The sequence below is a fragment of the Acinetobacter sp. AG1 genome, assembly GCF_001005525.1.
In the GTDB taxonomy this organism is placed as follows: Bacteria; Pseudomonadota; Gammaproteobacteria; order Pseudomonadales; family Moraxellaceae; genus Acinetobacter; species Acinetobacter modestus.
On sequence record NZ_LBMZ01000121.1, the window covers coordinates 1 to 57,671 of the forward strand.

Sequence of the window (57,671 nt, forward strand, 5' to 3'; positions counted from 1 at the left end):
TAAAAATAAAAAAACCAGTTCATAAGAACTGGTTTTTTTATTTTTATGATATTCAATTAAATGAGAGATTGGCTGTCTCATTTGAATATCTTACATCTTTTTATCTTCAATATTTAATGCACTAATTGCTAAAACAGCTTGCGTGCGATTTTGTACACCTAGCTTACGGAAAATAGCCGTGACATGCGCTTTGATTGTGGCTTCTGATACATCTAACTCATAAGCAATTTGTTTATTAAGCAGACCTTCTGCCACCATCATCAATACACGGAACTGTTGTGGTGTAAGTGATTGCAAACGTTCTGCCAACGCGGTTTCATCCGCAGCTCTTGGATCGAAACCATGATGCATGGGTAAATTCGGCGGTAGCCAAATTTCACCCTCTAATACATGTTTAATTGCTTCGCCAATATGACTTGGGTGTGATGATTTCGGGATATACCCCATTGCACCATGTGCAATTGCACGTTGGATAATCGAGACTTCTTCATGTGCTGATACAACAATGATTGGAATCGCTGGGTATTGTGCTCGTACGTATACTAAGGCAGAAAAACCAGATGCGCCGGGTAAATTCAGATCAAGTAATACGAGATCAGGTTCTGCACCATGCTCTAAGCGCTCATAGAATTCATCGACATCCGCAGTTTCCTGAATCTGTGCTTGAGGAAGACTATATCGAACCGCTTGAATTAAAGCATGTCTAAATAAAGGGTGGTCGTCTACAATTAAAATATTCATAAGCGCTGAGCTGTCTGCGAGTACGTCACTGTACGGTGTTTATTCAAATTTAATCTATCTTAGCCTATTTTTTAAATGAACTGTTGGTTAGACATCAAAAGTTGTTTATTTCGTCATAAATGCAAAACAATACAAATATTGATATAACTCACACAACATAGACTAATCAATAACTACTATACAGAAATAACCAATAGAAACAGAGTATTAAATTCATTTAATTTTTTCTACTGAATCCTCTATAGGTATATATACAAAACAGATAAGCTTGCAGCATTTCCTTATTTTACAACTTGGCATGCGGTGTAGATAAATAAATAGCAATTCGAAATGATCTTTTAGGCCGCTATTATGTCCAATCACAATACTCTCTCTACTCCCCTTAATATTGTTGCAGTATCTGGTGGTTTAAACAGCCCATCAAAAACAGAAAGTTTAGTTCAGGCGATTCTTGATGAACTTTCAGAGGCGATTAATATTAAAGTACATTTCGTCAAGCTGAGTGAAATTGGGCCTTTACTGGATGGGGCAATTTATCGCAATCAGCTGCCACAACGCGTACAAGATGATTTGGCTGCTGTTGAAGCCGCAGATGCTTTAATTGTTGGAACACCTGTTTATCGTGCTTCATTTACAGGTTTATTTAAACATTTCTTCGACTTTGTTGAGCAAACAGCTTTGGTTGATGTACCCGTTTTACTGGCAGCCTCAGGTGGCAGTGATCGCCATGCTTTGGTTCTCGAACATCAATTACGCCCACTATTTAGCTTCTTCCAAGCACAAACTTTACCCATTGGCGTCTATGCCACCGATCGTGATTTCACGCCTGAATATACGGTTAAAAGCGAGCAATTGTCTGATCGCGTCACCTTAGCTGTAGCACGTGCTTTACCGATTTTGGAATGGGCTCCTGCCAAAGGTCAGCGTGCTGCTGCCATCAAAGCCAAAACTGAGCAAGCGAATCAGAATCTCGGCATCAATAAACAAATCGAACAAGCAGAAGTATTGCCATCTGCGGCAGTACCGAATCTGGATGCAGCTGAATCTCGCTTACACCCGAAGTCAGCCAAGAATTTAACCCACGTCGCATAAACCATATCTGTTATGGAGGATACAACGATGACAATAACAGCATCCGCAATTAAATTTGCCTACTGGGTTCCCAATGTGAGTGGCGGTCTCGTTGTAAGCAACATTGAACAACGTACCGACTGGAGCTACGACTATAATGTGCGCTTAGCACAAGCAGCCGAACGCAGTGGCTTTGAATATGCCCTCACCCAAATCCGTTTTACCGCGGGCTATGGCGCAGACAACCAACATGAATCAGTGAGTTTTAGTCATGCCCTATTGGCAAAAACTGAAAAACTGCGGGTGATTGCCGCTATTCTGCCCGGCCCTTGGAAGCCTGTACTCGCGGCCAAACAGCTGGCAACCATTGACTACCTCACCCAAGGGCGTATTGCGATTAATGTGGTCAGTGGCTGGTTCCGTGGCGAATTTGATGCCATTGGCGAACCTTGGCCTGAGCATGATGAACGTTATGTTCGTTCCGAAGAGTTTATTCGTACTCTCAAAGGTATCTGGACAACTGACAATTACAGCTTTGACGGCAAATATTATCAATTCCAGAATTACACGCTAAAACCGAAACCTTTGCAAAAACCTTATATTGAGGTGTTTCAGGGTGGTAGTTCACGTGCCGCACGTGATATGGCGGCACGAGTATCGGACTGGTATTTTACCAATGGCAACAGTGTCGAAGAAATTAAAAAACAGGTCGATGATGTTCGCGGCAAGGCCAAGCTAGCCAACCGAGACGTCAAAATAGGCGTTAATGCCTTTATCATCGCGCGTGATACTGAGGAAGAAGCCAAAGCAGTCCTGAATGACATCATTGCACAAGCCAATGTCGAAGCCGTGAATGCCTTTGGTGATGCGACCCGTGAAGCAGGCGCAGCAGCGCCCGAGCGTGAGGGAAATTGGGCAAAATCGACCTTTGACGATCTGGTTCAATATAACGACGGTTTTAAAACCAATCTGATTGGCACACCGCAGCAAATTGCGGAACGCATTCTTGCTTTAAAAAATGTGGGGGTAGATCTTGTTCTTTCAGGCTTTCTGCATTTCATTGAAGAGGTTGAATATTTTGGAGAAAAAGTTCTACCATTGGTCCGTCAGCTTGAACAACAACAGGAAATTCAATTAGAGGCAAAATCAGCATAAGCTTTGCATTAGATAAGAAGAAAAATAAAAGCGATTGAATATTTCTCCCCAAGGCTCGGCTTGGGGATTTTTAATTTAAGCAATCTCAATTTCCCGCATGACCGTTTCAACCGAATATCGGCACCACTGCGACAGTTGCTCAATAAACTCATTTAATTGTGATGGATTAAAATGGCTGACAATCATATAACAAGCATTCCCGAGAATTTTAAAACATTCATCCACCTGCTCGTATTGTTTAACCAGTAATTCAACCTCGATAAAAGCTTGCTGATCATTCATAAACAATTGAATAAACTGCTTATGTTCGTAGTTGATCGCAACGGTGTAATTTTTGATGATGCCTGCATCCATCAATTGAGCAATCCGCGCTACAACAGCTTGCCCAGTACGGTGCACTCGCTGTCCTATTTCTTTATGGCTTAAACGCGAATCTTGTTTTAGCAATTCAATAATTTTCAGATCAATCGGATCAAGTTCAATATTCATTTTTCATTACGAAAGAAAACCAGCAACAATGCTTTCATCTGAATATAGCCGATTTCTCGGTTTACCCCTACTCTTGTTTTATCTTAACGCTGGAAGAGAAAATGATGAAACAAGCCTTACTGATTATTGATGTCCAAAACGATTATTTTAAAAATGGCAAAATGGAATTGGTCAATCCAGACCTTGCTCTAGCACAAACCAATCTACTAGAAGATCATTTTATTCAAAACAATTTACCCATTATTTACATTCAACACATAAACCCTGCCTCTGCCAGTTTCTTTCAGGAAAATACAGTGGGTGTTGAATTACATCCACAACTTAAAGTCACAGATCGCTCACTGATTGTTGAAAAACATTTTCCCAATAGCTTTCTGGAAACCAATCTTCAAGCCTTGTTACAGCAGCATCAAGTTGAGCAGTTAGTGATTACGGGCATGATGACCCATGTATGTATTGATTCAGGGACACGTGCAGCCAAAGAACTTGGCTACCAACCGATTGTGATCGCCGACGCGACTGCAACCCGTGATCTTGAACATGATGCTAAGATCGCCAAAGCAGCCGATGTACAAACTGCATTCTTATCTGCACTCGGTTTCTTTGCCACGGTACAAAACACTGCTGATTTTTTAGCACACAATTAAATCATGCAGAAAAAAAGAGCGTTCCACCGAACGCTCTTTTCACATTTGAATTAGATTTATCGGTTTGGATAAACCGTGGCAATCAGATGTTCAACTACAGCCGGCTCAGCCAGTGTTGAAGTATCGCCTAAGCTATCCAACTCATTTGCCGCGATCTTTCTTAGGATACGGCGCATGATTTTACCAGAACGAGTTTTCGGCAAAGCGGGTGCCCAATGCAGTGCATCTGGGGTTGCCACAGGCCCAAGTACTTTACGTACCCAATTTACCAACTCTTTACGCAGCTCTTCAGATTCCGCGACATCAGCTTGTAAAGTGACAAAAGTACAAATGCCCTGCCCCTTAATATCATGTGGCATACCAACAACTGCCGCCTCAGCCACTGCTTCATGTGCGACCAAAGCACTTTCAATCTCGGCTGTCCCTAAACGATGACCTGAAACGTTCAGTACATCATCAACACGCCCAGTGATCCAGTAATAGCCATCGGTATCACGGCGTGCACCATCACCAGTAAAATAATAGCCTTTAAAAGTTGAGAAATAAGCTTCAATAAAGCGTTCTGGATCGCCCCAAATCGTTCTCATTTGACCCGGCCATGAGTCTTTAATGACCAAATTACCTTCGGTTGCTCCGTCCAATTCATTTCCTTCGCCATCGACTAACGCAGGTTGTACTCCAAAGAATGGACGTGTTGCTGAACCCGGTTTGAGTGCAGTTGCACCCGGCAATGGTGAAATTAAAATGCCACCTGTTTCAGTTTGCCACCAAGTATCAACAATTGGACAACGACCTTCACCAACGACCTCGTGATACCAATTCCATGCTTCAGGGTTAATTGGTTCACCGACTGAACCCAGCAAACGCAAACTACTCCGATCACTTTCACGCACGTAGGCATCGCCTTCACGCATCATGGCGCGAATTGCAGTTGGTGCAGTATATAAAATCGTGATGTTATGTTTATCAATCACATGACCAATACGTGCCCAAGTTGGATATTGTGGAATTCCCTCGAACATGACCGTAGTAGTGGCATTACTCAACGGACCATAAAGTAAATAACTATGTCCCGTAATCCAGCCTACATCTGCAGTACACCAATACACATCATCTTCTTTGAGATCAAAGACTTCTCTAAAGGTGGTGTTGACATAGACCAGATAACCACCTGTGGTATGTAAAACACCTTTTGGTTTACCAGTAGAACCTGATGTATACAGAATGAAGAGTGGATCTTCTGCTTTCATCGGTTCTGGTGGACAGTGTTCATCTACTTCCATAATCGCAAGGTGATACCAAACATCACGCTCAGCATTAAACTGAATCGGATTCCCTGTACGATGCACCACAATCACATTTTCGACACTACTGGTTCCATCAATTTCTAATGCGGCATCTACATTTTCTTTCAGTGGAATGAGCTTGCCGCCGCGCATTCCTGCGTCAGCGGTAATCACTAATTTTGCTTGACTATCTTCGATACGGCTAGCCAATGAATCTGGTGAGAACCCACCAAATACCACACAATGCACAGCACCAATTCGTGCACAGGCCAACATGGCAATCGCTGCCTCAGGCACCATTGGCATATATAGCACCACACGATCACCCTTGCGAATACCTTGTTTCTTTAGCACATTGGCAAAACGACAGACTTCATCGTGTAGTTCAGAAAATGAAATGATTTTATGACGTGAAGGATGATCACCTTCCCAGATAATCGCGGGCTTTAAAGGATTATCTTTGAGATGACGATCTAAACAGTTGGCTGAAACATTCAGTTCACCATCGGCGAACCACTCAATTTTGAAATTATCTGCGTTAAAACTTGTATTTTTAACCTGTGTGAATGGTTTGATCCAATCAATATTCTTTGCTTCCTGCGCCCAAAATACTTCGGGTTGCTCAATTGAATCCTGATAACGTTTGAAATAGTCTGCTTCCGAGATTCTTGCCATTTCTTTGAATTTATCAGGCACTGGGTAGATTTCTTTCATAGCTCACTTCCTTTGTTTTTTATTTCATACCTTAGATATACACATCTATTTTTCGGGTATGTTTTGTTTTCTCTTGCAGTATGGTCACCATTTACAAGAGCAAACAATGCGGCTTTGGTCGTAAGAATGTTATGCTTTAGCGACCAAATTGTTTTCAAAAATTTACTCAAAATAATTTAAATTTGAACTGCTTGTCTATGCTTTTTACTTTTAAAATAAGTGATTATTTTGATCATTGCTAAGACCTTAAAAGATTTAATAATCAAAAAATAGGAATTCATCATGTTCGATCAAACGCTATCTGCCCCAATTCAGCCTCAATACGATCACCCTTTATCTGCTAAAGGACGTTTTAATCGCTTAAGCTATCTAGGTTGGTATGGTTTACTGAGTATCAGTTGGACGGTTCTTTTCATTCTTATTGCCACAATTTCGGCGAGTCTAAGTGTAAATAACGTACAGATTCATGAACCAATCTTATCTGCATTTTCAGGAATCGGAGGAATTGCGCTGATTGCACTATGGTTTGCTGGCTTTTATTTTCAGATCGTTTTTTTAATCCGACGTTTACATGATCTGAATAAAACAGGGTGGCTATGTCTATTATTACTTGTGCCAATCATTCAATTCTTTTTTACACTTTACGTCTTATTTGCAGCAGGCACACCTCATCGCAATGATTATGGCGATGTCCGCCCATCCACCACATGGGAAAAACTATTTGCATGGATCATGATTATATTAAGTTTAATGATGTTATTTGGCATGTTTATCTTTAGCTATTATTTTGCTAGCACTGACTTTTGGGATACACCAACGCAAATCTTACAAAATACAACTGAGTATTTTTAATACTTTATCGAACAGCCAAATTTGAACTACTCAATAAATAAAACCGTTACGGAATTTATCATGCATGATCAGCATAAATTCATTATGATGGCTCCCCTAATAAATTCCTTACGTTGCGAAATAGAGATTTTCCCGTGGCAAATGAGCAAACGACATTAACTGAGGTCGCTAAAGATACTGGTGAATTGATTCATCAAGCAGGTGCAAAAACCACGCAAACGGTATTGGCACATACTGAAAAATATCATGATGCCTATACCACCATCGATAAAATTATGGATAGCTTTTGGGAGCGTGTACCCTATATCTGTATTGCGATCACAGTATTTGTCATTTTTTGGCTACTGACTAAGTTATTTAAATTCTTTATTCGCAAAACTTTGGAAAACCGTAGCTACACACGACAAAACTTGGTATTAGTTCTCAACCGTGTCGGAAGCACTTTTATTCTATTCTTTGGTTTTTTAATTGCATTGGTCATCGCTATTCCGGGTTTCACCCCAAGCCAGTTAATAGGAGCATTGGGAATCGGTTCTGTTGCGATCGGCTTTGCTTTCAAAGATATTTTCCAAAACTTGCTATCAGGTATCTTAATTTTACTCAGTGAACCTTTCCGTATTGGCGATGATATTGTTGTGAATGGTTTGGAAGGAAATGTTGAAGATATTCAAATCCGCGCGACTTTCTTACGTTCACCAGATGGTCGTCGCATCGTGATTCCAAATGCCACGGTGTATACCAGTGCAGTTATCGTGAATAATGCCTATCAACGTCGTCGTTGTGAGTTTGTCGTTGGTATTGGTTATGAAGATGATATGCAGAAAGCAAAAAAAATCATTATGGATATTTTAGACCGTAATCTCAACGTACTGAGCCAACCCGGTTTCTCGGTCAATGTCACCGCACTTGCAGATTTTTCAATTAATTTAACCGTCCGTTGGTGGGTGAATACCACAGAAACCACCACATCTGCATCAATTAGTGAAATTCAAGAACTTGTTGTAACAGCCTTCGATGAGAAAGGAATTTCGATTCCTTACCCAGTACAAGAAGTCAAAGTGTATCGTGGTGATCAATCTGATAATACAGAGAACTCAGATAAATAATCGCCCTAAAATATATGATACTGCCGTTTCAGTTCGTAAAATTCGGTTGCCTAAGCTCATCGCTTGGCAGCCGTTTTTTATGAGCAGATCGACCTCATATGGAATAAATCCCCCTTCTGGACCAACGAGCAGGCAACATGAATGCTGAATCGCATGTGGCATCTGCTGTTCTGCATAAGGGTGTGCCACATAAGCAGGTTTTTCATCTGAAATAAATGTAGGCAAAACATCTTCAACAAAAGGTTTAAAGCGTTTATACAATTGAATTTCAGGTGCAATCGTGTCTCCTGCCTGCTCTAAACCTAAAGTCACATAATCATCGAGCTGCTGTAAGAATGGGCTTTGCCAATAGCTTTTATCCACGCGATAACTATGAATCAAACTGATCCGTTCCACGCCCAAGGTCACAGCATCCATAATGATGCGACGTAATACTTTAGGACGTGGCAAGGCCAGAATCAGATGCACAGGTAACTTTGCTGGGATTGCTTCAACCTGAATCGGTCTTATGCGAATATGTTGCTCAGAAACAGATACTACTTCCGTAAGATAGCGTTGACCGTTACGCACGCCGACTTTTAAAGTATCTCCACAATTTAACTGAATATGCTGTCGTAAATGTTGTAATTGACGTGGATTTTCAATCTGCCAGACATCATCCGTTGTCGTGATTTGATTCGGTTCAAGTAAAACAATATTCATAACAAAGCTTTGTGTTCTAAATAATGGTCAATCAATTGAATGTGCTTTTGGAGTGAGCCTTTATTTCGTTGCAGAACTAATTCAGCCTGTTCAATCAATTGCTGAGTCTGTATTGGGTCATCTAAACAACTCAAAAGTTGCTGTGCTACTTGCACTGCATCTTTTCCAATCAAAATTCCGTGTTCAGCTACAAACTCATCCACGATACTTTGGAAATTAAAATAGCGTGGACCAATCACCGTTGGTACATCAAGCACCATCGGCTCTAGAATATTATGTCCACCACCCGGCTCATTCAATGAACCACCAACAAAACAAGCTTGACTGAGTGCATACCATAACCACATTTCACCCATACTATCAGCAAGAAAAACCTGTGTATCGGTTTGAATTGGCTGTTTAAGACTACGGCGTTGCGTATTTAAATTTAAACTCTGGCAAATTTTATACACATCATCAAAGCGCTCTGGATGACGCGGTACCACAATACAGAGCAAATTGGGATTTGAATTTAAATGTGGTTGTAACTGTCTTAATAAATTTTCTTCTTCAGGTGAATGGGTGCTAGCTAAGGTAATCACCTGACGATCTAGCAATTGCCAATCTTGTTTTAACTGTTCAGCTTTTTCTGCATAAGATTGCGGTGCTGTAATATCAAATTTAATATTACCAACAACCTGACTCTTGACTTGATCTAGCCCTAAATCAACATAACGCTGTTGTGTCGCGATGTCTTGAGCCAATAACCATGTGAGTTGCTGCAACATCGGCTGTGTTAAACGACGAACTTTGCCATAACCTTTCGCTGATTTTTCTGAAAGTCGAGCATTCAATAAGATACATGGGATTTGTTGCTGTTTCGCTTGGGCAATTAAGTTTGGCCAAATCTCAGTTTCAACTAAAGCGAGTAACTTCGGCTGATACAAATCAAAAAATTGCTTGAGTAACGGTTTTTGATCAACAGGCAAATAGACTGCCTGAAAAAGTGCAGGATATTTTTCGGAAAATAAACTCTTGGCTCTGGCCTGCCCTGTTTTTGTGGTGTTGGTGACTAGAACAGCCTGACCTTGTTTTAAATAATGCTCAATCAAAGGTTGAGCAGCGTTAGTTTCTCCAACCGATACTACATGAAACCAAATCGTATTTAAATTTTTAGGGGGTTGAAACGGTCCAAAACGCTCTAGGCACTCTTGCTGAAATAGCGCATCACTTTCAGCCCGTTGTTTAATTTTCCAACGGTATAAAGGCTTGAGACATATCAGTAAAAAGTTATACCAAAATGGTGTTTGCTGTACTGCGTTTTGCTGCGCCATCCTAGACCATAATTTAGAATTTGATTTCAGCTCATTATGCGGAAGTTTCATATGCATTGACAATTGATTATTGTATGTTGCACTTTGATTAAATATTTCTTTATAAACAAAAATGATATCTTAGAACAAAGAATAATCCATTTTGAGAAAAATGATGCAACCTGATTGGTTCAAACAAATAAAGCAACCTTCTGATGAAACAACACAAGAATATCTACCCCGTCATCCATTTAAAATTATTCTCCCCCTTTTTAATTCTAGCGTTACTCTGCTGTTTATGGGCTCTTCTAGCCAGTCACTTAGGCTCATTAATGAAAGCCAGTTTTTTACTTGTGGTTCCCTTTATTATTGGCGCACTCATTGTATATATCCAGAATTACCGAAAGGCTGTTTCATTTATACAAAGTTTTAAAGTGATTATTATTTTCCTCGTTTTGCTCTTATTGTTCTCGATTGTTGTACTACATGAAGGTGCAATTTGCGTTGTAATTATGACCCCGATTTTATTGGGCGGTATGCTGACTGGCGCTTTACTCATGAAAGGGCTGTGTTACAAAATTTGGAAACCCAATAAGGGCATTTATAGCCTCGTATTATTGCCGTTTATTCTGCTGCCTATCCCCGAGAAAACCCAACTGCATTATGATCATGTTGATCAAAGTATTCTGATCAATGCTCCTGCCAAGGTCATTTGGCAACAGCTCAATCATGCCGACAATATTCAACCACATGAATTTAAACCGAGCGTGTTATACAGCATTGGTGTGCCTTATCCTGTTTCTGGACTGACTAAACCGACGAGTGAAGGATTGATCCGATATTCAACTTGGCAAAAAAATATTCATTTTGAGGAAATTATTCAACAATCCAAAACTAATCAATATCTCAGTTGGACCTATCGTTTCTCCCCAACCTCCATTCCTCAAGGCGCGCTAGATGATCATGTCAGCATTGGAGGGAAATATTTTGATCTGCGATATACCGCGTTTGAATTGACACCAATCAATGATCAGCAAACTAAACTCACACTAAAAATTGATTATCGAATTAGCACCGAAGTCAATTTTTATGCCAATCAGATTGCACAATTGATGGTGCATGATTTTTCCAATGTGATTCTGGATTTCTACAAAAATAGAAGTGAACGCGCTATACAAACACCCCAAACTTAAATTGTCAAAAACCTCCTCGCAGATTCAACCTGCTAGGAGGTTTTTGCTTTGCTTAAGCTTCTAACTGTTCAAAGGCAGGATAATCGGTATAACCCGCTGCACCAGCGCCATATAAAGTATCGAATTGAACCTGATTTAAAGGCAAATCATGTTCCAAACGTTCTAATAGATCTGGATTGGCAATATAAGCTAATCCAAAAGCCACGGCATCTGCTTGCTCAGTTTCTAAAATTTGTTTTGCTGAAGCTGGTGTTAATTTCTCGTTAGCAATCCACACCCCTTTAAATTTAGGGCGGAGTTGCGGCTGTAAACTATCTTCCGCTGCATATTCACGGGTAAAGATAAAACCAATATTACGTTGGTCTAACTGCCCAACTACATAACCAAAAGTCGCTAATGGATCTGCATCGCCCATATCATGTGAATCTGCACGTGGTGCAAGGTGGACACCCACACGACCAGCGCCCCAAACTTCTATAAATGCATCGACCACTTGTAATAATAAACGTGCGCGATTTTCAATCGAACCACCGTATTCATCATCACGATGATTGGTCGTACTTTGCAAGAATTGGTCAATCAAATAACCATTGGCTGCATGCAACTCAACACCATCAAAACCTGCTGCTTTCGCTAACTCAGCCGCATGTTTATATTGTGCGACGATTTCTTGGATTTCTTCATGCGATAAAGCACGAGGTGTAACGAAAGGACGTTTTGGACGCAGTAAACTCACTTCACCCGCAGGTTGAATCGCACTTGGTGCAACCGGAATATCACCATCCAATAAGTCAGGATGTGAAATACGACCGACGTGCCATAGCTGAACCACAATCTTTGAACCTTGCGCATGCACTGCTTCAACAATTTTGTTCCACGCTTGAGCTTGTTCTTGTGACCATAAGCCTGGCGTATTGGCATAGCCAACAGCTTTCGGACTAATCACCGTCGCTTCAGTAATAATTAAGCCCGCATTGGCACGTTGTTGATAGTATTCCACCATTAAATCGTTTGGAACACGCTCAACACCACTACGAGCTCTCGTCAAAGGTGCTAAAACCAAACGGTTTTTAATCGTAAAATCACCCACTTGTAACGCAGAATTTAGTCCAGCCATGATCGCCTCAACTTACACTTATTCACTTAAAGTGTTTGTTTTAAATGTTCGATGTATTGCTGAATCAAAGCTTCGTTTCTGGTGAAATAGGACCACTGCCCATATTTCTCAACTTGAATCAAACCTGCCTGCTGTAACACAGACAAATGATTTGACATGGTTGATTGTGCAACTTTGCCTAGACGTTCAATATGACCTGCACATACGCCTCGTTCAAAACTGCCACCACATTCCTGCACCGGTAAAAATTGCTCAGGCTCTTTCAGCCATTGCAAAATCTGTCGACGTAATGGATTGGCTAAGGCCTTGCTTATAACATCAATATCCATAGACTCACCACGTTTCTCAACAGGCAAAGCTTTGTTCAGCATCTGAAACTAGTATATCGATTTTTATAAATATTAATATCTGAATTTATCGATATTAATATCATATTTTTTCGATTAACTATCAAATGCTGAACGAGATTGCCGTTTTAAGTTAATTCAAACTTATAGACCTTGTTTCAAACTTGCTTCAATAAACCGATCTAAATCACCATCTAAGACTGCTTTAGTATTTGAGTTTTCAATACCAGTACGCAAATCTTTAATACGCGAATCATCTAAGACATAAGAACGAATCTGACTTCCCCAACCAATATCTGACTTCGAGTCTTCCAATGCTTGAGCTGCTTCATTACGTTTGCTCATCTCTAACTCATAGAGTTTGGCACGTAATTGCTTCCATGCATGATCACGGTTCGCATGCTGTGAACGTTGGTTCTGACATGCCACCACGATACCCGTTGGTGCGTGAGTGAGACGAACTGCCGAATCAGTTTTGTTAATGTGCTGACCGCCCGCACCCGAAGCACGATAAGTATCGGTACGGACATCCGACGGATTAATATCAATTTCGATATTGTCATCAATCTCAGGTGAGATAAATACCGCAGAGAATGAGGTATGACGGTTATTATTGCTGTCAAATGGTGACTTACGTACTAAACGGTGTACGCCACTTTCGGTACGTAACCAGCCATAAGCAAACTCGCCATCGACACGGATGGTTGCTGATTTAATGCCTGCCACATCACCATCAGACACTTCCATCAATTCAGCTTTAAAGCCATGACGTTCGATCCAACGCAGATACATCCGCAGTAACATCGATGCCCAGTCTTGTGCTTCCGTACCACCAGAACCTGATTGGATTTCAAGGAAACATGGATTTGGATCCATTGGATTACTAAACATGCGGCGGAATTCTAAATTACCTAAAGCCTGTTCAGCACTATCAAGTTCAGCCTGAACATCTTCCAGTAAAGTTTCATCATCGGCTTCTACAGCCAAATCAAGCATCGCTTTAGCATCATCTAGCTGCTCTGCAAGACGATCAAATACACCTAAAGTATTTTCTAAACTGCCCTTTTCTTTCGCAATGGCTTGCGCACGACTCTGATCATTCCAAATCGTTGGGTCTTCTAGTTCTCTTAAAACTTCTTCTAAACGCTCAGCCTTTAGATCGTAGTCAAAGATACCCCCGTAGTGTTTGGCTACGATCAGATAAATCTTTCAATTGGACTAAGTACGGATTAATTTCCACGCGTATTTTCTCACAATATTTTTCACTCAATTTAATATTTTAACATAACTGGTTTGTACGACACAGCCATGTCTTTTTAACTAAATTCAGCAGTTCATCAGATACATGGAAATATATTTTGCTTATATAATTTCATGTTTAAAACTGGCTTTGATTACACTAAAAATACGAATCAACACAATCTATCCTAAGTTTTAATAAATCAAAACACTAATTTTTTTTATTTAAAATCAATTATATATTAATTAAAATTTACATTTTATCTACGTTTGTACCGTACAGTTACTTTCTTAAGATTGACGATTAAATAATTTTCTCTAGACTAAAAGTTGTAACAAAACGTGTAATTAATATTCATTTGGTTCATTATCTCAACAGGGGCATAACCATGAAAAAATTAGCAATAGCATCAGCACTTTTATCTGCAATTGCAGTAACAGGCACTGCTCATGCTTATCAAGCTGAAGTCGGTGGTTCATATACTTATACAGATCCGGATCATTATGATAACACTCATAGTTTTGGCGTAGATGGTACTTATTATTTCAATCCAGTCCAAACACGTAATGCACCACTTGCAGAAGCGGCGTTCTTAAACCGTGCTAGCAACGTGAAAGCCAATGTTAACTATGCCGACAATAGTGGCGTAAAAGATACAAAATATGGCGCAGGTGTTGAATATTTCGTACCGAATAGTGATTTCTATTTAAGTGGTAATGTCGGTCGTACTGAGCTTGAAGTAGACAATACTGCCATCGATCAAAAAGTAACAACCTACGGCGCAGAAGTTGGTTACTTACCTGCTCCAGGCTTATTACTTGCATTAGGTGTGAAAGGCTACGACGAGAAAAATGGTAAAGACGGTGCTGATCCAACTGTTCGTGCTAAATATGTCACTCAAGTTGGTGGAAAAGATGTCAACTTAGAAGCGTATGGCGCATTTGGTGACCTAGATGAATACCGTGTTAAAGGTGATTACTATCTAGATAAAACACTGAGTGTTGGTGCAGACTATTACAATAACGACCTAACAAATCGTGATGAATGGGGTATCTCTGCGAAGAAATTCCTGAATCAACAAGTGAGCTTAGAAGGTCGTGTTGGTTTTGGTGATGACTATAATACCTATGGTATTCGTGGTGCATATCGCTTCTAAGCAATTATGCTAGATAAAAAATCCGCTCTACTGAGCGGATTTTTTATTGTGCGAGATGTGATATTTGCAATTGCAGACTCGTATTCCCATTAAAAACATTACGTTCCAATGTATAAACTAGATCAACATAACCAAGCATTGGATTAAATTTAAAACGGTCCATGGCATTAAAAGCGATTGCATCGATAATTTGCTGTCCTAAAGATACTTTCAGTTTTAAATGCTGATCTTTAAGCCAGCGATAATCCATCACTTTAAATCTTCCCTCAAATTGAGGAATTGGAAATTTTTGTCCCCAAGGACCTAGCCGATCAATCCAGTCTAGCGTTTCAAGATGTAAAGTAGCATCAGTTAACTCACCATCTGTCCATAGAGTCGCTAGGAATAAGTTTTCGTCCATTTCAGCAATTGATTGAATAAAAACTGTTTTAAATTCATCAAAATTTTCTTTTCTTAAGGTCAAACCTGCTGCTGCGGCATGACCACCAAAATGGCTAACTAAATGTGGGTATTGTTCTGCGACTTGCTCAATAGTATCGCGAATATGAATACCTTCAATCGAACGCGCAGAGCCTTTAATATGTATTCCATCTTCATCAGGAGCAAATACTAAACTTGGTCGGTGAAACTGTTCTTTTAGACGCCCAGCTACAATCCCAATTACCCCTTGATGCCACTGTTCATCAAACATCACCAATGCGGCAGGTAAAGAATCTGCTTGTAGCTGTACATGCTGTAATGCACTCATCGCTTGCTGTTTCATCTCAGCTTCAACTTGACGACGTTCGACATTCAGTTGATTGAGCTGCTGTGCAATTGGATAGGCTGTTTCTAGATCTGGAGCCAATAAACACTCAATGCCAATTCGCATGCTCTCCATACGACCAGCCGCATTAATTCGAGGGCCGATCACGAAACCTAAATCTTGAGCGCGTAAACTTGCGGCGTCTCGCTTTGCAATATCCAATAATGCTAAAATTCCTGCACGACATTGATATTGCTGAATTCGGTTTAAGCCAGCATCCACTAGAATACGGTTATTATAATCAAGCGATGCAACATCAGCATAAGTTCCCAACGCAACCAAATCTAAATACTGAGTGACTTTACTGGTACTTTTTCCCTGCTGAGAGCGGTAACTGGCTAATTTTGCTAGTACATAAAAAGCAACGCCAACACCTGCCAGTGCTTTACTTGGAAAAATGCAACCCAGTTGATTCGGATTGACCACTGCTTCAGCATTTGGCGTAGGTTTCGTCGTCAAATGATGATCGGTAATGATGACCTGCATCCCTAAAGCTTGAGCAGTCTCCACCCCTGCATGGCTCGATATACCATTGTCCACGGTAATCAAAATATCTGGCTGATGGCTTTGCTTTGCCAACTCAGCAATTTTAGGGGTTAAGCCATAACCATACTTAAAGCGATCAGGCACTAAATATTCAACGTTCGCCCCCATTTCTTTAAGAACTAAGATCATCAATGCAGTACTGGTCGCACCATCCGCATCATAGTCACCAACAATTACGATCTGTTTTTCTTGATCAATGGCTTGATCAATTAATTCAACGGCTTGATCTAATCCTTTGAGATCAGGTGGCAATAAATGCTTGAGTTTTAGCTCAAGCTCTTGTTCCGATTGCACTCCACGTCTCGCCAATATTTCTGCAATAAACGTAGGCACGCCCTGAAATTGTTCAGGGCGTGTCAAAAATGGTCTTTGTTGAATTTGAATCATGGTCATTTATGGCATCAAGCGTTGAATAATCCAAAGTCCATTTTGTTTTTCATAACTTAAACGATCATGTAAACGATTTGGTCGTCCTTGCCAGAATTCATAATAATCTGCATCTAAGCGATACCCCCCCCAAAATTCGGGTTTATCCAACTCAGCTTCGTGCACTTGGTTTTGTAAGTTTTGAAAACGCTGTTGTAATAACTCACGGCTTTCAATGACACCACTTTGTGGCGTACTAATATGTGCTGCAATCTGACTATCACGTGGACGCTTATGGTAATAATCCGTGGATTCCTGTTCTGGAATCTTGGAAACCTGACCACCAATACGTACCTGACGTTCTAAACTCGGCCAGTAAAATAAAAGTTCAGCATAAGGATTTTCCGCAAGGTCTAATCCTTTCTGACTATCATAATTGGTGTAAAAATCATAACCAGCTTCTGTCGCACCACGTAACAAAACAGTTCGCACGTGTGGCCGACCTTGAGCATTTGCTGTCGCTAAATACATCGCATACGGTTCATGTAATTGAGCAGTGAGTGCATGATTGAACCAATTCAAGAATTGCTCATGGGGATTTACACTAATCTGGGATTCGTGTAACTCACCTTGTTCATAACTTAAACGAAGTTCACTCAGGTCTTTAATGACATCATTCATTATTACTCTCCTTTAAGCAGCTTGAGCATGAGCTCTGACTGCATCGGCTAAATGATTTGCGATGGCATCCACTTCCTGCTGTTGATCTCCTTCTACCATAACTCGAATCACAGGTTCAGTACCTGATTTACGAATCAAAATACGTCCACGCCCAGTTAATTGTTGTTCAGCTTTTTCAAATTCAGCAACAAGAGCGGGAACAGCATATGGATCAATCATATGCTGTAAACGAACATTGATTAACACCTGTGGAAATAATTCAAAGTCTGCAACTAATTCATGTAATGCTTTCGCTTGCTCGACCATCACCGTCAACACTTGTAGAGCGGCAATAATCGCATCACCAGTTGTGCTCTTATCCAACGTTAAAATATGACCTGAAGGCTCACCACCTGTGACCCAACCATTTTCTTCTAATGCCTGTAATACATAGCGGTCACCGACTTTTGCGCGTACAAAACCGACATCCGCTTTCTGTAATGCTAACTCAAGTGCCATATTACTCATGACTGTTCCAACAATACCTGCTGGTTTATTTTTAGCCTGAGTAGCAAGGATATACAGAATATGATCACCATCTACCAGTTGACCATTTTTATCTACCATCACGACACGATCTGCATCACCATCAAACGCAATACCTAAATCGGCTTGGTGATCAACTACAGCCTTTTGTAGAAATTCAGGATGGGTTGATCCACAATTTTCATTGATATTTAAACCATCTGGTTCATTAAAAAGCGGGATTACTTTTGCACCTAGCTCTCTAAAAACTGAAGGACCAACGCTATATGCTGCGCCATTAGCACAATCCACTACAATTTTTAGATTACTAAGATCAAAATGGTATGGAAACGTTGATTTACAGAATTCGATATATCGGCCATTTGCATCTTTTACACGAACACTTTTACCTAGGTTAGCCGTATCATCAATCACTAAATCTTTTTCTAATTCTTGATTGATCTCATTTTGTAAGGCATCTGGGAGTTTTTTACCTTCACCTGAGAAAAATTTAATCCCATTGTCAAAATAAGGGTTATGTGATGCTGAAATCACAATACCTGCATGTGCATGCAAAGCACGTGTTAAATGCGCTATTGCAGGCGTTGGTAATGGCCCCAACAAATGCACATACACACCTGCTGCGTTTAAACCTGCTTGGAGAGCTGCTTCTAGAATATAACCTGATAAACGCGTATCTTTACCCATAACCACAATTGGTTTGTTTTTGGGACTATTTCTTTTTAATACTTTTCCTGCTGCAAATCCTAATTTTAATGCAAATTCAGGGGTAATCGGCATTTGTCCAAATTTGCCACGAATTCCATCAGTTCCAAAATAGCTCATTCTTTACTCGCTTTCTTATCTTTATATGACGTATCGTCATATCATTTTTCATCTGTTTTACTTTACACCAAAACAAAAAAACCGTCAGTGGACTGACGGTTTTTTTATTGCCAAAATTACTAAAGATCAACCTACACGATAGTTTGGTGCTTCTTTAGTAATCGTCACATCATGAACATGTGATTCAGACATGCCTGCCGAAGTAATTTTCACAAATTTTGCATTTTGACGAAGATCTTCAATCACAGATGAACCTGTATAGCCCATAGAAGAACGTAAACCACCCATCATTTGATGGATGATATTCCCCATTGGACCTTTATATGGAACACGACCTTCGATGCCTTCTGGGACCAACTTTTCAGCACCTGCTTTAGAGTCTTGGAAATAACGGTCAGCAGAACCTGTTGCCCCTGCCATCGCGCCCAATGAACCCATACCACGATACGCTTTATAGTAACGACCTTGGAAAAATTCAACTTCACCTGGCGCTTCTTCAGTACCAGCAAGGAGTGAACCAACCATAATCGTGCTCGCACCTGCGCCAATCGCTTTCGCCATATCGCCAGAGAAACGAATACCGCCATCTGCGATCAATGGAATTTGATCTTTTAGTGCATTGGCAACGCTATCAATTGCCGAAATTTGTGGCATACCAATACCTGCCACAATACGTGTCGTACAGATCGAACCAGGACCAATACCCACTTTAACGGCATCTGCACCTGCATCTAACAATGCTAAAGCTGCATCACCTGTTGCAATGTTTCCACCAATCACTTGAACTTGTGGATAATTTGTTTTTACCCAACGTACACGTTCGATCACACCCGCTGAGTGACCATGTGCCGTATCTACGACAATCACATCTACACCAGCATCGACTAATGCTTCCACGCGGCTTGGTGTTTCTACACCTGTACCAACTGCGGCACCAACACGTAAACGACCAAGGTCATCTTTACAGCTGCTTGGATAGCTTTCCGCTTTACGGAAGTCAGTGACTGTAATTAAACCTTTAAGTTCATTGTGTTCACCAACAACTAGAACTTTTTCAATACGATGCTTTTGTAGCAATGCTTGAATATTTTCTTTCGACTCACCTTCACGAACAGTCACTAAACGGTCTTGACCTGTCATGATGTTGCTTACTGGTTGTTCAAGATTGGTTTCAAAACGAGTATCACGACCTGTGACAATACCCACAACTTTGCCATCTTTTACAACAGGCACACCGCTAATATTATTGGCTTGGGTAATTGCAATAAGTTCACGTACTGTCGTTTCAGGCGTTACTGTGATTGGGTCTTTCACCATTCCAGCTTCGAATTTTTTTACACGGCGTACTTCCGCAGCTTGTGCAGCGATATCCATGTTTTTATGCAAAATACCAATACCACCATTTTGCGCCATTGCAATCGCCATACGAGACTCAGTCACCGTATCCATTGCAGCAGAAACGAGAGGGATATTAAGTTGAATTCCGCGAGTTAAACGTGTCTTTAAGGAGACATCTTTTGGGAGAACAGTTGAGTAGGCAGGAAGTAATAAGACATCATCGAAGGTTAACGCTTCTTGAACGATGGTCAGCATAACAATCTCACTGGTAATTTCCGTGAGCTATTATAAACAAATTTCGATGTGATTTTCATTTTCTATGATGAAAATAATTTGATAAGCGCGTAGAAACGGTTCACTACGACGCCTTATGTCATTTAAGCAACATCGATACAGTTAACAAACTTGATCATAATTCTCATTATTTTCTGAATCTTGTTGTTCAATATTAATCAGTGGAATGAGATTGTGCGCAAGTCGTGCTTTATTACAATGATCATCGGCAATCTGAACCTCTTTACACGTTGAGCTTCGAATGGCGTAGATCGAACAACTGACTTGCTGTCCTACTTCTCCTTGTAATGCGATGCATTTGACTTGAGCTTGGTTGGTACCTTTCATACAAGAATAAACGGCTGTGAGCGGTTCAACCATGTTTGCAGGCATCCGTTCTGCTTCAGCCCAATAAAAAGAAACACGATAATTTGCACAGCATGCACCACAACTCACGCATGCATCTGAGCTTGCAACTTGAGACAACATTTTTCTTAAAATTCTCGTTATCAAATTAATTTTTTGTAACTTGAATCCTAAGAAAAGTTGTTGATGAACACAATAGATTTATAGAAAAAATATTATGAATTCATTTAGGTAGGACAACTAAACACATATTCATTCATTAAGTCTACGCCACATTCTAGTTGCTCAATCCAATCTAAAAATTGATTGATCATCTCTTTACCGACAAATGCAGTCCCGTGTTGCGGCACGATCATATCAATATCCATTTGACGAACCATATTGACCCACAAACGAATGACTTTGTTGGAACACATATAACGTTGATGAAAGCCTTTCATCTTTTTAATATGCGCTTCAAAATCGGTAATAGGCTGACTTGCATCCTCCACTATGGATGCGCCCATATCACCTGAAAATAGAATTTTGGCAGTTGGATCGTAGAACTGGAAATTACCCACCGAATGCAAAAAGTGAGCAGGAATCGCTACGATTGCTGATTCACCTAAAGGAATTACTTGTCCCGTATCGGCAAGCTCAATTAAGCGGTCTTCCCAGTTCCCTTTCATTCGATCACTCATAAATGCTGAGTTTAAATGCGGTAAAAAACGTGCCCATAATTTAGACGCCACTACTTTCGCATCGGTATAAACTAACCAACGCGGCATCGAAGTAATAATATCGGGGTCTTGATGGGATGCCATCACATAATCCAAATTTTTCAATTTAGTATATCGATTCAGCTCCATTGTTAAAGGAACATACGTCAGATCACCACCTGGATCTAGAACCGCTGCACGATCGTGATCAATAATTAAAAATTGATTGGCTTGAATGCCTTCGCCCTTGACCAAACTGGTAAAACTAATGCATTTATGCGTACCATTATCAAATAGTATTTGCGATGTAGTCCGCTCAAAACTCATATCAACCCCATAAAAATTCTTTAAATATGAAATATTTTAATTCCTTAATAAAATAATGGGATTTTATTATTGTTTCAATCAGATATTGTACTTTTATCATAATTTATGCAAAAAGATCCATGCATAAATAATGGATCTTTTTGCAATTTAAATTTAATTAGAAGAAATAATGCTGTACCAAGGTTGAAACACCAACGACTAAGAAAATAGCAGCACCAATTTTATGAATAAGTGAAATTGGTAACTTATCTGCTAACTTATCGCCGATAAATACTGCTGGTGCATTCGCTAACATCATGCCAAGCGTTGTACCACACATGACCCAAAAAATACTGTCAAAACGTGCAGCTAAAGCAACTGTAGCAATTTGGGTTTTATCACCAATTTCAGCCAAGAAAAATAGAATAAAAGTTGCACCAAATACGCCGAATTTTTGCCATTTATTAATACTTTCAGTTTCATCCCCTAATTCATCAGGAATGAGCATCCAAATCGCCATACCGATAAAACCAAGTGCCAAAATCCATAATAGAATTTCAGGACTTAGGACTGTCGTAATCCATTGACCTAATACCGCAGAGATACCATGATTAATCGTGGTAGCCAGTAAAATTGCAATTAAAATCGGAACGGGTTTACGGAAACGTGCAGCGAGTAATAATGCCAGCAATTGCGTTTTATCGCCCATTTCAGCAAGGGCAACAATTGATGTGGAGATGAGGAATTCATACATAGTTGAATGCTCTGGCTAGCAAAATATACCGATGACCTACCCCTCCTGCTAGCCAAAATCAAATAGATTGATGCAGAGTGGTAAATCAAAGGTCTTGCCAACAAAAGCACAGCTAAACAGCTGTTCTTGGTTCTTTGCTATGATGACCATGTTCTGTGGAACAATTATGTTGACCATCACCTCTTTACTTTGCGTAAAGAGCGGCTACTCCCCAATGAAGTGTTATTAGTCTATCAAACTCTTTAATTTTTTTAAATCACTATGCCCAAAATTTTTGGTAACCCCAAATTAGCAAACGGGCAATCCCCAATAACAAAGCTAAATTCACACTCAAACCAAAAAAACCAAAAATCCCCCAACCACTTGCACCGCCAACATTTTGAGCTTGATATTCCATGCTAACCACAATTGTTGCAGCTAACACCTCCAAACCCATGACGATGTACATAACCCAATCTGATGCAAAATGTAGAAAATTGACCCACAAGCCCATTAATACAAAAATAATAAGTAATATCGGTAATACAACTCGATAAATGATTAACATCCTTGATCCTTATTCCAAATAAATATTTCTTTCAACTATATTAATTTTAGACAAAAGCTTGCGTAAATAAAGTCGATTTTTTAATGCTATAAAATAGAAAACCTCGCATATGCGAGGTTTCCATCGTTAAAAAGTACTAGAGCAATAAGCTACGAATGTCTTTTAAAAGCTTGGTCAACTTATTGGTAAAACGTGCAGCATCAGCGCCATTAATCACACGGTGGTCATAAGACAATGACAACGGCAACATTAAGCGCGGATCAAAGTCTTTACCATTCCACACAGGTTGCATGGTTGCAGGAGATATACCTAAGATTGCGACCTGAGGCCAGTTCACCAATGGTGTAAAGGCTGTTCCACCAATGCTACCTAGGCTGGTGATGGTAAAGTTGGCACCTTGTAGATCTTTCGGTGACAATTTACGATCACGGGCTTTTTGGCTGAGTTCAGCCAATTCTGCTGCAATTTGCTTAATTGATTTTTGATCAGGATTGCGCAATACAGGCACTGTTAAACCATCTGGGGTTGCAACCGCAATACCCATATGAATTTCGTTACGCAGTAACACTGACTTCTGATCATCAGCCAAATGCCCAGCAAAGTAGGGTTCTTCTTTCAGCAAGTACGCAACCGCCTTAGCAATAAAGGCCAATATGGTTAAGCTCAAACCTTGCTTTTTAAAGCCATCTTTCAGTTCGCCACGCCACGCTTCGAGTTCAGTAATATCAGCCAAGTCAAACTGTGTCACTTGAGGAATGAAATTGTTCAATGACAATTGCGGTACAGACACTTGCTGTAAACGCGTCATCGCTTTCACTTCACCACCACCAAATGCATTAAAGTCTGGCAACTTTGGTAAGCCTGAAGCCACGGCTGCAGCTTGTGGTGCAGCGGAAGGTTGTGGTGCGGTCAGACGTGTTTTCACATAAGCAAAAACATCGTCTTTCATCACACGACCATGTTCACCAGAGGCTTTGACCTGTCCAAGAACCACACCTAACTCGCGTGCTAATTTACGCACGGCTGGACCCGCATAGACTTTGGCATTATCAGCTTCTTGCGCTTTGGTCAGTTTCTCAGTTTGCACTGGCGCACTCGGTGCTACCGTCGCTACCGTCTGTGGTTTTGCTGGTGCTGCTTGAGTAGCAGGCGTAGCGGCTGATTGAGCTTTTGGCGCTGCTGTTGGTGCAGCGGTCGAGCCACTCACTTCAATCGTTGCTAATGCCATGCCTTGACGAACTTCTTGATTGGCAGAGACATGGATTGCTTTCACAATCCCTGCAACCGAGCTTGGCACTTCAACCGAAGCCTTGTCCGACTCAACCACGCATAAGCTTTGTTGGGCTTCGACGCGATCACCAACATTGACCAGAATTTCTGAAACAAGTGCTTTTTCTACACCCAGATCAGGCACTTCAATTTCAACATTACCTGTTGAGGTATTCGTTGCAGTTGGTGCTTCTGTTGTTGCGACTGGCGCTTCTGTTTGAGCAGGTGCTGCTTGCGATTCTGGTGCAGCAGCCGAACTCACAGTCTTGACCTGAATCAAGACCACACCTTCTTTAATGCTATCGCCTTCTTTGATTTGAATGGCTTCCACAATTCCCGCAACTGAGCTTGGGACTTCTACAGTCGCTTTGTCCGACTCAACCACAACAATACTTTGTTCAGGTTCAATCTGATCACCGACCTTGACCAACACTTCGGCAACCAGCGCTTTTTCCACACCGATATCGGGAACTTTTACATCCACAATCTGGCTTGCTGTCGCTGCTGGAGCAGCAACTGGTTGTGCTTTTGTTTCAGCTTCGACAGGTTTTGCTTCTGCTTTTGGCGCTTCTGACTTCGGTGCTTCGTTCGCAGGTGCTTCAGCAGCAGACTCAGACTCTAACTCAATCAATGCGACGCCTTCAGTCACTTCATCGCCCTGTTGAACCAAAATACTTTTCACAATACCTGCCGCAGTGCTTGGTACTTCTACCGTTGCCTTATCTGACTCTAAAACTAGAAGGCTATCGTCAACTACAACATGGTCGCCGACTTTGACCAAGATTTCTGCAACAAGTGCTTTATCTACGCCAATATCAGGTGCTTGGATTTGCATAATTATTTCCCCTCACCTGTTTGTGTTTCATTGTATTCAGCAACTGCCTGAACTTCTGGATGCGCTTGTGGCGCCCATGCCACTGGACGGTCAGTATCTAATTCAAAATTAGAAATTGCATCTTTCACTAAACGTGCATCTACTTCGCCTTCGTCCGCTAGTTTTTTCAAAGTCGCAACAACGATATGCGCAGCATCAACACCAAAGAAACTACGTAAGTTCGCACGTGTATCTGAACGGCCATAACCATCTGTACCTAATGCAACAAATGGACGACCATCTGGTAAATATGCACGGATTTGTTCACTGTAAGCACGCATATGGTCTGTCGCAGAAACAACAATACCTTCCGTACCACGTAACTGTTTAGATACCCAAGATTCTTTCACTTCTTCAGCAAGCGCAAGCGGATGTAAGCGGTTGTACTCTTCACATGCCATACCATCACGTGATAACTCATTGAAGCTGGTTACACTCCAAACGTTTGAATGAATTTGGTATTCATCACGCAGGATTTTCGCAGCTTTAATCACTTCACGAAGAATGACACCTGAACCCAGTAATTGAACTGTTGCTTTTTCATCTTTTTCGAACAAGTACATCCCACGTTTAATGCCTTCCTCAGCGCCTTCTGGCATTGCAGGATGCTCGTAGTTTTCGTTCATTACGGTTAAGTAATAGAACACTCGCTCTTGATTCACATACATGCGTTGTAAACCGTCGTGTACGATCACAGCCAATTCATAACCAAAACATGGATCATAAGATACACAGTTTGGAATGGTGTTCGCCAAAATATGTGAATGACCATCTTGGTGCTGTAAACCTTCACCGTTCAATGTGGTACGGCCAGCGGTCGCACCAAGTAAGAAACCTTGTGCCTGTGCATCACCAGCAGCCCATGCAATGTCACCAATGCGTTGGAAACCAAACATTGAGTAGTACATGTACATTGGAATCATCGGCAAGTTATTGGTTGAATAACTGGTTGCCAAAGCAGCCCAAGCGCTCATCGCACCCGCTTCATTAATCCCTTCTTGCAACATGTGACCGTCACTTGCTTCACGATAATGCATTAACTGTTCTTGGTCTTCTGGGGTATATTTTTGACCGTGAGCAGCATAAATACCAAGCTGGCGGAACATCCCTTCTAAACCAAAAGTACGTGCTTCGTCTGGAACAATTGGAACGACACGGTCTTTAATTGCTTTTTCTTTCAGCAAAGCAGCAATCAAACGCACCATCAGCATCGTAGTCGATTGCTCTTTACCACCAGAACCATTTAATACAGCATCAAATACAGATAATTCAGGAATCGCTAAACTTTCACTCTCACGACGACGTGCAGGTAGGTAGCCACCTAATGCTTCACGACGCGCCTTCATGTACTTCATTTCTGGAGAGTTTTCACTTGGACGATAGAATGGAAGCTCTTCTAACTTGTCATCTGTAAATGGCAAGTTAAAACGGTCACGTACATATTTCAAAGAGTCGATCTGCATTTTCTTGATTTGGTGAGTTTTGTTCACCGCTTCAATTTCCTCAGACAGACCGTAACCTTTAACCGTTTTCGCAAGAATAACGGTTGGTTGGCCTTTGGCTTTCATTGCTTCTGCATAGGCAGCAAAAACTTTGTACGGATCATGTCCACCACGATTAAGATTATCGATGTCTTCATCGCTTAAATCTTTGACAAGTTCCGCAGCTTCTGGGTACTTGCCAAAGAATTTCTCACGGGTATATGCACCGCCTTTCACTTGATAGCGTTGATACTCACCATCCACTGTTTCTTCCATAACCGCTTTTAAAGCGCCTGAAGCATCTTGAGCAAGTAGTGGATCCCAATGACGGCCCCACACTACTTTAATCACACGCCATCCCGCACCACGGAATAAAGATTCTAATTCTTGAATAATTTTACCGTTACCACGTACAGGACCATCGAGACGCTGTAAGTTACAGTTCACCACCCAAATCAGGTTATCCAGCTTTTCACGACCAGCAAGTGAAATTGCACCCGTACTTTCTGGCTCATCCATCTCACCATCGCCCAGATATGCCCAGACTTTACGATTTTCTTCTTTAATCAAACCACGATTCATCAAGTACTTTTGAATGTGTGCTTGGTAAATCGACATAATTGGACCCAAACCCATGGATACAGTTGGGAACTGCCAATAGTCCGGCATTAAATACGGATGTGGATAACTCGGAAGACCATTACCACCCACTTCACGGCGGAAATTATTCAATTGATCTTCAGTTAAACGCCCTTCCAAAAATGAACGTGCGTAAATACCCGGCGCACAGTGTCCTTGGTAATAAATCATGTCGCCGCCAAAGTTATTACTATTTGCGCGGAAGAAATGGTTAAAACCAACATCATATAAGGTTGCAGACGATGCGAAACTCGCAAGGTGACCACCAAGATCATCGCCCGTTTTATTCGCACGTAATACCATCGCCAAGGCATTCCAACGAATCAAAGCACGAATACGACGCTCCATATCTTGGTCGCCTGGCATCGCTGGTTGTTCTTCAACAGAAATCGTATTGAGATAAGGTGTATTTAAGCGTTGGATCGGAACATGTTTTGCAATGGCCTGTTGATAAAGTTTTTCTAATAAGAATGCGGCGCGTTCCGTGCCCATATGTTGTAATACTGAATCAAATGCTTCTTGCCATTCCTGGGTTTCCTGCGCGTCTGAGTCGCCATAAAACGCCATACAATTCACCTTTTCCCTTAAGTTATTTTGACCTTATATATTTATCATGTTTTGGTGCTATGGAGGTATCGCCCCAAATGAATACAAAATCCCTTAATATTTTCTTGCTAAATAATCATTGACTCAAATGAAACAAAAAACATAAAAAAACGCCAATTAAGGCGCTTTCTTTTTAAATTTAATATACAACTGTTAACAAATTACATTAAGGCAACATGGCAAGGTAAGTTGTTGGATTTTTACGTTGACCATCTTTGACAACTTCAAAATGCAAATGTGGTCCTGTACAACGTCCAGTACAGCCTACATTGGCAATATGTTCGCCTGCACTAACGCGATCACCCGCATTCACCATTAAGCGTGAAGCATGTGCGTAACGAGTGATATAACCGTTGCCATGATCGATTTCAACATATTGACCATAACCTGATCCCCAACCTGATTTGGTTACAACACCAGAACCTGTTGAATAAATAGGTGTACCTGATGGTGCCGCTAAATCAACACCCGAATGATGACGTGTCGTTCCTAATAAGGTACGGTTACCCCATGTTGAACTTACCCGCCCTTCTTGAAGTGGGTGATTAACTAACCACGAATAACCTGTATTTGCTGAAAAAGATGGTGCATTATCTTCGGCAGTCGGTGAAATCGCTGAACGACCATATTTTCTTTCGATCGTAGCATTATTCAATTCAATGGTTTTTTCGCGCAATTTAACTGATACATTCGATACGGCAGGCAAATCAATATCATCAGGATGGCTATAAGAACCTTGTGCTAAGGTTTTAGATAATTGCTCTAGGCGGTCACCATCTGTTGCTTGACCAATATTTTGATAATCTGCAAAAGCAACCGAAGCGGCTGAAGCAGCGAGTGAGAATGCAAGTAAAATACGACGCGTATGCATAAAAAACCTCTTGAAACCGTCCTTAAATAGTTCCTTTATCATCTCTTCCTTGATAACAGTTAAAATGAACGCTTAAGATGAGCCGATAACCTCGAAGGAAGTTAACATGTCTGAACCTAGCAACGTTTTTCAACAGAAAGGACAACACATAAAAACTGGAAACTTAACGTTTCTGACTACGCAAGTGACTCAATGGAAACAACTTACGAAAATTATTCAACCTATACTGCCCCAACCAGAGCAATGGCAGGTTGTTTGTTATCAACATGGAGTTCTGATCATAACTGGTGAAAATCAAGCGATGATTAGTCAACTCAGCTATTTACAAAGCAACTATGTTGCGCAGTTAGCTCAATTAGAAGGACTCAAAGACTTACGAAAAATCCAAGTTCGTCTAAGAAACAAAATGAATGTTCCTCGTGAACCTTCTCCCCCATCTAAAACACTTTCTTCAGAAACCCAAGAGCAGTTACGCAGCGCCGCTGAATATGTGAGCGACCCTAAGCTTAGCCAAGCTTTACTACGTTTGGCAAGCAATAAAAAGTAAACTACTTATCTTAGGTATTGAAATATACACTTATTTTATGTGAACTAAATCTCAACTTTTATTGTTATAATATAACATAGCCAATAAAAGACAATGACTTATGTCACACTCACATAAGAAATTGGACAATCATTATCGTTATTAAATGTTACAATTTCATAACTGCTCGGATCATTTTGAACATTGCGTAACAGCTGATTATTGAGTGCATGACCTGATTTATAGCCATCAAACTTGGCAATTACCTGATGACCTAATAAATATAAATCACCAACAGCATCTAAAATCTTATGACGCACGAACTCATCAGCAAAGCGCAACCCCTCTTCATTGACTACACCTGTATCATCAACACCAATCGCGTTCTCTAAGCTCGCCCCTAAAGCCAGATTATTCGCCTTTAAATAATCAAGATCTTTCATAAAGCCAAAAGTTCGCGCTTCACTGACTTCGTATACAAAAGTTTCCGTTGAAAAATCAATCGATACGGATTGGTACTCTTTAGCAAATGCGGGATGATCAAAATCAATCGTAAAATTGAGTTGAAAACCTGAATGCGGGGTGAAAATAGCACGCTTATCTTCAATGAGTGCTTCAACAGGTTTCAGAATTCTAATAAATTTCTTTGGTGCATCTTGCTCTGCTAACTCACCTTGCATGAGTAAATAGATAAATGGACCTGCACTGCCATCCATAATAGGTACTTCGGAAGCAGAGACCTCGATGATTAAATTATCAATGCCTAATCCCGCTATAGCACTCATCACATGCTCAATCGTACCGACTTTTATATCTTCTCGCACAAGATTGGAACACATAAATGCTTCTTGAATGAGTAAAGCATTCGCAGGAATTTCTACGGGAGGATTGAGGTCAATACGGCGAAAGATAATACCTCCATCAATATGGTGAGGAACAAAATTAATCAGCACCTTTTGACCACTATGCAGACCAATACCGCTCGCTTTCACCACACGCTTGAGAGTACGTTGTTTCACCATACCATGACAACTTCATTTGCAAAAACCGATATAACTTAGCATATTTTGCCATTTTAAAAAAATAAAAAAGGGAGCAATTACTTGCCCCCTCTCTCTAAACATATGATTTTATTATTTACGCTGCTGATTTTTCAGATAGTCTTGAATACTCATTGGCGATGAACGTGGTGTAGAACTTGGCGCTGCTGTGACAGGCGCCTCTACATTTGCACGTTTACTGATCGCTGGAACATCATCTTCATCAACTGGCTGCTGAGCAGCTGCCTGAACAGGTGCATGATGTGCAGTCACTGTACGTTTCTTATGTTCAACTTCAGATGCATTACGGGTCAAACCAGTCGCAATCACAGTGACACGTAGTTCATCACGTGCATCAGGATCAAATACCGTACCATAGAAGATTTCACCTTCATCCAAATCAACGATTTGGTTGACCACGTCGGTAATAATTTCAGTTTCACGCAAGGTGATATCATCACCACCTGTGATATTGATCAGTACACCTTTCGCATTGATAATATTCACATTATCTAATAATGGACTACGAATCGCTTGTTCAGCAGCTTGGCGTGCACGGTCTTCGCCACGTCCTAAACCAGCACCCATCATTGCATAACCACGAGTACTCATGGCTGTTTTCAAGTCTGCAAAGTCGAGGTTAATATGACCACGATTTACAACCAAGTCAAAGATACTACGAACGGCATTTAATAATACGTCATCTGCCTTTTTATAGGCATCTTTCATTGAAATATCACCATAAACGCTGAGTAAGCGTTGGTTTGGAATGATAATTAGTGAGTCAACATGGGCCTCTAATGCATCTATCCCTTTTTCAGCAGACTTTTGGCGACGACGACCTTCGAAATTAAACGGGGTCGTTACAACACCTACGGTCAAGATGCCCATTTCTTTAGCAACTTCAGCCACAACTGGCGCAGCACCTGTTCCAGTACCACCACCCATACCCGCGGTTACGAATACCATATCCGTACCTTCAAGGTGTTGTCGAATCACTTCGCGGCTTTCTTCAGCTGCGATTTGTCCAACTTCAGGGTTTGCACCTGCACCTAATCCACGTGTACTTTGCTCACCCAATTGGATTTTAAAAGGGGCATTCATGCTATCAAGTGCCTGTTTGTCAGTATTGGCACAAACAAATTTTACACCTTGGATATCTGACTGCACCATATGTTGGACAGCATTACCACCACCACCACCGACACCAAATACTGTGAAACGGGCTTGACCGTTGCCATCGTCTAGTTCATCTTCTATAAATTCAAATGAGGCCATGACCTTTAGATTTCCTAATATATTAAGTGGCAGTTACTTCAGCCCGTTACTGCCCTGATTTTTAAAACAACCGATGTTTAGGATGCTGTTCAATAATAGCTAGCTTGTCAAGTACAACGGCTCACTATTACAACTTCCTAACAAATTTTCCCCAAAATACGTACAACTTAAAATATAGCTTTTAATTTGCTATTTAATGCATTCCAACCATTGGTCACTCGATCCATAAAACTTCGATCATTCGATTCTTCTGGTTCTTCTACTGCATCCTGCAAATCACTTTGGCTAAACATCAATAATCCTGACGCTGTCGCATACATCGAACGACGTAATGCAGCAAGATGTTGGTCTTCAGCATAGACCTGTAAAGGTGGATTACCTAAATGTGCAGATACTCCAAGCATACGACGTGCCAAATTCACCATACCTTCAATTTGACAAGCATCACCTGTGAGTACAACGCCATGATATAAACCATGTATTGCCCCACTATGCTCCAACTCTTCACGAATTAATGTAAAGATTTCTTCATAGCGCGCAATAATAATTTCTGCAAGCTCAATACGACTAATGGTCTGTTGTCCATCAATCGCTTGCACTTGGATCATATGGTCAGGTTTCACTACACTGAGATCAACACAACCATGTAAAATTTTAATACGTTCAGCTTCTTCAGTGGTCGTTTGTAAAACCGCTGCAATATCGCGGGTCACATTTTCACCACCACGTTGCAAGGTACGTACTAATGCTAAACGACCATCTAAATACACTGCGATATTGGTAATCCCTGCACCAATATCAACTAAGCATACGCCATATTCTTTTTCATCTTTGAGCAAACTAGCTTCAGCCGTGGCTAAACTAGATACCACCATTTTCTCTACCCCGATATTCGCACCTTTCATGGCACGATCAAGGTTTTGCATGGTACTAATCGGCATCATCATCAATTGATAATGCCCTGTCATGCTATGAGCCGACATATTGACTGGGTTCTGCACCCATTCAGCCGAATCGCCCAACTCGAAGCCTAATGGAACAGCACTCGCAAGATAATAATCTGGCGATACATGGCTCGCTTTGGCTAACTCTAATGCTCTAACCACTTCATTTGTCGTAATAATATGATCATGATTAGCCACTGGGGTACGGCCTGATGCATAAAAACTTTGCAATTCAGTACTTGGAATTGACACCCATGCGCTATGGATACGACACTCAGCCATATCTTCGGCTTCAGAGACTGCATTTTTAATCGCAGCAATCACCTTATCCAAGCTCACAATTTTGCCTTTAACCATGCCTCGGTTGCGAGCAGTTGCCATGCCAATCACTTGGATCTTATCCGGTGCATGGACCTTACCAATCAAAACTGAGACTTTATGCGTCCCAATATCAATCGCAACAACTGAGGAAACAGCTTCACTCATTACTTCATTACCATATCTTTTGTTGTTTAGTACGGGCAAACTGCCTGTTATTTTCAAGCCACGTATTATGGCTTTGCCTGAATTGCCCCTGCAAGGCTTGTGTCATCAATCGTTACAACTAACTGACCGTTGACAATCTTTGGCGGGATTGCGTTTTTCCATTGAATAGCGAGGCCATTCCGATAACGCAAATCAATTGCTGAGATTTTCGACCATACAGGTTTGAGATCCGTTTGTGCCAAATGGCTTAAGCGTTGAAGCTTATTCATGGTTTGATCTTGATCAACAATAATCCGTAGACCTGAATCAAACTGCATAAACCACGTCATTCGCTCTGTTAAATACAATTCTTTTAATCTTAAATTCGCTGGATGAAACAGTTGATTAATTTCATTATAACGACGCATCATCATTTTGGATTGGCTGACCGGCCCATGTAAAAGTGGCAAGTTTGGATGTACTTTTAATACAGCTTCACTAAAGACATCACCATTATCACTGAGCAAACGCCCTGTTCCCCAACGCGCAATTGCGTGACGCGGCATAACTCTTACACGAATCCCATTCGGCCAAGCTCGTGATACCACGACACGGTCAACCCAAGACACTTTTAACGCCTGATCTCGAATTTGCTCTAAATCAGAAGTGAAATAGTTATCTTTGATAATTGGACTTAGATATTGCACTAACTGCTGATTTTCAATATCCGAATTAGTCCCAACCACCTGTAATTGTGCGACTTTTGCATCAGTCATCACTTTATATAAGCCATATAGACCAATTGCCAATACAATAAAAGCAATGATCAACAACGCCCAGCCACCCGCATTCACCATTTTTTGTTTCTGTGAAGGCGGTTTCTCATGAATCGAGCTAATGGCTGGCCGTGTTTTACGGCGCATAGAAGCAGGGAGTTGAGCCATATATCATTAAGCCGATTGGGTTAAAGTTTGCTCTAAAATTGCAACACAGAGCTGATCGAAACTATAACCTACGGCTTGAGCTGCTTTAGGCACTAAAGAATGACTGGTCATTCCCGGTACGGTATTGACTTCTAACAACCAGAAATTGCCTTGCTCATCCTGCATCGCATCAATACGACCCCAACCTTCTGCACCAACTGCTTGGAAAGCACGTAGACACAATGCTTGTAAGCTTTTCTCTTCATCTTCACTTAAACCACAAGGAATGCCATATTCCACGTCATTGCGTTGATACTTTGCCTCATAGTCATAGAAAGCAACGTCTGCAGGTGGCTGTAAACGAATCACAGGCAACGGCTGACCATTCAAGAATGAAATGGTGAATTCACGCCCCGTAATCCATTTTTCAGCCATCACCACAGCATCATGCTGTGTCGCTTTTTCAATTGCAGCCGCAAAATCTTCTGCTTTCTCAACCTTGCTCATCCCGACACTCGAACCTTCGTGCACAGGTTTGATAATCACAGGCAAACCCAAATCTGCAATGACTGCATCCAGATCTGAATCTTTCGTAATGATGCGGTATGGTGCGGTTGGTAAATCACTGCCCTGCCAAATTTGTTTGGTTTTGACTTTGTCCATCCCAATCGCAGAACCCTGTACACCCGTACCTGTGTATGGAAGGTTTAACCACTCCAATACACCTTGGATCTGACCATCTTCACCACCACGACCATGCAATACGATAAAAGCACGATCATAACCGACTAACTCAGTCACGCTTCGCTCTTGTGGATCAAATGCTTCTGCTTGCACACCTGAGCGCAACAAAGCCTCTAAAACGGCTTGACCACTATCCAATGACACAGCACGTTCAGCTGACTTCCCACCAAACAACACAGCAACTTTGCCGAATTTTGCAGCATTTGACACGTTTATATCCTTAAAACTGTAAAACTTTTATATTCACGAAAATAAATTATTTGGCATACAAACGATGCTGAGCCAATTCTACCGAAATTGCGCCCACGTTACCCGCGCCTTGTGTTAATAACAAGTCATTCGCTTGTAACACTTTTTGTAAAACATTCGGCAAATTGCCATCAACTGGATCAACTAGAATCGGTTCAACTTCACCACGTAAACGAATACTGCGTGCTAAAGCACGGCTATCCGCACCCACAATCGGTTTTTCACCCGCTGGATAGACTTCCAGTAATAACAGTTGATCCACTTGCGATAACACATCGACAAAATCATCAAAACAATCGCGGGTACGACTAAAACGGTGTGGTTGGAACAACATCACCAAACGACGGTCTGGATGGCTGGCACGCGCTGCTTTAATTGTGGCTTCTACCTCTTTCGGATGGTGACCATAGTCATCGACCAATTTCACCAAACCTTCGCCCACTTCAAACTCACCTTGAACTTGGAAGCGACGACCCACACCACTAAAGCCTTCTAAAGCACGGCAAATCGCACCATCAGAAACACCTTCATCAGTTGCCACACCAATAGCAGCCAATGCATTCAAGACATTATGCAGACCTGGTTGATTGATGGTGACGCGTAATGGCTCACGATCTTTACGCAGTACAGTAAAGTGCGATTGCATACCTTCTTGTACCACATCGACTGCGCGAATATCGTTATCTTCACCAAAACCGTAAGTCAAAGTTGGACGACCAATACGAGGAAGAATTTCACGAATATTGGCATCATCACCACAAACTACAGCCAAACCATAGAATGGTAAATTATGTAAGAACTGAATAAAGGTATCTTTTAACTTATCAAAGCTACCTTCATAGGTGTCCATATGATCTGCATCAATATTGGTCACGATCGCAGCCATCGGTTGCAAATACAAGAAAGATGCATCTGACTCATCAGCTTCTGCAACGATAAAACGGCTTTCACCCAGTGCAGCATTGACACCTGTGCTATTCAGCAAACCACCAATCACGTAAGTTGGATCTAGATTTTCTTCTGCCAACATTGTCGTTAATAAACTGGTAGTTGTGGTTTTACCATGTGTACCTGCAACTGCAATACCGTGACGATAACGCATCAACTCACCCAGCATTTCAGCACGACGTACAATCGGTGTGCGTTGTTCAATCGCGGCTTTAATTTCTGGATTTTCAGGATCAATCGCAGTTGATACCACTAGCACATTGGCATTTTTAATATTTTCAGCCGAATGCCCAATATAAACTTTAATACCATTGCTTTCGAGTTGCGCTGTGGTCTTTGAGGCTTTAATGTCTGAACCAGAAATTTTATAACCTTGATTGGCCAATACCTCGGCGATACCACACATCCCCGCACCACCAATCCCAACAAAGTGGATATGTTTAATACGGCGCATTTCTGGCACTTTGATGAGCTTTTTGGCTTGGTTTGGATTTGTTGGAGACATAAATAAACTCGAATTACAATTTTTTAATCAGATCAACCACATGCTGAGTTGCATTCGGTTGTGCTTGTTGACGTGCTTTAATTGCCATTTCAGACAGTAGTTGGCGATTTAATAATGTGGCTAACAACTCATCTAAAACTGCGGGTGTCATGTCTGCTTGTTGACAAATTTTCGCAGCGCCGACATTTGCTAAAAATTTCGCATTTGCAGTCTGGTGATCATCCACTGCGATAGGCAGCGGAACAAACACTGCAGCAAGACCAGCAGTTGCGACTTCTGTAACCGTTAATGCGCCAGCACGGCAAATAATTAAATCAGCCTCACTGTAGGCTTTTGCCATATCATGAATAAAAGGCTCAACTTGAATATTCAAACTCGAAGGCGCGCCTTGATAACGCTCACGCGTTGTATCTTGCTGATTTTGGCCACATTGATGAAACACATTCAATGGAACATTGACCTTTTTCAAAGCTTCAGGCAAACGTTCATTTAGTGCTTGTGCACCCAGTGAACCACCAACAATCAAAATATTCAGTGGTAATTGTTCTTGCTCACGGGTTTGATAACGCCATGATGGGTTCAAAATCGCAGTAATCTCAGCACGTACAGGATTACCCGTCGTTATGACTTTATCACTGTTTGCAAATGTATTTGGAAAAGCCTGACACACGGTCTTGGCAATACGCGCCAATTGGGTGTTGGTAAATCCTGCAATCGCATTCTGTTCATGGATTAACACAGGAATACCAAGTAAACGTGCTGCTAAACCACCTGGTCCAGCGACATAACCACCGAAACCAGCAACAGCATCAATATTTAATTGCTTCATATAGCGCATCGCGCTTAATGTTGCTTTTAGAATTTTAAATGGCGCACTGAGCTTACGTAAAATACCATTACCGCGTACGCCTTGAATATCAATCTGATAAATCGGAATATTTTGATCTTTGAGTAACCGATTTTCCATTCCCGTAGGCGTTGCTAGCCAAGAGACTTGGCAGCCATCCTGTTGCAGTTGTTTGGCAACAGCAAGCGCAGGGAAAACATGTCCACCTGTACCAGCGGCCATCATCATGACATGTTTAGGTTTGTTCTGTGGTGAATTGGTCACGGTCTAATTCTTCAACTCAAAAGAAGGTTATCGTCTATTGTTTTCGGAAGTTATTCTAATCCTAAAGCTTCATTCACGAAAAGCGAATTTCACCTGTTTACAACAGAAAGCTGAGCTTTTTTTAATTCTTTGTTGAAAACAAGGTTCTGCCAATATCCAAACGCCCATTTGCACATAAATTTAATCCAAATACAAACGGGCAGTTTGGTCAAAAAATGGCGTAATCTTAGCTGTTTCGCCCTGCTTCTAGCACATCAAATAAATTATCTGCAATCGAGGTACCAAACTGAGCATCAATCTCACGAATACAGGTTGGACTCGTGACATTTATTTCAGTGACATAATTACCAATCACATCAAGCCCCACAAAAACCAAACCTTTTTCACGCAGGAAAGGCCCTACTTTTGCCGCAATCATTTTGTCATTTTCAGTGAGTGGGCGCGCTTGACCTAAACCACCTGCCGCCAAATTACCTCGGACTTCACCATTTTGCGGAATACGCGCTAAACAGTATGGAATCGGTTCACCATTGACCATCAAGATTCGTTTATCACCTTCAACAATTTCAGGAATATAACGTTGTGCCATGATCGGACATGTTCCCATTTCGGTGAGCATTTCCAGAGTTGAACCAATATTTACCCCATCTTGGTATAAACGGAAAATCCCCATCCCACCCATACCATCCAAAGGTTTCACAATCACATCACCATGTTCTTTAATGAATTCACGAATTAGGCTTTGTTGAGACGTCACCAAAGTCGGCACTTGTAACTCTGGGAATTGAGTTGCGAACAACTTTTCATTACAGTCGCGGAGGGACTGTGGTTTATTAATAATCCACGCGCCTTCACGTTCAGCTTGTTCCAAAATATAAGTGGTATAGACAAAATTCATGTCAAACGGTGGGTCTTTGCGCATCAACACCACATCGTAGTCAGCCAAAGACTCTTTGCGCTTCTCACCCAACTCATAATAATGATCGTAATCTTCAAAGACTTTAAGCGGTGAAATCAAACCAAAGGCTTTACCTTGATCAATATATAAATCGTGTTGTAATGCATAACCCAATTCATGACCGCGACGGCTTGCCGCCCATAACATTGCCATCGTCGAATCTTTCTTGAGATTCACCGTTTCGATTGGGTCCATCACTACAAGTACACGCATAATTTGACGCTCATATTTTTAATCTTGGCAAAAAGTATAGCGAAGTTTGTTGATGTTGTTTAAACAAGTTATGTAATTATTAAATCTAGAAAATTCTAATTTATTCAAATCACTAGATTCGATTTATTTAAATAGACGATTTTCTGAGTGATAAAAATTAAAAAATTACTGGTAGATGATTTCATCGCCAGTAATTTCTAAAGCATTCAATTTTATATTCAACTTATGCCAAGAGTTTTTGAATATCTTTGCTAATTTTTTCAGGTTTAGTCGTTGGTGAATAGCGTTTGATGACTTCACCATTTTGGTTAATCAAAAACTTGGTGAAATTCCATTTGATGCTTTCACTACCTAAAATGCCTTTAGCTTCTGAAGTGAGATATTTATAAATCGGATGTGCATTTGAGCCATTCACATCGACTTTGGCAAACATTGGAAACGACACACCATAGTTGCGCTGACAGAAGCTGCCGATTTCTTCATTGCTTGATGGGTCTTGGTTAGCAAACTGGTTACACGGAAAGCCTAAAATCACCAAACCTTGTTGTTGATAGTCCTGATATAGCTTCTCAAGTCCTTCGAATTGTGGGGTTAAGCCACATTGACTTGCCGTGTTCACCACCAATAAAACTTTGCCTTGATAGTCTGCAAGGTTCTTTTGCTCGCCTTCTAAAAGTTCAGCTTGAAAATCATAAATTGTAGTCATACAACATCTCGCTCTGATTCAATCAATCTTATTTGCCTAATAGCTTTGTCTATTTGTTCAGCTATGCGGATTAATATTGCACACAATTATCTTGCATGCAAGTTAATTATACGCAATATACTTTCCCTATTAACCAATCTATACTGTGAGCTAGCAAAGGTGACCTTGAGGAGTAAAGCATGACTGAATTTTCTTACTTGGATAATCAAGTGTGTTTTGCGATGTATTCCGCGACTAATGCGATGATTCGTCAATATCGTCCTTTGCTTCAGGAATACGACCTGACCTATCCGCAATTTATTGTGCTATTGGCTTTATACGAAAAAGACAATGTGACGTTGTCTGAAATTGGTCAAAAGACCTTTTTCGATTCAGGCACGCTGACACCAATTATTAAAAAACTTGAAGAAAAACAGTTTTTAAAGCGCGTTGCGGTGAAAGAAGATGAGCGTATGAAAAAAGTGATCTTGCTTGAAAAAGCACTTGCTGCAAAAGATGAAATTACCTTAATTCCGTTTAAACTCGCCTGCTCTTTGGGTGTTGATCCAAATGATTTGGTGGCAATTCATAATCTATGCCATCGTTTTTTAAAGGGTTTAGAGGATTCTAAACTCGAGAGTCTGGAAAATTAAATGCAGCAAGCGATTGTCGGTTTTCATCTGGATGAAGAAAATCATTGGGTTGCTGATCTCGCCTGTGGTCACACGCAGCATGTACGTCATGACCCACCGTGGCAAAATCGCCCTTGGGTTTTGACGGAGCAAGGGCGCATAGAAAAATTAGGTGTGATGTTGGAATGTAAGAAGTGCGAAGATAAGTAATTCGCATTAGAGATTTATGTTAAATGTGAAAAATTTCTAAAACTGTTTTTGATAAAAATAGGCTAATTCTATATGTCTTATGATTGTAATCTTTAGCTACCTAAAAATATTTATAGATTATATTCAAGATGTCATTAGCAGTAATTTTAAGCATGTTCATGTTTTCTTTGAGCATGTCTATTTCCCCCGGTCCAGTAAATATAACAATACTATCAACTAGCCTAAATCATGGTTTTATTAAAGCATTTCCTTTCATATCGGGAGCTACTATTGGATTTATATTGCTTTTAATATGTGTAGGATTCGGCTTTTCTAAAATTATAAATACTTACCCTATCATCTTTAAGTCATTAGAGTTTTTAGGATCCGTTTTTATTATCTATATAGGCTATAAAATACTATCATCAAAACCAAAAATTGAAATCCATCATAATAATTCGATACCTAATTTCTTAGATGGATTCCTATTACAATGGTTAAATCCTAAAGCATGGATAGCATGTGCTTCAGGAGCTGCTTTATTTTCAGCTCCAAACACTAACGCTCCATTCATAGTTTTTATCTGTATTTACTTTCTAATTTGTTATTTATCTTTAGCCTTATGGGGAGCTTTAGGGGAAAAGTTAACTATGATATTGAGTAATAGTAAGCGTATCTTACTATTCAATAGGTTGATGGGATTTTCTTTAATATTCATTTCTATATATATGATATTTAGTATTTTTACTTTCAAATGAACTATAAATTTTATTAATTAACAAATAGGCAATACTATTGATAGGTAAATTAGCTTGCCAAATAGCATATACATTTAAAGGTTGTAATTCCCATTGAGGTAAAACTTTTACAATATCTCCACTAATAATGTCATTTTTAATTAAATAATTAGGAGGAGCAGCCAAGCCAACATCAAGTTTTGCTAGCTGATAAGATGCTTCCACGTTATTTACACAAATATTTGGATTATAAGTAATTTTTACTTCCTCGGCATTATTTTTGTTTCTCAATATTCTTGAATGTGGGCGCATACTTAAACCAATCCAGCTCATTGTTTCCAAATCATATGGAGTTTGTGGCTCTTCATGAATTTTAAGATAGTTTTTTGTCGCAACAATACTTCTAGGTATATCAAATAAATACTTAGATTTTAGCGAGCTATCCAAAGGCTCTCCTATTCTAAAAGCCACGTCTATATTTTCAAAAACAAGGTCATTTTTTTCATCATCACAAGTAATATTTATTATTAAATCAGGAAAATCTTTTATGAAATTTGTTATATGTTTCATAAAACTCCCGTGAATAAAAATAGCAGGAATTGATATATTTAACTTTTTACTTCTAATTATTGAACTTTTTCTTAAGTCGTTGATACCTTGCTCATAAGTTTCTAATATAGATTTAGCTGTTTCTAAAAGTTTTTCTCCATCATGAGTTAGAGTTATTTTTCTAGTATTTCGATAGAACAATGCACACCCCAAATTTTTTTCTAATTTTGTAAGGTGTTGACTAGCTGTTGCACTAGATAAGCCAAGCGCTTTAGCCCCTTTACTAATGGAACCTATTTCAGCAATCTTAGCAAAAACTATTAAGTATCTAATGTCTTCAATCATTTCATACCATAATATTAAAGAATATCTAAAATCGACATAATAAATTTTATAAAAAATGCTTGAAATCTTTCCATAAGTATCAATATCTTAAATTAAGCCACCCTAGGATTCAGCGCACTATAACGGCTTTTTCAGTTTTCACGCTTATTTTTAAACATTATTTACAATAATCTATTAACTCAACAAAAAAAGGAAGCTTTCGCTTCCTTTTCTCTTACGCTTAAAATTTAGATGCCATATTTTTCACGATAAGCCTGCATATTTGCTAAAGCTTCTTTCTCACCTTTTGCATCTAAATAATCCATCAAATCTTTCATCGTGATTAAAGCATGTACTGGGATCTCGAGTTCTTTTTGTACTTCCTGAATCGCAGAAAGCTCGCCTTGACCACGTTCCTGACGATCTAGCGCAACCAAAACCCCTGCAATCGTCGCACCCGCATTTTTTAAGATGGTCACAACTTCACGAATCGCCGTCCCCGCAGTGATCACATCATCAATGATCCATACTTTTTGACCTGCAACCGATGCACCAACCAACACACCACCTTCACCATGATCTTTGGCTTCTTTACGATTAAAACCCCAAGGAACACTCTTGCTATGTACTTGAGACAACGCTACCGCAGTCGCGGCAACAAAAGGAATCCCTTTGTACGCAGGGCCAAAAATCACACCAACGTTTTCGCACTGAACCAATTTATCTGCATAGCCTTGTGCTAACAAAGACAATGCTTCACCATCATTGAGCAAACCTGCGTTAAAGAAATAAGGACTGACACGGCCTGATTTTAAGGTAAACTCACCAAATTTAAGCACACCACGTGATAATGCGAGTTCGATAAAAGCTTGCGGATGAAATGACACAGGCGTTGTCATATAAAGTGCTCCAAATTCTTTAATTGAGGTTAAACAGACGTATGATACCAAAGGATAGCTATCCAAGTGATGTAAAAATTCTTCGAGTGGTTTCAATTAACGTAAATGGTCTACGTTCATCTGCGACCAAAGGTCTGCTTGAGTGGTTAGAACAGTCCGATGCTGATGTGGTGTGTATGCAAGAAAGCCGCATCACCCATGAACAATGGACGCATAAATTTAAACCTGAAGGTTGGTACACACATCTATTCCCTGCTGAACGTGCAGGCTATGCAGGCACAGCGATTTATAGCCGCTTACCTTTTGTCTCTGTGCAAAATGGCTTAGGTTTTGAATTGGCAGATTCGCAAGGACGTTTTATCACGGCGGAATTCGATTTAGGTCTGTCACACCCTGTTCATATTGCGTCGTTATACTTGCCATCAGGTTCAAGTGGTGAAGAAGCACAAGCACGTAAAGATTTATTTCTTCAAGAATACGCCCAAATACTCAAACAATGGCGAGATGAAAATAAATCAATCATCGTATGTGGTGACTACAATATCGTGCATAAACGTATTGATATTAAAAACTGGTCAGGCAATCAGAAATCATCTGGCTGTTTACCGCATGAACGTGCATGGCTTGACCATATTTATGATGAGCTTGGCTATGTAGATACCTTCCGTGAGGTACGAAAAGAAGCCGAATTGTATTCATGGTGGTCAAATCGTGGGCAAGCACGTGCGAAAAATGTCGGTTGGCGTATCGACTATCAAGCATGTTCTCCAGATTGGAAAGCACGGACTGCAAATGCTTGGGTGTATAAAGAACAATGGTTTAGTGACCATGCACCTGTGATTATTGATTATAAAATACACGAATAAGTGAACACTTGTTCACTTTGACCGCCTCTTTAGCTTACATATCATGTCGTTTTTTGTGTATTTTTATTTACCAGCTGTAACGGCATTATAGCACCACGGCACAGGGAAGCGGTCAGGATGACCAAAAAGGGATAGGACGCCGTAGGAAGGAAAAATAAACTTAGATTAAGTTTATTCAAGGATGTGACATTGGACGTTGAAATGAGACCCGCATGATCAGGATGATTAGATGCGGGTTTTCTCTTTTCTAGATATTAGATATTTTTTCTCTGCTTTGTCTTTAGCATTTTTATCCAAAAAATAAGATCAATTTGATCATTTCATCTAGGCTTAATATTGTATCTCGATCAACCTGATAAAAAATTTCAACTGGCACATGTCCCTCTATTTGCGTTAGGCTTCGAGTCATATCTTTCATTGTGTTGTTATGGTTTTCAGTATGTTTAAAATTTATGGAATTAAAAATTGTAATTCGATGAAAAAAGCTTTTGATGCACTACAAGCAAAAGGAATTTCTTACGAATTTCATGATTATAAAAAACAAGGCATTGATGCAACAACTTTAAATATTTGGTTGAACGAAATCGGTGCAGATAAAATCCTAAATAAAAAAGGCACCACATGGCGTAAATTAACCGAAGCAGAGCAAGCACATGCAACCAGTAATCAGGAAAATTTGATTAAAACTTTAATTACTCAGCCGAGTTTGATTAAACGCCCCGTTTTACAAACGCCTGAAGGCTTTGTCATTGGCTTTGATGAAGCGACTTATCAAGCTTTATCAGCATAAATGACTTATTCCGATTAATAGAAATAAAAAAACCGAGTCATGAGACTCGGTTTTTTACGCTTAAAATGTGATTAGTTTGCACGAATCCAAGTTTGGTTACGACCAAGCGCCGCTACACCGATATAACCGCGTAATTTAAGCTTTTTACCACCTTCGATGATTTCAGCTTTCAATTTATAAGTTTTGCCATTCTTAGGATCGATAATCGAACCACCATCATAATTTACGCCACCAACATTTTTAAGGCTATGAACAATCGTTACCCCTTTTAATGTCTTGTTATGAAATGTTCCTTCGCATTTTGAACATGCATTCTCTTGACCTGGAACTAAATATTTTTGAATAGATGCTGTAAGCGTGCCATCCTTCAGCTCCGTAAATTTCACGATCGCTTTTGGCTGTTTTGTTTCATCATCAATGGTTTGCCATACTGAGCCATTTAATGCATCTGCAGCATTGGCAAAAGTTGTTAAACCGAGCAATCCAAATGCTAAAGCAATTTTCTTCATTTTTGTAATATCCTTAAGGGGTCTTTTCAAGACTAAGAGTATTGAGAATTTCTATCAATATTGCAATTCTTGATTATGACTATTGGGTATAGCCTGAGCAACAACAAAACATTGCTGTAATTACAGCGCAAGGCACACGAGTCAAAACTCTCTTAGTTATATACTGACCTAACAATATGGAAAAATTATGAAATTTGGTACTGTTTGGAAATATTATTTTACTGAATCATTACTAAAAGCGACCATTCGTACGCCGAGTCAGTTTAATTTAGCCCCGAATGCTTTGCGACCTTTATTAGACCAACTTTGTCGTCTATTCCCCCAAAATCCAACAGTACAAATTCGACCATTGCGCTTAGCAGGCGTGCGTGGTGAAGAAATCAAAGCACAAGCTTCTGCCACACAACTTATTTTTCATATTCATGGCGGCGCTTTTTTCTTGGGGAGTTTAAATACTCATCGCGCCCTCATGACTGATATTGCTGCACGCACGCAAATGCAAGTGGTTCATGTGGATTATCCTTTAGCCCCTGAACATGCTTTCCCTGAAGCAATTGATGCAATTTTTGACGTTTATCAAGCACTATTGGTACAAGGTATCCAACCCAAAGATATTATTATTTCGGGTGATTCTTGTGGTGCCAATCTTGCGTTGGCATTGTGCTTACGATTAAAAGCACAACCTGACCTCATGCCAAGCGGTTTAATTTTAATGTCACCCTATTTAGACCTGACCCTCACCAGTGAATCATTACGCTTTAATCAAAAACATGATGCCCTGCTCTCTATTGAAGCCTTACAAGCAGGAATTAATCATTACTTAAAAGATGGTATTCAAGCGGATGATCCGCGTGTTTCACCTCTATTTGATGATCTTAAAGGCTTACCGCCGACACTGGTGCAAGTCGGCTCAAAAGAAATTTTACTGGATGATTCAAAACGCTTTAGAGAAAAAGCGGAAAAAGCTGGAGTCAAAGTTCACTTTAAACTTTACACAGGCATGTGGCATAACTTCCAAATGTTTAATGCTTGGTTTCCAGAAGCCAAACAAGCTTTAGCAGACATTGCAGATTTTGCTCATGCAATTGATCGTGATTAAAACATAATTTGATGATTGTGCATAAAATGGTCAGCTATGTCTGACCATTGTCATTCTTAATTCCTTTTTGTCATTATAAGAACAAACTGATCGAATATTTAGATTAAGCTTCCTTTTTCAAAGAATTTTTCCTCTCCTAATTTACATTAAAAAGCACATAGCTAGACTTCCTTCTCATTCTAAAGGTGCTATTGTTATTTTAATAATCGTTTAATAATGTTTTTGATGACGAATTTACACTAATAACGTTTCTTAGGAATCTCATTGCATATAAGGAAGCATGCCAATGATGAAGATTCATTTTAAGAGGTTAGTTGACAGAGAAAAATGGAATTTCTCGCAGTTCTGGGAACATGAACCATTAATTAATTGGAACATGTTAAAGAAATGTATTTTGTTGCTAATCTTAGCCTCACTTATGAGTCTATTTGGAATTATTTGGGACAGTTTTGTCCTGCTCAATCCATTTACATGGCAATGGGTAAATTTACCGTTGGTTCGATCTAAACTTTGGACCAATGTAATCATGCTTTTTGTCTTTTTAAGTTTGATTGTGCCCTGCTTTATTTATAAAGATAAATCTTGGGTACAAGACATCATTCCGATTTTAAGCGTACAGGTCTTTACTGTTTTACTCTGTCATACAGGCTATCTGATTGGAAGTTTTAGTCCTGCAACCATGGTTGCCTATGTCAGTGTCGTGGGAGTAGGTCTCGTTCTGTTTGATCGTAAAATGATTTATTGCGCGCTAGTGCCAGCAACAATCGCACTGCTGTTTTGCAACTTTTTAAGTATGTATGGTGTCCTACAATATGCACCGATATTTAAGCTAGAAGTCCTGAACCAAGCTCAAATGCATCCTTTTTGGGTTGGCAGTATGTTTTTCTTCTTATTGCCAATTTTAATTGCTTGTTTGCTGCTATTTGAAAGTCTGCTCAAACAATGGCGAATTCGAGAAACGGCTATTCAAGTACTCAGTCGTTTAGATCCGCTCACGAATGTGATGAATCGTCGCAGTATTAGCAATCACTTAGAGCGCTTACATCAGCAACCAAATCAACTGTACTCGATTGTATTACTCGATTTAGATCATTTTAAAAATATTAACGATCATTTTGGGCATAGCGTGGGGGATCAAGTGTTGGTCAATGTTGCAAAATGTTTGGCGAATAATTTACGTGACCGAGATATGATTGGGCGCTTTGGGGGTGAGGAATTTATTTTATTATTGCCCAATACCACGCCTGCACAAGCACAAAATGTGGCAGAGCGCTGTCGCTTAGCGATTGGTGAGTTAAAATTTACCTCAGAAGATCATCAAGAGTTTTCTATCAGTGCCAGTTTTGGCATCAGTAGCACACTCAGTGCCGATGAACCTCACTTAATTATTAGTCAGGCAGATCAAGCATTGTATGCAGTAAAAGCATCTGGTCGAAATCAAGTCAAAATTTTTACTGAACTTTTCTTAAATTAATCCCAAAATAAAGGCATCCAAAGATGCCTTTATTTTTGATCTGTTGTTTAGTCTTTTAAATATTCTTCACGATGATTACGATAAGGCTCATCAAAGGGTACAAACATCTGTTCTTGTTTGGCTTCTGCGATCCACTCTTGAACTGATGCTAAAGACAATATCTTGTGCATATAACTTTGGCTAGAAGCAGAGATGGGTAATTTATAACATTCAAAACGCATAGCCACAGGCACATAAAATGCATCGGCTAGACTAAACTCACCACATAAAAACTGCTCTTCACTTGGTCTCTCTGACCAAATTTGATCAATTCGGGCCACGTCATTCCTTAGCTGCTCATGGTCAGCCCAAAGCTGTTTTCCAATATGGGACAAATCGGCCTCAACATTCATTGGACAAAAATTACGTAAGCTTTGAAAACTACTGTGCATTTCTGCACTAATGCATCGTGCTCTGGCTCGTTGCTTTCTATCTTGAGGTAGCACATTCTTCTCAGGATTTTGTTCAGCAATATATTCACAAATCGCCAGACTATCCCAAATAATCAAATCATCATGCATGAGTGTTGGGACTTTGCCCGTTGAATTCAATTTTAAAATCTCAGTTTTAAATTGGCTATCAGCTTCAAAACTATCAAATTGAATTAAATGCTCCTGAAATGGAATGCCAAGTTGTTTTAATAAAATCCACGGTCGCATCGACCAAGTTGAATAATTTTTATTGCCAATAAACAGTTGATACATGATTATAATTTCCCTTTCAGCAAGGTGAGTTGTTGTAATAATTCTGATTTTTGAAAAGCACCAGTTAAACGCAGTGAACGTACTTCTTGTTGTTTTTGATCTAAAAATAAATAGGTTGGCGGTCCTAAAATGTCCCATTGATTTAATAAAGCCTGATGCGACGCATCATAATGACTTAAATCAAGTTTAATCAAATAATAGCGAGATAATGCCTGTTGTACTTCCGCATCTTTTAATACACGATGCTCAATCGGCTGACAAGCCACACACCAGTCTGCATATACATCAATCACAACGGCCTGATCTTTTGGTGCGTTAGCTAGAATCCGCTCAAACTCAGCAGCGGTTGTTGCGACATGCCACTCTGCTAATTTATCTGCCTGAACTGCGTTTAAATTTTGAATATGTTGATATTGGTTAAAAGCTAAAAACGGAACTGAGATCATCAGCAACAATGCATATAACCACTGTAATTGCCCTTTCTTCACAAACAGACGATATATCGTGAAACCAATAAATGCCATGCCCAATACAAGACTAAGTATTTGAATCGCCAATTCAGGCAACAACGGACGAATAAAATAAATACTTAAAGCCAACATCAAAAAGGCAAAAATAACCTTAATTTGATGCATCCATTCTCCTGCTTTCGGTAGTGCCTTTGCACCTAGAACACTGGCAAGCAGTAATGGAATACCCATACCAAATCCCAAGGTGAATAATAGTAGAGCACCTTGCCACTGATTTTGCGTTTGTGAAATAAACAGTAATGTACCCGCTAAAGGTGCAGTCATACACGGACCGACTAACAATGCGGAGATCATGCCCATGATACTTGCACCAAGCAAAGTCCCACCTTGTTGTACTGACTGCATTTGGTCGAGGCGATTCACCCATTTCTGTGGCAGTTTCAATTCAAATAAACCAAACAGATTTAAAGCGAATACAACGAACAATAGACTAAATGCAACTAATGTCGCAGGTTGCTGTAACCATCGTTGGAAATTTAGCCCTGCCACAGAGGCGATTAAACCCAATACGGCATAGACCATTGCCATACTAAATACAAAAGTAAGCGCGATCGTCCATGCTTTAACGCCTTTATGTTCACGAACAATCAATGAGGTCAAAATCGGCAACATTGGTAAAGAACACGGCGTGAATGCCAATAAAATTCCTAAACCTAGAAATAATAACAAGCTATAAGCAAGAGAGTGCTGTGCCAATGTGCTTGACCACTGTTGGTCTTGCGCCATATTGGTTGAATCATTCAGCTTTACATCATTAGATTTTTCAGTTGTCAGTTCATCCGTCTCTGCGGTCTGAGTATTTAAGCTATTCGCAGAACGAGCAACATCTAAAAAACGTTTTTGTGAATTAGAACTGACATTTTCGACACTGACCAATCCATCAACATCGGTTTGAAATTCAATATTTTGAGGTGGATAGCAAATACGATCTTTGGCACAACCCTGCCATGTAACACGATAATGTTGAGATGCTTGAGTGCTAATCTCAAACTCTGCTTGCTGATAATAAACTTGGCTATGACCATAGTTTTCATCGTACTGTTCAACTGCTTTGGGTAATTTCAACCTAACAGGTTGATTGCCTTGTTGAACCTCAAATTTGTGTTGATAGAGATAATAATTGGGTTGAATAGTCCAGTGTAACCGCGCTTGATTGGTTTTGGTCGATTCAACTGAAAATGCAAATGCCTGTTCCGGAGTCAATAATGGTGCTGATAGATTGTCTTGAGCGTAAACCAAAGAGGTACATAACAACAATAAAGTAGCCAAAAAGTAGCGCATTAATTGGCTAAGGTGCCCACCCTGAACAGACATTCTCATGTTCATCTCACTGTAACTCTTCCGATAACTTAAGACCTCATTCTGCAGCAGGATTTCAAAAGTTAGCGGAGATTTTGACTAGAATAAAACAGATAAACCTAAACCACCGTTATAGCTTTTTTGATCGCCATTCAAATCCACACCTATACTGGCATCAAGTTGAGCTCGATCATTTAAGCTATAGACTAAACCTGTTCCTAAACCATATTCATAGTCTTGGCTTTCTGCTTTACGATAAACAAACTCTGAAAAGCCAGATAATTTACCCGCAATTTTATAATCAATGGTTGGAATTGCAGTCACGGCCCAATCACTGTTTTGTGCTTCATAACGCATAGTAATTGATGTACCCACCAAATCGCTGAACTTATATGCAACTGCTGAAGTGAGGCTATAAATATCATCGTGATTCGTGAATTCATCATTACCAGTTGCAATAATCGCTTCTGCTAACAATGCCATTGTTAAACGATCATCTTTTAAATTAATCGCCTTTTTCAAACCAATACTCACATCACCTAAACCATTGGTTTCTTTCTTAGTGCCAGCATGTTTATATTGCTGCCAAACAGGACCTTGCCAACCCAGTTGCAGTTCTAGACCATCAGCTAAACCTGTGCGTAAAAGCATGTCACCGTTCAATGTAAGCGTTTTATCTTTTACGCCATCGACTGTCCCTTCTTGATAGCTTACGCTCGGTAGTCCTTGCTCCCACGCCAAGTGCCCTACAGGTGTAATACCCGTACCTATACCTGAGCCTGGACGGTCAAAAGAAAATTCTGCTGCAAATGTTGCAGTTGTCATGATTGATGCAGCAACCAAGCCTAATACTTGAAACTTTTTCATTGTTCTCCCCTTTATATCTTGTTGACTAGACTTATGCCGTTAGCTCTTTTGACATTTTTGCGCCATGTTTGCGTAATAATTCGAGTGTTTCACGCTCTTCTACCAAAGATTCTGACCAGTCAATTTCATCAAAATCACAATCAAAAAACAGTTGGCTAATTGAAGACAAAATCGTTAGACCCTCTTCATCTCTTGTGTTTGGATCGACTTTTTCATCGAGTAAGCGTTGAACCACAGGTACGCATGCTGAACTCGCAGCATCCCAAAGCGGACCATAAAACTCTTCAGCATCCCATAAATGAAGATTGGCTTTCGCTTGAATTAATGCTTCTAAAATGTCTTGATAAACTTGTAATTGTTGTTGTTTGTCTGCTTCAGTCAATGGCTGACCTGCTTCATAAGCTTCACAGACATTCTCCCACCAGACAAATAAGCCATCACATAAAATAGATACGGGGAAACCATGTTCTGGATCAATAAAGTTCGGGTCGAGTCCTTCAGCAAGTAAAGATTGCACTTGGTCTAAATCGAGTTGTTGTATGGCTTGCACCAAGGCCTGCTGCTGATTGCTTAACATGACCAATTCTCACAATATATTTAATGTTTCTATTATGCCGAATATCCCGACAGGTTTTTATAAAATCACGTATAAATTTGATATACACAAAAAAAAAGCCCAAAACTGGACTTTTTTTTCGCGTTTATCTTTACGCTTCATCATCAACTTTTACATCGTCATCGACGTCAACATATTCTGGCAAACCACCACGATGATGTTCTTTTTTCTCATATAAATGTTCCAAACTACGTTTTAGCTTATCAATCGCACCATGAATAGATGCATCGATATTTGCAGCTTTATGAGTCACAGCTAGTGGCTTCATACCCGCTGGACGAGCTTCGATCATACAACGTTTGTCATGATCGCCCGTTTTCTCCCCATTCTCATCACTAATATGAACCGAAAAATGTGTAATACGCTCGCTATAGCGTTGAAATTCTTGCGTAAGTTCTGCACGGACATAACTAATTAAACGTTCGCTACCTTGAATGTTTTTATCTGTACGGATTTCAATATTCATAAATATCTTCCTCTCTTTTCTGTGAGACGGTTCTACGAAACTTTTTTATTTAGCACGCTTTGAGCATGCATTCATTCAGTGCAGTTGTATATTTTGATTATGTAAATGCTTGTGGTCTCCTTGCTTCGCATCTGTTGCTTTTCAGTAGTTAAGAAGATCTTCTATAACTCCAATATCTGACTTTCATAACAAATATGCAAGCTGATTTTTGACATTTTTATTAAAACTTGATCAAAAAGATTTTTAAATTCATTGGCTTTTTTCTTTTGGTCGGCTCTATACAATTCTTTTGAGCATTTGGTCAAATTTGGCTTTATTTTTGCTTAATTCCTTGTATGCTTGACACGCCATTTTTGGGGGGATTATTTAAATGCAATTGAAGCAACTTGCAGCGACTTGTTTATTGGTATCTACAGCAGCTTTCGTTCAGGCAAAGCCTATTTGGCAAGATTTTAGCCTCACTGGTTTATACGGTGAAAACTATGAAGTTGTCGATGAAAAGCAAACGACTTTAACCATTGAATACGCTGCAAAAGTACAATATGCCGACGTATTCTTCTTTATGGATCGTATGCGTGGTGGTGACGACAACAAAAGTACCTATTTCGAACTTTCTCCTCGTTTGAGCTTAGGCGAAATTTCTGGTCAAAAACTTGCTTTCGGCCCAGTCAAAGATGTGTTGATCTCAACAACATGGGAAAGCAATAGTGCCAATGGCAATAACTTTGACAACTTCTTGTACGGCGTAGGCTTTGATTTAGCAATTCCATATTTCCAATATGCGAATGTAAACTTCTACCGTGCCAATAATGAAAAAACCGCTGATGACTATCAAATGACGATTGCCTATGCATTGCCATTTAAAGTATCAACTGAAGATTTCTTGGTCGATGGTTTCCTTGACTGGTCAAGTGCTGCACACGACGGTAACGAGCGTCACGCAAGTGAACTCAACTGGACGACTCAATATAAGTGGAATGTCGGTAAACATATTTCACCTGAAACACGTTTATATTTAGGTATTGAACACTCTGTTTGGAATAACAAATTTGGTATCAAAGGCAGCGACGAAAACAATGTCAGTGCTTTAGTGAAATATCATTTCTAAACAATCAATCTATTGAAAAACAGCAAGCTTAGTCTTGCTGTTTTTTTTGCAATCACGCATATTCAGAATATGTGAACTTTCATTAATTCATCCATGTCATTCAAACTTAAGCTTGCGGCACATCCTTTGCATTCACCTTATCAAATTCGTTTTGCCACGATGAATGATTTGGAACAGATTCTTACGATTTATAATCATGAAATCTTGACGGGTACAGCCAACTGGAATGATCAAGCCGTTGCTTTAGAACAATATCAACAACGTTTTCAAGACATGCAACAGCAGCAATTCCCAATGATTGTGGTTGAAGACCAACACCATAATAAAGTTGCTGGCTATGCCTACTATGCTGCATTTCGTAGTATTAGCGGCTATCGTCAGAGTATCGAACATTCTGTTTTTGTTGATCCAAGCTACGCACGTCAAGGTCTGGGCAAAGCCTTGATGCAACAACTGATCCATCTCGCGATACAACAAAACATGCATATCATGGTGGCTGCGATTGATAGTGAAAATATGGGTTCAATTGTGCTACATGAACAGCTTGGTTTTGTACAAACAGGTTATATGCCACAAGTTGGACAAAAATTTGGACAATGGCGTGACTTGGTTTGGATGCAGCTACAACTTTCAAGCTAACAATTTGCTCACAGCATATATTTTCACTTATTGTTTAAAATGAGTATCAAGCAGCTTTAGAAATATTGAAAATGATGAGAACAACGCAACTTTGCCTAATGGTTATAACAGCAATTGGCTCAGCTTCAACTTTTGCTGAAGATTCATTTGAACAAGAGTTACAACAAGGCTGTGCCAAAGTGAAACAATATGCGCAAGCAGGCAAAAAGTTTTACGATCAAAAGCAATATGCCAAAGCAGTAAAACAATTTGAAGATCAAGCTGCATGGGCTCAGTTCTGCCAAATGAATGGTGAGGAAAGTGGCATTCAGGTGACTGACCGAGACATTGAAATTGCCAATAATAATGTGGGATTAAGTTATGCAAAATTAGGTAAACCCCAATGGGCAAGAGTTTGGTTTTTAAGAGATAAAGACTCTAAAACTAGCCAATACAACCTGAAACAGCTAGCAAAGCCCCAAATATCTAAAGACCTACAAGGCACTTATGTTCGAGCCAATGGTTTTGGGCAATGGGATTACATTAAGGTCAGTAAAAAGCAAAATAAATATCAGATCGCTTTTGATGGTTATTACTTTGGGATTCGAGGTCTGATTTATGGCCCAAATATGGGGCAATTTGAAACCACCATGCCGATCACAGCAAAACAAGCAAACTACCGTTATGAAGACTGCCAGATCAAACTTCTATTTGCTAACGATCCGAATCTAGGTCAAAAAATTGAGGTGGAACAGAAAGATAGTGAATCTTCTTGTGGCTTTGGACACAATGTTTATGCTGGTGGGACATTCTATAAAGTGGAGAGTAAATAAGTAAAAAGCCTCTTACGAGGCTTTTATTAAATCGCCACCAACTCCCTTATCCCTTTTGCTGGCATTTCTGCACCTTGCCCATGTGCAATCACCTGACCACGCGCCATCACGGTGTAGTTATCCGCAAGTTCTTCAGCAAAATCATAAAACTGCTCAACTAAAACGATCGCCATTTCCCCTTGATCTGCTAATTTACGAATTACCCGACCAATATCTTTAATAATCGAGGGCTGAATACCCTCAGTTGGCTCATCCAAAATCAAGACACTAGGCTCAGAAGCCAACGCTCTAGCAATCGCAAGCTGCTGCTGCTGACCACCCGATAAATCTCCACCACGGCGATGTTTCATTTCATCAAGTACAGGAAAAATTTCGTAGAGATGACTCGGGACTTTCCGCGTTTTTGCACCCGAAAATTTCGCCATACCAATTAAGATATTTTCCTCTACCGTCAAGGTTGAAAAAATATCTCGTCCTTGCGGTACATAGGCCAAGCCAACACGCACTCGTTGCTCTGGCGACATCTTGGCAATATCTTTGCCATCTAACAAAATTTGTCCTGATTTAATCGGTAAAATCCCCATCAAGCATTTCAGCAACGTAGTTTTACCTACGCCATTACGTCCTAAAACGACGCTGCATTCACCTACAGGCGCTTGAAAAGATACGTCACGCAGAATATGACTGCCACCATAAAACTGGTTAATTTCTTTCACTTCTAACATGGCGGTCTCCTAGCGTCCTAAATACTTTTCAATCACATCTTCATTGGCTTGTACCTCTGCCAATGTGCCTTCTGCCAAGATTGCGCCCTGTGCTAATACCGTAACTTTTTCGCTGATGGTGTCAATAAAGCTCATGTCATGTTCTACAACCACAAGCGTATGATTTTTTTTCAATTCCAAACACAGTTCAGCAGTGCGTTCTGTTTCTGCATCGGTCATTCCTGCCACAGGCTCATCCAATAAAATCAGCTTCGGACGTTGCATCAACAACATGCCGATCTCTAACCACTGCTTTTGACCATGAGATAATAATCCTGCGGGTTTTTTCACAAATTCCTTTAAGCGAATTTGTTCCAAACTTTCCTCCAGTGCTAACTGCGCTTCTGGATCAAGTCGGCTAAACAAACTTTTTTTCACTCGCTTATCGCGTGGCGCAGCGAGCAGTAAATTTTCCATGACTGTGAAATTTTCAAATACCGTTGGTTTCTGAAATTTACGTCCAATCCCTGCTTCGGCAATTTGCTCGGTACTCATTTTGGCAAGATCATAGTTTTGTCCAAAAAAAGCAGTGCCTGTAGTTGGACGTGTTTTACCTGTAATCACATCCATTAGCGTGGTTTTACCTGCACCGTTTGGTCCAATGATGCAGCGTAATTCACCTTCGGCGATGTACAGTGATAAATCATTGAGGGCGCGAAACGAGTCAAACCACACACTGACTTTTTCTAAATACAAGGCAATCCCGTGACTAAAATCTGCGCCTTCAGTTTTGGCACGACCATAGCCCTCACCAAGTTGACCGCCATGTTGAGCTGAGTCTATGAATAAATCACTCATTTAATTGCTCTCCTTTTTAAAACGGTCAAATAATCCAATCACACCTTTCGGTAAGAAAATCGTCACCACAATAAATAAAGCACCTAAGATCAGTAACCAAGCTTCTGGTGCTGCTACAGTGAAATAAGTTTTCACTGCATTAATCAAACCTGCACCTAAAATCGCCCCAATCAACGTGCCACGACCACCTGCGGCAACCCACACTGCCATTTCAATCGAGTTGACTGGATTCATTTCACTTGGGTTGATAATACCGACCTGTGGCACATACAACGCCCCTGCGATACCTGCAATTACGGCAGACAGTACCCACGCTGAAAGCTTGTACCACAGCGTGCGATAACCCAAATATTGCAAACGGTTTTCGCTGTCACGAATCGCGCCAAGCACTCGACCATACGGACGATTCATCAATTGACGTAAGCCGATAAAGCACAGCATTAACACCAAAGCAGTGACAAAACATAAAGTGGCACGCATCGGTGCTGAGGTGATATCAAAACCAAGTAAGGTTTTAAAACCCGTGAAGCCATTATTTCCACCAAAACCTGTCTCATTGCGGAAGAATAAGAGTGCCGCAGCAAAAGTCATGGCTTGGGTAATAATTGAGAAATACACACCCTTGATTTTTGAACGGAAAGCAAAGAAACCAAAAATAAAGGCAACTAAGGCAGGCACAGATAAAACCAAGATCATCGCCCAAGCAAAATGTTCAGTCCCGACCCAATACCAAGGGAGTTCTGTCCAACTGAGGAACCGCATGAAATCAGGTAAGCCATCGCCTGCGGATTCGCGCATCAAGTACATACCAAAGGCGTAACCACCCAAAGCGAAATACAAACCATGCCCCAAGCTTAAAATCCCTGCATAGCCCCACACTAAATCCAGTGCCAACGCGACCAAAGCCAAGCACATGATTTTGCCAATTAACGTAATCCAATACGCTGATAGATAAAATGCCGAATCAGGGGATAACAAATGCAACCACGGTAAGCTCAATAACACTGCAAAACAAATCGCAATCGCGATTGCACTATAGGATTTATCTGCAAATAAAGAAGTGATTTTCATTGGCTTACTCCACGAAACGACCTTTGATGGCAAACAAACCTTGTGGACGCTTTTGGATAAACAAAATCACAAGAACCAAGAGAATAATTTTTGCTAAAACCGCACCTAAGCCAATTTCTAAGACTGTACCGCTAATCCCTAAACCTAAGGCTGCAAGTACCGCACCCCATACTTGACCCACTCCACCGACGACAACAACAAGGAAGGCATCAATAATGTAGTTTTGTCCGAGGTCTGGGCCGACATTACCGACTTGTGCCAGCGCACAACCTGCCAATCCAGCTAAGCCTGAACCTAAGCCAAATGCCAGCATGTCGATACGTGCAGATCGAATGCCCACGGCACGCGCCATTTGACGGTTTTGTGTCACAGCACGGACAAATAATCCGAAACGGGTTTTGTTTAATAAGAAAACTAGAAGCA

At 40.3% G+C, this 57,671-nt stretch carries 58 protein-coding genes and 1 riboswitch (1 of these 59 running past the window's edge); of the genes, 18 read left to right on the top strand and 40 right to left on the bottom strand.

Features of this window, described 5'->3' with window-relative positions:
• Positions 1-90 precede the first annotated feature (90 nt).
• Entirely contained in the window at positions 91-741 is a 651-nt protein-coding gene (locus tag AAV96_RS14355) for a response regulator transcription factor (protein ID WP_004659931.1), read from the bottom strand.
• Positions 742-1,092: 351 nt separating this feature from the next.
• Here AAV96_RS14355 and msuE point away from each other — a divergent pair, with 351 nt between their 5' ends.
• Together msuE and sfnG are read left to right on the top strand one after the other, a co-directional pair.
• Entirely contained in the window at positions 1,093-1,833 is a 741-nt protein-coding gene (msuE, locus tag AAV96_RS14360; RefSeq protein ID WP_046739803.1) for an FMN reductase, read from the top strand.
• A 27-nt stretch (positions 1,834-1,860) separates the two neighbouring features.
• Positions 1,861-2,967, top strand: a complete 1,107-nt coding sequence (gene sfnG / locus AAV96_RS14365) for a dimethylsulfone monooxygenase SfnG (RefSeq protein ID WP_046739804.1) — start codon at positions 1,861-1,863, stop codon at positions 2,965-2,967.
• Between the two features lie 75 nt (positions 2,968-3,042).
• Here sfnG and AAV96_RS14370 read toward each other — a convergent pair whose 3' ends face one another.
• Positions 3,043-3,456, bottom strand: coding sequence for an Lrp/AsnC family transcriptional regulator (locus AAV96_RS14370; protein WP_046739805.1), 414 nt, complete (start codon positions 3,454-3,456; stop codon positions 3,043-3,045).
• A 104-nt stretch (positions 3,457-3,560) separates the two neighbouring features.
• Here AAV96_RS14370 and AAV96_RS14375 point away from each other — a divergent pair, with 104 nt between their 5' ends.
• Positions 3,561-4,103: a cysteine hydrolase family protein gene (locus AAV96_RS14375; RefSeq protein ID WP_046739887.1), complete on the top strand. Its 543-nt coding sequence runs from the start codon at positions 3,561-3,563 to the stop codon at positions 4,101-4,103.
• A gap of 56 nt (positions 4,104-4,159) precedes the next feature.
• On the opposite strand, the gene acs is transcribed toward AAV96_RS14375, so the two are convergent.
• Positions 4,160-6,103 carry an acetate--CoA ligase gene (acs, locus tag AAV96_RS14380; RefSeq protein WP_046739806.1) on the bottom strand — a complete coding sequence of 648 codons (1,944 nt, stop codon included), beginning with the start codon at positions 6,101-6,103 and terminating at the stop codon, positions 4,160-4,162.
• A gap of 282 nt (positions 6,104-6,385) precedes the next feature.
• Between acs and AAV96_RS14385 the strand changes: the two genes are divergently transcribed.
• Positions 6,386-6,955 (top strand): DUF805 domain-containing protein, encoded by a 570-nt coding sequence (locus AAV96_RS14385; RefSeq protein ID WP_046739807.1) that lies wholly within the window; start codon positions 6,386-6,388, stop codon positions 6,953-6,955.
• Positions 6,956-7,089: 134 nt separating this feature from the next.
• Entirely contained in the window at positions 7,090-8,061 is a 972-nt protein-coding gene (locus AAV96_RS14390) for a mechanosensitive ion channel family protein (RefSeq protein ID WP_004659919.1), read from the top strand.
• Here the strand turns inward: AAV96_RS14390 and AAV96_RS14395 are convergent.
• Positions 8,050-8,763: a 16S rRNA (uracil(1498)-N(3))-methyltransferase gene (locus tag AAV96_RS14395; protein WP_046739808.1), complete on the bottom strand. Its 714-nt coding sequence runs from the start codon at positions 8,761-8,763 to the stop codon at positions 8,050-8,052. The two genes, AAV96_RS14390 and AAV96_RS14395, sit on opposite strands and share 12 nt — an antisense overlap.
• Entirely contained in the window at positions 8,760-10,076 is a 1,317-nt protein-coding gene (locus tag AAV96_RS14400) for a 3-deoxy-D-manno-octulosonic acid transferase (protein WP_046739809.1), read from the bottom strand. The genes AAV96_RS14395 and AAV96_RS14400 overlap by 4 nt, the downstream gene beginning before the upstream one ends.
• A gap of 311 nt (positions 10,077-10,387) precedes the next feature.
• Between AAV96_RS14400 and AAV96_RS14405 the strand changes: the two genes are divergently transcribed.
• On the top strand, positions 10,388-11,248 hold the full coding sequence (locus tag AAV96_RS14405) for a hypothetical protein (RefSeq protein WP_227505853.1): 861 nt from the start codon (positions 10,388-10,390) through the stop codon (positions 11,246-11,248).
• Positions 11,249-11,300: 52 nt separating this feature from the next.
• Here AAV96_RS14405 and AAV96_RS14410 read toward each other — a convergent pair whose 3' ends face one another.
• From AAV96_RS14410 to prfB, 3 genes are all read right to left on the bottom strand, one after another.
• Entirely contained in the window at positions 11,301-12,365 is a 1,065-nt protein-coding gene (locus tag AAV96_RS14410) for an alkene reductase (protein WP_046739810.1), read from the bottom strand.
• A gap of 26 nt (positions 12,366-12,391) precedes the next feature.
• Positions 12,392-12,694 carry an ArsR/SmtB family transcription factor gene (locus AAV96_RS14415; protein WP_034601002.1) on the bottom strand — a complete coding sequence of 101 codons (303 nt, stop codon included), beginning with the start codon at positions 12,692-12,694 and terminating at the stop codon, positions 12,392-12,394.
• Between the two features lie 162 nt (positions 12,695-12,856).
• Positions 12,857-13,952, bottom strand: a protein-coding gene (prfB, locus tag AAV96_RS14420; protein ID WP_152630136.1) for a peptide chain release factor 2 whose coding sequence is annotated in 2 segments (ribosomal slippage) — positions 12,857-13,879 and positions 13,881-13,952 — 1,095 coding nt in all. Because the reading frame shifts where the segments join, the coding sequence is not laid out codon by codon here.
• A 388-nt stretch (positions 13,953-14,340) separates the two neighbouring features.
• Here prfB and AAV96_RS14425 point away from each other — a divergent pair.
• The gene (locus AAV96_RS14425; RefSeq protein WP_046739811.1) at positions 14,341-15,108 is read left to right on the top strand and encodes a putative porin; all 768 of its coding nucleotides are present in this window, start codon (positions 14,341-14,343) and stop codon (positions 15,106-15,108) included.
• 43 nt (positions 15,109-15,151) lie between these two features.
• On the opposite strand, the gene recJ is transcribed toward AAV96_RS14425, so the two are convergent.
• The 11 genes from recJ to AAV96_RS14480 form a co-directional block, all read right to left on the bottom strand.
• Entirely contained in the window at positions 15,152-16,852 is a 1,701-nt protein-coding gene (gene recJ / locus AAV96_RS14430; protein WP_046739812.1) for a single-stranded-DNA-specific exonuclease RecJ, read from the bottom strand.
• On the bottom strand, positions 16,853-17,506 hold the full coding sequence (gene pdxH / locus AAV96_RS14435) for a pyridoxamine 5'-phosphate oxidase (protein ID WP_046739813.1): 654 nt from the start codon (positions 17,504-17,506) through the stop codon (positions 16,853-16,855). It lies immediately after the preceding gene.
• A gap of 12 nt (positions 17,507-17,518) precedes the next feature.
• Positions 17,519-18,856 carry a phosphoglucosamine mutase gene (glmM, locus tag AAV96_RS14440; protein ID WP_005219279.1) on the bottom strand — a complete coding sequence of 446 codons (1,338 nt, stop codon included), beginning with the start codon at positions 18,854-18,856 and terminating at the stop codon, positions 17,519-17,521.
• Between the two features lie 126 nt (positions 18,857-18,982).
• Positions 18,983-20,449, bottom strand: coding sequence for an IMP dehydrogenase (gene guaB, locus AAV96_RS14445; protein WP_004659900.1), 1,467 nt, complete (start codon positions 20,447-20,449; stop codon positions 18,983-18,985).
• A 141-nt stretch (positions 20,450-20,590) separates the two neighbouring features.
• The gene (locus tag AAV96_RS14450) at positions 20,591-20,956 is read right to left on the bottom strand and encodes a YkgJ family cysteine cluster protein (RefSeq protein ID WP_004659898.1); all 366 of its coding nucleotides are present in this window, start codon (positions 20,954-20,956) and stop codon (positions 20,591-20,593) included.
• Positions 20,957-21,060: 104 nt separating this feature from the next.
• A complete protein-coding gene (locus AAV96_RS14455; RefSeq protein ID WP_004659897.1) occupies positions 21,061-21,858 on the bottom strand; it encodes an MBL fold metallo-hydrolase in 798 nt (265 codons plus the stop codon).
• Positions 21,859-22,015: 157 nt separating this feature from the next.
• Entirely contained in the window at positions 22,016-22,591 is a 576-nt protein-coding gene (locus AAV96_RS14460) for a TMEM165/GDT1 family protein (RefSeq protein ID WP_004659895.1), read from the bottom strand.
• 84 nt (positions 22,592-22,675) lie between these two features.
• Positions 22,676-22,816, bottom strand: a riboswitch (yybP-ykoY riboswitch).
• Positions 22,817-22,850: 34 nt separating this feature from the next.
• Complete coding sequence (locus AAV96_RS14465) at positions 22,851-23,138, bottom strand: hypothetical protein (protein ID WP_046739814.1); 288 nt, start codon at positions 23,136-23,138, stop codon at positions 22,851-22,853.
• 136 nt (positions 23,139-23,274) lie between these two features.
• Positions 23,275-25,242, bottom strand: a complete 1,968-nt coding sequence (locus tag AAV96_RS14470) for a 2-oxo acid dehydrogenase subunit E2 (protein ID WP_046739815.1) — start codon at positions 25,240-25,242, stop codon at positions 23,275-23,277.
• A gap of 2 nt (positions 25,243-25,244) precedes the next feature.
• Complete coding sequence (aceE, locus tag AAV96_RS14475; RefSeq protein WP_046739816.1) at positions 25,245-27,968, bottom strand: pyruvate dehydrogenase (acetyl-transferring), homodimeric type; 2,724 nt, start codon at positions 27,966-27,968, stop codon at positions 25,245-25,247.
• 205 nt (positions 27,969-28,173) lie between these two features.
• Positions 28,174-28,878 (bottom strand): M23 family metallopeptidase, encoded by a 705-nt coding sequence (locus tag AAV96_RS14480; protein ID WP_046739817.1) that lies wholly within the window; start codon positions 28,876-28,878, stop codon positions 28,174-28,176.
• Positions 28,879-28,984: 106 nt separating this feature from the next.
• Here AAV96_RS14480 and AAV96_RS14485 point away from each other — a divergent pair, with 106 nt between their 5' ends.
• Positions 28,985-29,425, top strand: a complete 441-nt coding sequence (locus tag AAV96_RS14485; RefSeq protein WP_004659883.1) for a hypothetical protein — start codon at positions 28,985-28,987, stop codon at positions 29,423-29,425.
• A 98-nt stretch (positions 29,426-29,523) separates the two neighbouring features.
• Here the strand turns inward: AAV96_RS14485 and lpxC are convergent, their stop codons facing one another.
• From lpxC to AAV96_RS14530, 9 genes are all read right to left on the bottom strand, one after another.
• On the bottom strand, positions 29,524-30,426 hold the full coding sequence (gene lpxC, locus AAV96_RS14490) for a UDP-3-O-acyl-N-acetylglucosamine deacetylase (RefSeq protein WP_046739818.1): 903 nt from the start codon (positions 30,424-30,426) through the stop codon (positions 29,524-29,526).
• A 111-nt stretch (positions 30,427-30,537) separates the two neighbouring features.
• Positions 30,538-31,722, bottom strand: a complete 1,185-nt coding sequence (gene ftsZ / locus AAV96_RS14495) for a cell division protein FtsZ (protein WP_005219266.1) — start codon at positions 31,720-31,722, stop codon at positions 30,538-30,540.
• Between the two features lie 167 nt (positions 31,723-31,889).
• Positions 31,890-33,152: a cell division protein FtsA gene (gene ftsA, locus AAV96_RS14500; RefSeq protein ID WP_004659879.1), complete on the bottom strand. Its 1,263-nt coding sequence runs from the start codon at positions 33,150-33,152 to the stop codon at positions 31,890-31,892.
• 65 nt (positions 33,153-33,217) lie between these two features.
• Positions 33,218-34,075, bottom strand: coding sequence for a cell division protein FtsQ/DivIB (locus AAV96_RS14505; protein WP_004659878.1), 858 nt, complete (start codon positions 34,073-34,075; stop codon positions 33,218-33,220).
• Positions 34,076-34,081: 6 nt separating this feature from the next.
• Entirely contained in the window at positions 34,082-35,008 is a 927-nt protein-coding gene (locus AAV96_RS14510; RefSeq protein ID WP_046739819.1) for a D-alanine--D-alanine ligase, read from the bottom strand.
• 46 nt (positions 35,009-35,054) lie between these two features.
• Positions 35,055-36,500, bottom strand: coding sequence for a UDP-N-acetylmuramate--L-alanine ligase (gene murC, locus AAV96_RS14515; protein WP_046739820.1), 1,446 nt, complete (start codon positions 36,498-36,500; stop codon positions 35,055-35,057).
• A 13-nt stretch (positions 36,501-36,513) separates the two neighbouring features.
• Positions 36,514-37,611 carry an undecaprenyldiphospho-muramoylpentapeptide beta-N-acetylglucosaminyltransferase gene (gene murG / locus AAV96_RS14520; RefSeq protein WP_081407495.1) on the bottom strand — a complete coding sequence of 366 codons (1,098 nt, stop codon included), beginning with the start codon at positions 37,609-37,611 and terminating at the stop codon, positions 36,514-36,516.
• A gap of 226 nt (positions 37,612-37,837) precedes the next feature.
• Positions 37,838-38,782, bottom strand: coding sequence for a glutathione synthase (gshB, locus tag AAV96_RS14525; protein ID WP_004659872.1), 945 nt, complete (start codon positions 38,780-38,782; stop codon positions 37,838-37,840).
• Positions 38,783-39,005: 223 nt separating this feature from the next.
• Entirely contained in the window at positions 39,006-39,488 is a 483-nt protein-coding gene (locus AAV96_RS14530; RefSeq protein ID WP_046739821.1) for a glutathione peroxidase, read from the bottom strand.
• 179 nt (positions 39,489-39,667) lie between these two features.
• Between AAV96_RS14530 and AAV96_RS14535 the strand changes: the two genes are divergently transcribed.
• The 3 genes from AAV96_RS14535 to AAV96_RS14545 all read left to right on the top strand — a co-directional run bounded on the left by AAV96_RS14535 (position 39,668) and on the right by AAV96_RS14545 (position 41,046).
• Positions 39,668-40,120 carry a MarR family winged helix-turn-helix transcriptional regulator gene (locus tag AAV96_RS14535; protein WP_046739822.1) on the top strand — a complete coding sequence of 151 codons (453 nt, stop codon included), beginning with the start codon at positions 39,668-39,670 and terminating at the stop codon, positions 40,118-40,120.
• On the top strand, positions 40,121-40,309 hold the full coding sequence (locus AAV96_RS14540) for a DUF3565 domain-containing protein (RefSeq protein ID WP_046739823.1): 189 nt from the start codon (positions 40,121-40,123) through the stop codon (positions 40,307-40,309).
• Between the two features lie 128 nt (positions 40,310-40,437).
• A complete protein-coding gene (locus AAV96_RS14545; protein ID WP_046739824.1) occupies positions 40,438-41,046 on the top strand; it encodes a LysE family translocator in 609 nt (202 codons plus the stop codon).
• Here AAV96_RS14545 and AAV96_RS14550 read toward each other — a convergent pair.
• Both AAV96_RS14550 and pyrE read right to left on the bottom strand, forming a co-directional pair.
• Positions 40,996-41,919: a LysR family transcriptional regulator gene (locus tag AAV96_RS14550; protein ID WP_046739825.1), complete on the bottom strand. Its 924-nt coding sequence runs from the start codon at positions 41,917-41,919 to the stop codon at positions 40,996-40,998. The two genes, AAV96_RS14545 and AAV96_RS14550, sit on opposite strands and share 51 nt — an antisense overlap.
• Before the next feature lie 227 nt (positions 41,920-42,146).
• Positions 42,147-42,797, bottom strand: coding sequence for an orotate phosphoribosyltransferase (gene pyrE / locus AAV96_RS14555; RefSeq protein WP_046739826.1), 651 nt, complete (start codon positions 42,795-42,797; stop codon positions 42,147-42,149).
• Positions 42,798-42,838: 41 nt separating this feature from the next.
• On the opposite strand from pyrE, the gene AAV96_RS14560 reads away from it, so the two are divergent.
• Both AAV96_RS14560 and AAV96_RS14565 read left to right on the top strand, forming a co-directional pair.
• On the top strand, positions 42,839-43,663 hold the full coding sequence (locus AAV96_RS14560; protein WP_046739827.1) for an exodeoxyribonuclease III: 825 nt from the start codon (positions 42,839-42,841) through the stop codon (positions 43,661-43,663).
• A gap of 439 nt (positions 43,664-44,102) precedes the next feature.
• Positions 44,103-44,453 carry an arsenate reductase gene (locus tag AAV96_RS14565; protein WP_046739828.1) on the top strand — a complete coding sequence of 117 codons (351 nt, stop codon included), beginning with the start codon at positions 44,103-44,105 and terminating at the stop codon, positions 44,451-44,453.
• Positions 44,454-44,524: 71 nt separating this feature from the next.
• On the opposite strand, the gene AAV96_RS14570 is transcribed toward AAV96_RS14565, so the two are convergent.
• Entirely contained in the window at positions 44,525-44,962 is a 438-nt protein-coding gene (locus AAV96_RS14570; protein WP_004659856.1) for a DUF2147 domain-containing protein, read from the bottom strand.
• Positions 44,963-45,149: 187 nt separating this feature from the next.
• On the opposite strand from AAV96_RS14570, the gene AAV96_RS14575 reads away from it, so the two are divergent.
• Together AAV96_RS14575 and AAV96_RS14580 are read left to right on the top strand one after the other, a co-directional pair.
• Complete coding sequence (locus tag AAV96_RS14575; protein ID WP_005219239.1) at positions 45,150-46,061, top strand: alpha/beta hydrolase; 912 nt, start codon at positions 45,150-45,152, stop codon at positions 46,059-46,061.
• A gap of 286 nt (positions 46,062-46,347) precedes the next feature.
• Positions 46,348-47,535: a GGDEF domain-containing protein gene (locus tag AAV96_RS14580; protein WP_046739889.1), complete on the top strand. Its 1,188-nt coding sequence runs from the start codon at positions 46,348-46,350 to the stop codon at positions 47,533-47,535.
• A gap of 47 nt (positions 47,536-47,582) precedes the next feature.
• Here the strand turns inward: AAV96_RS14580 and AAV96_RS14585 are convergent, their stop codons facing one another.
• The 5 genes from AAV96_RS14585 to AAV96_RS14605 form a co-directional block, all read right to left on the bottom strand.
• Positions 47,583-48,278, bottom strand: a complete 696-nt coding sequence (locus AAV96_RS14585; RefSeq protein WP_046739829.1) for a glutathione S-transferase family protein — start codon at positions 48,276-48,278, stop codon at positions 47,583-47,585.
• Positions 48,279-48,280: 2 nt separating this feature from the next.
• A complete protein-coding gene (gene dsbD, locus AAV96_RS14590; RefSeq protein WP_046739830.1) occupies positions 48,281-50,128 on the bottom strand; it encodes a protein-disulfide reductase DsbD in 1,848 nt (615 codons plus the stop codon).
• Between the two features lie 78 nt (positions 50,129-50,206).
• Entirely contained in the window at positions 50,207-50,974 is a 768-nt protein-coding gene (locus tag AAV96_RS14595; protein ID WP_046739831.1) for a transporter, read from the bottom strand.
• A 31-nt stretch (positions 50,975-51,005) separates the two neighbouring features.
• Entirely contained in the window at positions 51,006-51,551 is a 546-nt protein-coding gene (locus AAV96_RS14600; protein WP_046739832.1) for an ankyrin repeat domain-containing protein, read from the bottom strand.
• Between the two features lie 130 nt (positions 51,552-51,681).
• Positions 51,682-52,056: an HPF/RaiA family ribosome-associated protein gene (locus AAV96_RS14605; protein ID WP_004659842.1), complete on the bottom strand. Its 375-nt coding sequence runs from the start codon at positions 52,054-52,056 to the stop codon at positions 51,682-51,684.
• Between the two features lie 370 nt (positions 52,057-52,426).
• Here AAV96_RS14605 and AAV96_RS14610 point away from each other — a divergent pair, with 370 nt between their 5' ends.
• From AAV96_RS14610 to AAV96_RS14620, 3 genes are all read left to right on the top strand, one after another.
• On the top strand, positions 52,427-53,164 hold the full coding sequence (locus AAV96_RS14610; RefSeq protein ID WP_046739833.1) for an outer membrane protein OmpK: 738 nt from the start codon (positions 52,427-52,429) through the stop codon (positions 53,162-53,164).
• A gap of 93 nt (positions 53,165-53,257) precedes the next feature.
• Positions 53,258-53,803 (top strand): GNAT family N-acetyltransferase, encoded by a 546-nt coding sequence (locus AAV96_RS14615; RefSeq protein WP_046739834.1) that lies wholly within the window; start codon positions 53,258-53,260, stop codon positions 53,801-53,803.
• Between the two features lie 71 nt (positions 53,804-53,874).
• Positions 53,875-54,615, top strand: a complete 741-nt coding sequence (locus tag AAV96_RS14620) for a hypothetical protein (RefSeq protein ID WP_046739835.1) — start codon at positions 53,875-53,877, stop codon at positions 54,613-54,615.
• Between the two features lie 26 nt (positions 54,616-54,641).
• On the opposite strand, the gene urtE is transcribed toward AAV96_RS14620, so the two are convergent.
• The 4 genes in view from urtE to urtB are tightly spaced (at most 9 nt apart) and all read right to left on the bottom strand, a layout consistent with a single transcriptional unit that may run on beyond the window.
• Positions 54,642-55,340, bottom strand: coding sequence for an urea ABC transporter ATP-binding subunit UrtE (urtE, locus tag AAV96_RS14625; RefSeq protein WP_046739836.1), 699 nt, complete (start codon positions 55,338-55,340; stop codon positions 54,642-54,644).
• Between the two features lie 9 nt (positions 55,341-55,349).
• Positions 55,350-56,177, bottom strand: coding sequence for an urea ABC transporter ATP-binding protein UrtD (gene urtD / locus AAV96_RS14630; protein WP_046739837.1), 828 nt, complete (start codon positions 56,175-56,177; stop codon positions 55,350-55,352).
• Positions 56,178-57,248: an urea ABC transporter permease subunit UrtC gene (gene urtC / locus AAV96_RS14635; protein WP_046739838.1), complete on the bottom strand. Its 1,071-nt coding sequence runs from the start codon at positions 57,246-57,248 to the stop codon at positions 56,178-56,180.
• A 4-nt stretch (positions 57,249-57,252) separates the two neighbouring features.
• Positions 57,253-57,671 carry the final stretch of an urea ABC transporter permease subunit UrtB gene (urtB, locus tag AAV96_RS14640; RefSeq protein WP_046739839.1) on the bottom strand. It continues 1,204 nt past the right edge of the window, so 419 of the gene's 1,623 nt are visible here — the last part of the coding sequence; the start codon falls outside the window, past its right edge — the gene reads right to left on this strand; the stop codon is at positions 57,253-57,255.

What these genes read in the sequence shown, in the direction of transcription:
- AAV96_RS14610 (WP_046739833.1), top strand. Translation starts at nt 52,427, where the DNA reads ATGCAATTGAAGCAACTTGCAGCGACTTGTTTATTGGTATCTACAGCA.
- AAV96_RS14615 (WP_046739834.1), top strand. Translation starts at nt 53,258, where the DNA reads ATGTCATTCAAACTTAAGCTTGCGGCACATCCTTTGCATTCACCTTAT.
- sfnG (WP_046739804.1), top strand. Translation starts at nt 1,861, where the DNA reads ATGACAATAACAGCATCCGCAATTAAATTTGCCTACTGGGTTCCCAAT.
- AAV96_RS14470 (WP_046739815.1), bottom strand. Translation starts at nt 25,242, where the DNA reads ATGCAAATCCAAGCACCTGATATTGGCGTAGATAAAGCACTTGTTGCA.
- ftsA (WP_004659879.1), bottom strand. Translation starts at nt 33,152, where the DNA reads ATGAGTGAAGCTGTTTCCTCAGTTGTTGCGATTGATATTGGGACGCAT.
- AAV96_RS14455 (WP_004659897.1), bottom strand. Translation starts at nt 21,858, where the DNA reads ATGAGTTTTGAGCGGACTACATCGCAAATACTATTTGATAATGGTACG.
- msuE (WP_046739803.1), top strand. Translation starts at nt 1,093, where the DNA reads ATGTCCAATCACAATACTCTCTCTACTCCCCTTAATATTGTTGCAGTA.
- AAV96_RS14450 (WP_004659898.1), bottom strand. Translation starts at nt 20,956, where the DNA reads ATGTTGTCTCAAGTTGCAAGCTCAGATGCATGCGTGAGTTGTGGTGCA.
- AAV96_RS14575 (WP_005219239.1), top strand. Translation starts at nt 45,150, where the DNA reads ATGAAATTTGGTACTGTTTGGAAATATTATTTTACTGAATCATTACTA.
- AAV96_RS14535 (WP_046739822.1), top strand. Translation starts at nt 39,668, where the DNA reads ATGACTGAATTTTCTTACTTGGATAATCAAGTGTGTTTTGCGATGTAT.
- AAV96_RS14355 (WP_004659931.1), bottom strand. Translation starts at nt 741, where the DNA reads ATGAATATTTTAATTGTAGACGACCACCCTTTATTTAGACATGCTTTA.
- AAV96_RS14375 (WP_046739887.1), top strand. Translation starts at nt 3,561, where the DNA reads ATGAAACAAGCCTTACTGATTATTGATGTCCAAAACGATTATTTTAAA.
- ftsZ (WP_005219266.1), bottom strand. Translation starts at nt 31,722, where the DNA reads ATGGCCTCATTTGAATTTATAGAAGATGAACTAGACGATGGCAACGGT.
- pdxH (WP_046739813.1), bottom strand. Translation starts at nt 17,506, where the DNA reads ATGAATGATGTCATTAAAGACCTGAGTGAACTTCGTTTAAGTTATGAA.
- lpxC (WP_046739818.1), bottom strand. Translation starts at nt 30,426, where the DNA reads ATGGTGAAACAACGTACTCTCAAGCGTGTGGTGAAAGCGAGCGGTATT.
- AAV96_RS14415 (WP_034601002.1), bottom strand. Translation starts at nt 12,694, where the DNA reads ATGGATATTGATGTTATAAGCAAGGCCTTAGCCAATCCATTACGTCGA.
- AAV96_RS14620 (WP_046739835.1), top strand. Translation starts at nt 53,875, where the DNA reads ATGATGAGAACAACGCAACTTTGCCTAATGGTTATAACAGCAATTGGC.
- AAV96_RS14405 (WP_227505853.1), top strand. Translation starts at nt 10,388, where the DNA reads ATGAAAGCCAGTTTTTTACTTGTGGTTCCCTTTATTATTGGCGCACTC.
- AAV96_RS14385 (WP_046739807.1), top strand. Translation starts at nt 6,386, where the DNA reads ATGTTCGATCAAACGCTATCTGCCCCAATTCAGCCTCAATACGATCAC.
- AAV96_RS14395 (WP_046739808.1), bottom strand. Translation starts at nt 8,763, where the DNA reads ATGAATATTGTTTTACTTGAACCGAATCAAATCACGACAACGGATGAT.
- urtE (WP_046739836.1), bottom strand. Translation starts at nt 55,340, where the DNA reads ATGTTAGAAGTGAAAGAAATTAACCAGTTTTATGGTGGCAGTCATATT.
- AAV96_RS14560 (WP_046739827.1), top strand. Translation starts at nt 42,839, where the DNA reads ATGATACCAAAGGATAGCTATCCAAGTGATGTAAAAATTCTTCGAGTG.
- AAV96_RS14460 (WP_004659895.1), bottom strand. Translation starts at nt 22,591, where the DNA reads ATGTATGAATTCCTCATCTCCACATCAATTGTTGCCCTTGCTGAAATG.
- dsbD (WP_046739830.1), bottom strand. Translation starts at nt 50,128, where the DNA reads ATGAGAATGTCTGTTCAGGGTGGGCACCTTAGCCAATTAATGCGCTAC.
- AAV96_RS14605 (WP_004659842.1), bottom strand. Translation starts at nt 52,056, where the DNA reads ATGAATATTGAAATCCGTACAGATAAAAACATTCAAGGTAGCGAACGT.
- urtC (WP_046739838.1), bottom strand. Translation starts at nt 57,248, where the DNA reads ATGAAAATCACTTCTTTATTTGCAGATAAATCCTATAGTGCAATCGCG.
- acs (WP_046739806.1), bottom strand. Translation starts at nt 6,103, where the DNA reads ATGAAAGAAATCTACCCAGTGCCTGATAAATTCAAAGAAATGGCAAGA.
- recJ (WP_046739812.1), bottom strand. Translation starts at nt 16,852, where the DNA reads ATGACCATGATTCAAATTCAACAAAGACCATTTTTGACACGCCCTGAA.
- AAV96_RS14465 (WP_046739814.1), bottom strand. Translation starts at nt 23,138, where the DNA reads ATGTTAATCATTTATCGAGTTGTATTACCGATATTACTTATTATTTTT.
- glmM (WP_005219279.1), bottom strand. Translation starts at nt 18,856, where the DNA reads ATGAGCTATTTTGGAACTGATGGAATTCGTGGCAAATTTGGACAAATG.
- AAV96_RS14540 (WP_046739823.1), top strand. Translation starts at nt 40,121, where the DNA reads ATGCAGCAAGCGATTGTCGGTTTTCATCTGGATGAAGAAAATCATTGG.
- guaB (WP_004659900.1), bottom strand. Translation starts at nt 20,449, where the DNA reads ATGCTGACCATCGTTCAAGAAGCGTTAACCTTCGATGATGTCTTATTA.
- murC (WP_046739820.1), bottom strand. Translation starts at nt 36,500, where the DNA reads ATGTCTCCAACAAATCCAAACCAAGCCAAAAAGCTCATCAAAGTGCCA.
- AAV96_RS14595 (WP_046739831.1), bottom strand. Translation starts at nt 50,974, where the DNA reads ATGAAAAAGTTTCAAGTATTAGGCTTGGTTGCTGCATCAATCATGACA.
- AAV96_RS14580 (WP_046739889.1), top strand. Translation starts at nt 46,348, where the DNA reads ATGATGAAGATTCATTTTAAGAGGTTAGTTGACAGAGAAAAATGGAAT.
- AAV96_RS14585 (WP_046739829.1), bottom strand. Translation starts at nt 48,278, where the DNA reads ATGTATCAACTGTTTATTGGCAATAAAAATTATTCAACTTGGTCGATG.
- aceE (WP_046739816.1), bottom strand. Translation starts at nt 27,968, where the DNA reads ATGGCGTTTTATGGCGACTCAGACGCGCAGGAAACCCAGGAATGGCAA.
- urtD (WP_046739837.1), bottom strand. Translation starts at nt 56,177, where the DNA reads ATGAGTGATTTATTCATAGACTCAGCTCAACATGGCGGTCAACTTGGT.
- AAV96_RS14505 (WP_004659878.1), bottom strand. Translation starts at nt 34,075, where the DNA reads ATGGCTCAACTCCCTGCTTCTATGCGCCGTAAAACACGGCCAGCCATT.
- gshB (WP_004659872.1), bottom strand. Translation starts at nt 38,782, where the DNA reads ATGCGTGTACTTGTAGTGATGGACCCAATCGAAACGGTGAATCTCAAG.
- AAV96_RS14480 (WP_046739817.1), bottom strand. Translation starts at nt 28,878, where the DNA reads ATGCATACGCGTCGTATTTTACTTGCATTCTCACTCGCTGCTTCAGCC.
- AAV96_RS14410 (WP_046739810.1), bottom strand. Translation starts at nt 12,365, where the DNA reads ATGGCTGGACTAAATTCTGCGTTACAAGTGGGTGATTTTACGATTAAA.
- AAV96_RS14550 (WP_046739825.1), bottom strand. Translation starts at nt 41,919, where the DNA reads ATGATTGAAGACATTAGATACTTAATAGTTTTTGCTAAGATTGCTGAA.
- AAV96_RS14565 (WP_046739828.1), top strand. Translation starts at nt 44,103, where the DNA reads ATGTTTAAAATTTATGGAATTAAAAATTGTAATTCGATGAAAAAAGCT.
- AAV96_RS14530 (WP_046739821.1), bottom strand. Translation starts at nt 39,488, where the DNA reads ATGACTACAATTTATGATTTTCAAGCTGAACTTTTAGAAGGCGAGCAA.
- AAV96_RS14370 (WP_046739805.1), bottom strand. Translation starts at nt 3,456, where the DNA reads ATGAATATTGAACTTGATCCGATTGATCTGAAAATTATTGAATTGCTA.
- AAV96_RS14545 (WP_046739824.1), top strand. Translation starts at nt 40,438, where the DNA reads ATGTCATTAGCAGTAATTTTAAGCATGTTCATGTTTTCTTTGAGCATG.
- AAV96_RS14425 (WP_046739811.1), top strand. Translation starts at nt 14,341, where the DNA reads ATGAAAAAATTAGCAATAGCATCAGCACTTTTATCTGCAATTGCAGTA.
- AAV96_RS14400 (WP_046739809.1), bottom strand. Translation starts at nt 10,076, where the DNA reads ATGGCGCAGCAAAACGCAGTACAGCAAACACCATTTTGGTATAACTTT.
- pyrE (WP_046739826.1), bottom strand. Translation starts at nt 42,797, where the DNA reads ATGACAACGCCTGTGTCATTTCATCCGCAAGCTTTTATCGAACTCGCA.
- AAV96_RS14570 (WP_004659856.1), bottom strand. Translation starts at nt 44,962, where the DNA reads ATGAAGAAAATTGCTTTAGCATTTGGATTGCTCGGTTTAACAACTTTT.
- AAV96_RS14600 (WP_046739832.1), bottom strand. Translation starts at nt 51,551, where the DNA reads ATGTTAAGCAATCAGCAGCAGGCCTTGGTGCAAGCCATACAACAACTC.
- AAV96_RS14485 (WP_004659883.1), top strand. Translation starts at nt 28,985, where the DNA reads ATGTCTGAACCTAGCAACGTTTTTCAACAGAAAGGACAACACATAAAA.